The following is a 56025-nucleotide window of genomic DNA, read 5'->3' as shown; positions in this document are numbered from 1 at the left end:
ATGGCGCACTTCAACTCGCGGCAAAATTTGGACATAAAAGACCCCAATAATTGGTGTCCAACTATTGGGGGTCACTTCAAGATTGCGGGCTTTCATTCATCAACCATTATGGCAAGCGTTACAACAATAATAACAACCATCAACATGCGGATAGATGTTTCGTGCTTCTTTCAAGGCTTCATCACAATCTGGATAGAGCCCCAGGTAGGTTCGGTTTTCTAATTTAGGCAGATGGGTACAGCCATCCTGATGCACTTCGTGCTCACCAGAATTTTGTGCATGATCATTCACATAAAAATTCTTCATCGCTTGCTTCCCTATTCTGTTGTCATATTTACGGTATGCCTACAACACCACTCAAAAGCTATGTCAGTGGTTCGGAAAACGATAAAATTTCTCCCTGATTTGTTGAAACCGATCACTCTCTTTCTCAGCATTTTGCGATTTGCAGTTCATCGATTCTTGTTGTCCATCGATTGGAGCGAAACGCCTGTCGCATGTGCCAATTCGATGTTGCAATCACGGATGCAGGTTTTAGTCCGTTCTTATAGCGGACGTTCAGATTATCGGTGATGCTCATCAGATCCCGACGCTTGGCTTCAGCGAGCGCTTCTCCGTTAAACATATCCAGCTGAAGTTTGTTTTCGCTCACCGGGCTGAGTTCATCCAACATCACACCTATCTTTTGATAGGAATAGCCCGGCCGGTAAATCTTTTCAAGTTGTGATTGGGCAGAAATGATCAATTTTTGAGTGTCTTGCGTTGGACAGATTAACGCAGCAGCACTGCTTTTGTTATGTTGCGGGAGCTGTTTAAAACGGTTCGTCCGAATATATACCCCAACAATTGCCGCCTGACTCCCCTGTTTTCTCAGCTTTTCTCCTGCGCGGTGGCAATGAAAAGCGAGTGCGGACTGAAGTTCCTGAAGGTCCTTGATCCCAACGCCAAAACTGCGAGTCGACATGATTTGCTTTCTGATTTCATCAACGTCTCCCGGCTCAATGCACGCAGTACCTTGCAGTTCCATCACTGTCCGAGACAAACCAACATTCCATAAGCGTCGCATGGCAGCGGAATCCTGGCTGGCAAGTTCCCAGGCAGTGTGAATTTGACTTGTTTTTAAACGGGTTGCCAATCGGGCACCAATGCCCCAGATATCCTGGATATCTGTCCTTTCCAGCAGCCAGCGGCGTTGTTGTTCCGTTTGGATATGAATCACACCATTGACGCGTCTTTCAAACTGCTTTGCCGCATGATTGGCTAATTTAGCCAGGGTCGGAGAGGTCCCGATCCCCACGCGTACTCTCAGTCCAAGTCGGGTCTGAATCGTATTCACGATATTGTTGCCATAATTTGTGAGGGTTTCAGGTGCCAGTCCATCTAATCGGATGAAGGCTTCATCAATCGAATATTGTTCAACCTGAGGTGAAAACTCGGCCAGCTCATCGATGAATCTTTTACTCATGTCTGCATAGAGTGTGTAGTTTGAGCTGCGTACTGCCACACCCAGTCGTTTTGCTTCCCGTTCAATTTTATACCAGACCGCGCCGCGCTTGATCCCAAGTGCTTTCGCCTGCTCGTTGATTGCGACGCAGCAGCCATCGTTATTAGAAAGCACAACAACGGGTTTGTTAGCTAACTGAGGATCGAAGAGTTGTTCACAAGCCGTATAAAAACTTTTAGCATCAACCAGTGCCCAGATCTGGCCCTGTTTTCCCGGTTTGACCGTATCCATCAGCGCTCCAGAAGATTATGAATATTGCGTGTGACGACACCAAAAATTTCAGAGTCTTCTGGCATTGGAAACGGTGCCATGCTGGCGTTTTCAGCTTTCAACCACCATGTATTATTTCTTCGGATCAGTCGCTTACAGGTAAATTCATCATGAATCCGAGCAATGACGATTCGACCTGGCAATACCGCTTCTGCACGGTCGACGATCAATAAATCACCATCATAAATACCAGCGCCTGTCATTGAATCGCCAGCGGCTCTGAGCACAAAAGTGGCATTAGGGTGCCGAATCAAATACTCAGTCAGTTCCAGTGATTCTTCATGCCCTTCAGCCGGAGACGGAAAGCCACAACGCACCGGTTCGATGAATAGAGGTAATACTGCCATTGTGCCTCCCTACCCTTAAATACTGTACATACGAACAGTATAATCTCATCCTCTGCTCAGGAATAGAGAATCGTGGCAAGAAAAGCCAGAAAAAATGTAATCCGCTGAATACACTTCAAAAGTAACGAATGAACTAAATCAGCAAGGTTGCAATTTGATTGTCGAAGCGGCGAAAGTGCACATCATATTGAGAGCGGAACTGGGTTTGACCGACTGCCCGGGTCATCCGAAGACTGATGATTTGCGCAGCCGTATCGACAGCAACCACTTCGGAATCGAGAAAATCCAGATACTGACGAACTTCAGGGTAGATGGCTTTGAATAAACTTTCTTTGGCAGAAAATGTCAGGGTCAGCTGAACGGCAGCAGGCGCATCCAGAACGGCTAAACGGTGCATCTCTTTGGGCGTCAGCAACATATTTTCCAGTGAACGGCAATGAGCGGCATCAATTAACTTTTCCAAGTCCAGCCCAACGATTTGCCCGTCTGTTTTAGGTTTGGTCAGCGCGATTGCCATGGTGTCGGTATGAGAAATCGCGCCGACCACATGCTGTGGCCAAACGGGCGCGCGTTGCTCTCCGATTGGAATCTGTTTATCCGCTTCAATCCCCATGGCTTGCAGGGCATCTCGCGCAGCAATCCGTCCGGCAAGGAACTCTGCTTGCCGTTTGGGTACTGATCGCTGGATTGTTTCCGGCATGTGAATGCCGGCATCGGCAAAATCTGATGTTCGATAACGTTTTTGGTCAAATTCTCGCATATAAACATATTCAGGGCCGATGGCTAAAAACTTAGCATCAGAGATAAAATCCATTTACTTTTCCTCAGATGGCACGATATAAATCAATTCCTTAACGCGCATCTTGCCATTGGCGATTCAGAAATACCATCACCTTGAAATTAAGTCGTTCATTGATTATCTGATGCATTATTGGTGTAAAAAACACCAAACTCTCCCCTAATTTAGGGTTTTCTCCATTTTCGTGTTTATCTTCCTGTTAGACTGGCCGCCTGTTGGTGACAGGGACTGGAATTGGAGAAGAATTAGAATGCGAAAAATCATGATGATTTTAGCGTTGTCTGTGCTGAGTGGTTGTGCGTTACAGCCTGCCCCGCAATACCACACCGGGCAATGCGTTGGGAAAATGACCACAGAAGAAGCTTACGGACACTTAGATCCGAATCGCTATACCATTCAGGTACTGGCTTTAAGCGAAGAGCGTGATATTCGAGGTTATCTACGTGAGATTCCAGGCCAAGACCCAATCTGGGTGAACTGGAAGCACAGCTTGGGTAAAAGCTGGTATGCCGTGATTTACGGCGATTTTGCGACGAAACAAGAAGCAAAACAGCGCGTTCAGATGCTTTCGCCACGGATCAAAGCGCAAGGGCCATTTGTTCGTAGCTTCGCTGAAGTGCAGAACGATAAGCAAACCGAAGTTTTTCGTATGCGTTAATCGCAAAAATACGCCCGGTTCTGAAAAGACCGGGCGTATTTTTAGGGTGACGATATCAGACGGACTCAATCAATTCAGGCAAGATCTCAAATAAATCTCCCACTAATCCATAGTCGGCAATCTCAAAGATTGGCGCTTCCGGATCCTGATTAATCGCAACAATAACTTTCGCATCTTTCATGCCAGCTAAATGCTGAATGGCCCCGGAAATCCCCACCGCAATATAAAGCTCTGGCGCAACGATTTTCCCGGTTTGCCCAACCTGAAGATCATTAGAAACAAAGCCGGCATCAACTGCAGCACGGGAAGCCCCCACCGCACCACCCAGTTTGTCCGCCAGTTGCTCAATCAGTGCAAAGTGCGCTTTATCACCCAACCCCCGACCTCCGGACACAACCACTCTTGCAACCGGGAGTTCTGGCCGGTCACTTTCAGTCACCTCCTGACCAAGATACTCAGAAAGCGGGTTTTCAATCACTTTGTCGAGAGCGGTGATTTCCGCTGGATGCGCCGTATGAGTAACAGCATCGAATGCAGAAGCGCGAATCGTCATCAGGATTTTAGCGTCGGAAGATTTCACTTTTGCGAGTGCATTGCCTGCATAAATTGGCCGGATAACCGTGTCGGGTGACTCAATACTGATTACGTCAGAAAGCACACCCACGCCAAGTAAACCCGCGATCCGGGGAAGAGTATTCTTTCCAGAAGTTGTGGCCGCCATCAAGATATGAGAATAATCCGCAGCAAGCTCTGCCACGAATTCAGACACATTTTCTGCCAGGCAATGCTGGTAAACCGGGTGATCAACCAGAATGACTTTGTTCACGCCCTCAAAATGGCTCACGGCATCTGCGACAGACTGACATTGGTGCCCGACCACTAAAACATGGCATTCTCCGGTCATCGCCTGACTGGCCGCGATTACTTTGGCAGTCTCGGGTGCCAGTATTTGCTGATGATGTTCCGCAATAATCAAAACACTCATGAGATCACCTTCGCTTCATGTTTGAGTTTGTCGACCAGCTCACTGACAGAACTGACTTTGATTCCCCCTTTTCGGGCAGGTGGTGCGATAACTTCAAGCACTTCATGATGAGGTGACAACGTCACACTTAAATCTTCCAGCGTCATTACAGCCATTAGTTTTTGCTTGGCTTTCATGATGTTTGGCAGTGAAGCATAACGCGGTTCATTCAGCCGGAGATCGGTACTGATCACTGCTGGCAATTTCAGTTTTAACGTTTCAAGACCACCATCGACTTCTCGGACAACTTCTGCATGGCCATCCGATATTTTCAGGTTCGACGCAAATGTTCCCTGCGGCAAATGAGCCAAACCTGCCAGCATTTGTGCCACCTGATTATTATCTGAATCAATCGACTGTTTTCCCAGTAGCACGAGTTCCGGCGATTCTGTATTCATGACAGCATGAATAATTTTCGCGACATTCAGCGGCTCGATGGAAGCTGGTGCATCAACGTGAATCGCGCGGTCCGCACCTAGAGCAAGCGCCGTGCGTAACTGTTCCTGACACACAGCTTCTCCAGCAGACATCACAACAATTTCAGAAACGATTCCCGCTTCCTTCAAGCGAACTGCTTCTTCAACAGCGATTTCACAAAATGGGTTCATCGCCATTTTTACGTTATTCTGCTCTACGCCAGAGCCATCTGATTTCACCCGAATTTTCACATAAGGGTCAATGACCCGTTTAATTGCAACCAAGACCTTCACAAGCAACTCCTTGTAAATCATGATGTTTTATCAAAACCACAGCTGAACGCGGATACAAATTCCATCTATCCATCCCGATCAGACCGTTCTCTTCGTTTCAAATGAGTGTGGTTCGGGTTTACGTTTACGTCAACTGGACTACAGTTATTCATAACATTGCGTAAATCAGGGAGTTGGGATGGAACGGGAAAGTATGGCATTTGATGTTGTCATTGTCGGTGCAGGACCGGCAGGCTTGGCCTCAGCCTGTAAACTGATGCAGCTGGCCGCAGAACATCAACAGGAAATTTCAGTCTGTGTGATTGAAAAAGGCGCAGAAGTGGGTTCGCATATTCTGTCTGGCGCTTTGTTTGAGCCAAGAGCACTGGACGAACTGTTCCCCGACTGGTCTGAGCGAGGCGCACCGTTAAATACAGCCGTCTCGGATGATCAGTTCTACTGGCTGACCAACGAGTACAATCAGATCAAAATGCCTGCCGCATTCGTTCCCGCTCCCCTGCATAATCAGGGCAATTATATTATCAGCTTAGGAGAACTCTGCCGCTGGCTGGCGCAACAAGCCGAAGCGTTGGGTGTCGCCATTTTCCCCGGATTCGCTGCAGCCGAACTGTACTTCAATGAGCAACAGGCTGTCGCAGGTGTGATTACGACAGATATGGGTCGTGATAAACAAGGGCAAGAAAAACAGGGATTTCAACCCGGCATTATTCTTGAAGCGAAATACACCATCTTTGCCGAAGGGGCTCGGGGCCATTTAGGAAAAGCCCTGATCGAGTATTTCAAGCTGGATGAAAACAAACAACCACAACACTATGCAATTGGCTTTAAAGAGCTCTGGCAAGTCCCTGCACAGCAACATCAGCCGGGGCTCGTTTTACATTCAACCGGCTGGCCGTTGAGTCAGACCGGAACATCCGGTGGTGGGTTTCTGTATCATTTCGGAGAAAATCTCGTGTCCGTTGGCCTTGTGATTGACCTGAATTACAGCCACCCCTACCTCAGCCCTTTTGATGAATTTCAACAGATGAAACATCATCCCCGATTTGCCTCTATTCTTCAGGGAGGAGAACGCATTGCGTATGGTGCCAGAGTCATCACGAAAGGCGGATATCATTCGCTTCCGCAGCAGAGTTTTCCTGGCGGGCTGCTGGTAGGATGCGATGCGGGGACTTTAAATGGTGCAAAAATTAAAGGGTCTCACACCGCTATGAAATCCGGCATGCTGGCCGCTGAAGCCATTTTTGAAGCGCTGACTGCTGGTCATGCCCACTCGATACCTGACTACCAAGCCCGGTTTCAGGCTTCGTGGTTGCAGGAAGAGCTGTATCAGGCCCGGAATTTCGGGGCGGCAATCCATAAATTTGGATCGGTGCTGGGCGGTGCTTTAGCAACGCTGGAGTTTAATGTTCTGAAAAAGCCGCTCTGGTCTGTCAAAGATCATCAACCGGATCATCTGCAGTTAAAAACAATCGATCAGGTAAAGCCCCTAAACTACCCCAAACCCGATGGCCAATTGAGTTTTGATCGGGCTTCATCGGTCTTTCTGTCGACAATCAAACATGAAGAAAATCAGCCCTGTCATTTACAGCTGAAAGATGCGCAAATCCCAACGAGCACACATTTATCGCTTTATGATGAGCCCAGCCAGCGTTACTGCCCGGCTGGTGTTTATGAGATTGTTCAGAAGAAAGACGGGCCGTTTTTTCAAATCAACGCCGGGAACTGTATTCACTGCAAAACCTGCGACATTAAAGATCCGTCGCAGAACATACAATGGACGCCGCCGGAAGGTGGCAGCGGCCCCAACTATTCCTCAATGTAGCTTATTGAGTGCCGGATTGGGTTTCCTGTCGAATCCAATCCAGATAAGCATGATAACCAGCTTCAACCGGTAAGCAGATGATTTCTGGTGTCTCATAGTGATGATTCGCCAGAATATCTGTTTCAACCGCTGGATACTTATCGCGGGTTGTTTTGATGACGACCAGCTTTTCCCGATCAGACTGCACCTGCCCCTTCCAATGGTAAAAGCTGTCAATCGACTGAACCTGGATACAGGCAGCCAGCTTCTGATTTAATAAAGAATGAATTAATCGCTCGCCCACAATTTCATCTGTAAACGTCGTTAAGACAACACAACAGGATTCTTTCGACATCACTATTCCCCAAACTTTAGCGTTGCGTCAGCGCAATTTTTGCACCCAGTGCAACCAGAAGCCCACCCGATACACCTTCAATCGCTTTGGTATAACCCGACATTTTGGGGTTCCCGAACACAAAACTACCTAACATGGCATACAACAGGTTAATTACAGTGGCCAGTACACTGAATACACACCCTAAAATCATCAGTTGCATCGTCACATTGCCAGCTTGCACATCAATAAACTGTGGTAAAAAGGACAAGAAAAATAAACCAACCTTCGGATTTAAAATGCTGACAATTACGCCCTGTTTAAAAACATTCGAACTCTGGCTGATAGATTCCGCAGCAATCAGACGGCTTTTTCCATTCAAACTATTTCTTATTGAAGAAATACCTAAATAAAGGAGATACGCCGCACCTAAATATTTCACAACACTAAATAAAAGTGCAGAATTCAGAATAAGTGCTGAAAGACCGAGTACAGCAGCAAAGGTGTGCCCCATGTACCCGACGCCCAGCCCGAGTGCGGCTTGGATGCCAGAGCGCATTTTGCCCCGCATCGCGTTTGAAACAATGTAAATCACATCTGGCCCTGGGACTAAATTTAAGCTGATAGAGGCTAATGCGAATAAGAATAAAGTTTGTAAATCCATTTCATTCCTCACTTTTATGATAAGCATTCTCAATAAGGCTGATGTTCAGGACTTCCAAAAACATCCCGGATGAAAGCGCGGAGAATCTTAAGAAAACACGAATTATAGAGCATCATTCGCCAGAAAAAATCAAGCAGAAAGCGTCTCATCCTGAAAGCAATAACACACAGCATACTTTTAAGGCTTGAAATTATTCCACATAAGAACTAAAGCTGTTTTTTTTGCCGGCACTAATAACAAATAAGTATACCTTTACAGCAATTTTGTACTTCCTGTGAATAGATTGTGTGCGATCTGTGTGTTAGTGTTTCAAAGTACTGCAACAAGAAGCTCCACAACTAACAAACCAACAATTAGTAAACTTGCTCAAATCTTGTAGAGGGGACCCGATATGGATGTCAATACACAGGAAGTAAGTAGCTTTGATACTGATGTAATTCATTTGTATTTGCAGGAAATTTCTCACAAATCATTACTGACTAAAGAAGAGGAGATCCAGTACAGCCGTAAAAGTCTGGCGGGTGATCCAATTGCGAAAGCAGTCATGATCGAAAGTAATTTGCGCCTTGTCGTCAGTATCGCCAAAAAGTATCGCGGTAGCACGATGCAACTCAGCGATCTGATTGATGAAGGAAACATTGGCCTCATCACCGCAGTTGAAAAGTTTGATCCGGAAAGAGGGTTCCGTTTCTCAACTTATGCCACGTGGTGGATTAAGCAAACCATTGAGCGTGCAATCCATAATCAGGCTCGTACTATTCGCCTGCCAGTGCACGTGTCAAAAGAAATCAATACGATTCTGAGAACACATAAGCAATTGATGAAAAACAGTAATCAGGAACCCACGCATGAACAGGTTGCTGAGAAAATGCAGAAATCCGTTGAAGAGATTTCTGAAGTTCTGTCATACGACACCCCTGTTGTTTCTATTGACCAATCTTTGTCAGATGACAGTAATTCGAATTCAATTGCTTCTTTTATCGCAGATACGAATATCACGTCACCTGATACCTCACTGGATCAGTCAGATATTCATGCACTGGCGGTCACCATGCTGAAAACCCTGAACGAAAGAGACAGAGAAATCCTTTGTCGTCGTTTTGGCCTGCTGGGATACGAGGCTCAAACCCTTCAGGAGGTTGCGGAAGAAGTTGGCCTGACGCGTGAACGGATTCGCCAGCTGCAAGTCAGCTCGCTCAACAAGCTGAAGAATGCGTTGCAGCGCGAAAACTATAGCCTGGAAATCTTGTTTTCCGAAACCGCTTAACGCGATTCGTTGCAAGATCCCGAAAGCCTGGCAAATTTTGTCAGGCTTTTCTTTGCGCTTTTCACGCAGTGCTGACATCCTATCAACGCGTCGTTTTAAGATGCTTGGCAGGCCCCATTATCTTACCCATAATTTGGGGTATCCCTTTTGTATTACAGCAGTGAAGTAAACATGATTCTCAGAAAACTTTTATTGATAACTTCTGTCGTCTTACTGTCCTCTTGTGCCAGTTACAGCATTACAGAGCAAGAAGTCCAAAACTACCTGGATAAAAATGCCAGAGTGGAACAAAAAGTTGGCTTCGGTGGCTTTGCACAAGCCCATGTTCTCTTCAACGACATCAAAGTTGGTATTGGTCGTGCAGACACAGATCGCATCAACCTGGAAGCAAAATCCAAAGCAGATATCAGTATCAAAGGACAGCCACAGCAGAAAGTTGCCATTCACGTCAACTTTAGTGCGATCCCCTACTACGACAAAAGTGAAGGTGCTGTTTACCTGAACAACCTGAAGGTTGAATCTCTGGACATTTCCCCCAACACACTGGGTCCTTTCTCCAGCAGCCAGGTACTTGCTCCACTCATTGAGATCGTTGGCCAGTACTTATTAAAAATTCCTGTCTACAAACTTCAGGAAGATGACTTGAAACAATCTCTGTTGAAGACAGCCCGTCCTGAGCTCAAAATCAAGAACCATGCCTTGGTGATTCAAATCTGATGAGCTGATGTTTAAGGAGATGGTGTTGTGTTCGTTTATCCCTGCACAATACCATTTTTTAGGACCATATAAATAAAGTTATAGTGCGTTAAAGAGTTCTTCGTTTGCTTTCTCTTTTTTCCATCCTGTTCAAAAGTTCATCACGTGATTCAACAAGGAAGCGCGAAGTATTGCTACCGAAAAACAGCTTGATTGTTTACACTAGAAAACAATCAAGTCAATTTTTTACAAGCGCACCCCTCATTTGAATGCGCATGAGTCCATTTTCAGGATCGTTTTCATGCTGGATAACTTACAACAAATGGTCATTCTGGCCTCCGTCAGCCACGAGCAGAACTTTACCCGAGCAGCAGAACGCCTGGGAATCTCCAAGTCCCAGGTCAGCAAACAGATTCGCTTCCTCGAAGAAAGACTGGGCTGTCAACTCGTTCAGCGTAGTACACGGACTGTCGCCCTCACTGACATCGGCCAGCAATATGCCGAGTTCGGCCAGCAACTGCTGGATACGGTGAAAGAAGCAGAAGCCATGGTGGCGGGTTACCGCAATGAAATCAAAGGGGTATTACGTATTGGCGTTGCACAATCCTTTGGCAATACCAATATCACACCCGCCATGGTCGCGTTTCAGAAAGCAAATCCGGATCTTGAACTGGAAATCAGTCTGTTCGATCACCGCCCGAACTTGCTTGAAGAAGGGTTTGATTGCTGGTTGGCGATTCACGAGCATCCTCCGGAAGGTATGGTTGCCAAAAAACTAGTGGACTGTGAGTTCATGGTTGTTGCTTCCCCGGACTACATTGCACGCTACGGCCATCCAGAAACGCCGGCAGATCTGCGCAAGCACAACTGTATCACCTATGAAAGCCGTGAACGAAAATATGTTCAGTGGGATTTTATGAAAGACGGTGGGCGAGAATCGGTCCGTGTTGCGGGCAGTTATCGCATCAACAACGCACCGGCTGTGCTGGAAGCCACAAAGGCAGGCGCCGGCATTGCCTATCTGGCCACCTATCTCATTCATGATGAGCTTGAGACAGATCAACTGATTCAGCTCATGCCGGACTGGAAACCAGAGCTCGCCTTGCCGATGTATGCTGTTTACCCACGTCACAAATATCTGGCGCCCAAGGTCCGCGCATTTATAGACTTCATGGCGAACTGGATGTCGAGCCATCCTTTTCAACCAAGCACAAAAGCATCTGTTGCGTCTTAGTTCTGCAGTTGTGGATTCGGGCGGACTGTTCTACACCTATAGGAAGTTCAGTCAGGTGCCCGACCATGTTTTCAGATCGTTGTCGATTACAAACATTGCTTCGCAACATCTTCATCATGATGTTGCTGTTCCTTTTCATCGGCTGTGCAACACAACAGGAAGAAGCGCCACCTGAAGCAGAAGCGACCACACCAGCCGCAGAAGTTGAGACGACAGAACCACCGCCGCCACCTCAGGTCATCCTGGCAGAAATCCCCGAGGCTCGGGAGACCATCTACTTCGACTCAGGCAGTTTTGAGATTACCCAGTCTGAACAGTTAAAAATCGATCCGATTGCAGTCCGGTTGAGACGCCATCCAGACAGTAATGTCATCATTATCGGGCACAGTTCTGAAAGTGATAACGAAGAAGACAATATGGCATTGTCTTATGAACGTGCGTTTTCCGTCGCCATCTACATCGCTTCAGTATTTGGCATTGAAGAAGAAAGAATACAAGTTGTCGCGCAGGGCCAGGGCGACCCGGCTTCCTCGGGATCGAACAGCCGCGTTGAGCTGATTTCGCCGGAGACTGTGGTCAGAACTCTGGATGCATCGACAGATAGCAATCCGTTCTGACCACAAAGCAATACGTTGATTGTCTGAGCAACAACCAATCAGGATTGTGACTTTTTCAACGCTGGGAATGCGTACATCTGGCGAATAATGTCAGCGACTCCCTCAGGCTGAGAAGCCAGTTTCGCGTTAAATCTATCTTTTTCATCCGCAGACACAGAATCATCAGCCACACCGGCAGCAATCAAGTTGGCCGGGAAAAGATGGTAAATATCCGTAATCTGACGATCGATTTCTTCAGCCAATTCTTCTGGTGATTCAAACGGCTGGGTAATCACATCACCAAAGCTAACGTGCACTCTGCGCTTCTCGCCCACGATTCCCTGAACGATACTTTCAATGTCCTCAAACTCACCTTTTTCATACATGCCCGTGGTGCGTTTCGCATCCAGCTCTTTGGCTTTCGCCAAATCACAGGGATCATTCTCGTAAGCAATCGCCACCGGCACAATATGCAGTTGGCTCATGAACTCTCCGAAAGACTGCTTCCGCTTCCGGCCTTCCATGTAAAACATTTTCAGCAATGCCGGATCTGTTTTATCGTTGCCATCTTTCGCACGTCCTTCCTTCTGTGCAATCCAGATGGAATGGCCGGTTTCAATGGAATTTGCAATGTAGTCCGACAGCAAACCGAGCGCCTTCATCATTTCACGAGGCGCTTTTACAGACCGTTTGACAATAAAACTCTTATTCAGACGCATCAGCTCAGTCGCACAAGGCTTCTTCAGCAAATTGTCACCAATCGCGATACGAACTGTATTCATGCCATTGTGGTACAGACACCAGTTCACCATAGCCGGATCCATCGCAATATCACGATGGTTTGAAATGAACAGATAAGCCTGATTTGGGTCCAGTTTATCCAAACCAGAATGTGTGACACCGTCACAGGAGTGTTCGATGGTCGCCGCCATATACTTCGCAACCTGTAACTGAACATCTTCAACCGTCTTAACACTTGACCATTTCCGGACAAGAAAACGCTGAATCAATGGACGCAACAGCCAACCAAATACGCCCGACAACTGCGGAAAACGGTAATTCAGAATGGCGTTAATGAACTCATCATCATTGATCAATCGCTGAATCGCCTCACTGACTTCATCATCATTGTACGGGCGAATGTCTTTATAAATATCGTTATTTGTTTGCACTATTTTGCTTCATCTCGTTTAAAACCACGCTATTCTACGCAGAATTGTTGGTTTACCCAATGATCAGCCACAAACACTCAGATGGTTGGAGGTCTGACCAATCGAAATCTCTCTCGCCTGCAGTTCATCTCTGGTTCTTGACCCGAAAGATAAAACCGAAGACTATGTGCAGGCTTTTATCAGAGGTACCCCATGAATCAGGCTATTGAATATACACAGCACGAACCTTCTCAGCTGTTTGTCGGCGCTCGGAAAAAAAATGTCACAGCTTATCTGATCGCCATCCAACACGGTGTTGCACTGTTACGCCTCGGTAAACATGAATTTGCCCTCACACAAGGCACTGGCTTCTGGCTTCCGTTTGATTGCCTGCATGCTCTGACTGTCCTGCCGGGGTGTCGGTACCACAGAATTGACTTCTCAGCCAGACTGACACTGCCCTACCCAGAACAAGCCGGATTTATCACCGTTAGCCCCCTTCTTCAGGCATTGCTTGATGAGTTAAACCGACTATCAAGACTGCCTGTTCAAAGCAAGCATAGTTCTGAAAGCCGCGTTTTGGCGGTCGTCGCGGATCAGTTGACTGTTTTCAAGCCGTCGACACAGCAAATTTGCCCGGCATTAACACGCCAGCAGCAATCATCACTCGCCGCATTGCTGGAAAGCACGCAGCCGCCCAGCAAGGATTCACTGTCTGCCATTGAGTCTGTACTGGGGATCAGTGCGAATGAACTGGAAGCTTGTCTGTTGGTCCGGGAAGCCCTGAAACTTTCCCGCTCGGGCAGAAAAGCAGAGCAAATAGCCAAAACACTGCATTGCCAATTAGACCATCTTCAGGCGTTAGGCCAAACCCTGACAGGCAAGCAATTCTGATTTTTTTGCTCCATATCGCGAAAGCCCCCGACTTTCTTACTGAACTCGGGGGCTTTCTGTCAAAAACGGTGTTTACTGTATCGGAATTTCAATCTGAAACATCACACCATCCTGCTCATCTTCATGCCACATGTAATCCAGACGATACTTCGCTGAAGCACCATCATTTGCACCCAAACCAACACTCATCAGAAGGCCATGTTTTCTGACCCACTCTTTAGCATCTTCAAAGGTAAGAATATCCAGATCTTCATACTTCTTCGGCATCCACAGCCCCAGGCCATAAAAAGCCGAGGACGAGTTGTCTTTCAGTAACGGGTCACCGTTTTGTGCTTGCCAGTCATCCCAAAAGGATCGCTGAATCACCTCATGTTCAATGTCCCAACGCATGCGATCTGCACCAGCCATTCTTGCCTGCGTTGACGCAGCAGCACCTTTGCCTGCGTCCATTGGATGAACACACGTCAGTAAATAGGCACCGCGCTCATCTTCGGGCATCGATTTTAACTGATTCTGGCTGTAATAATGGCAAGGTAACGCATTTGCAGAAAGCGAAAAAAACAGTAGCCCTATATGCAATAGAGCGTCATGAAATTTCCGACGATAAGCGGCCACAAATCACCCTCAATATTGTTGTCTAACCCAGAATGTGAAGGCGACAGAAAAAATAAATTGATTTATTTTTAACCAAATTAATGCGCATAAAAACGCTCGCAGTGAATTATTTTAACGACACCTGGCGTTGTTAAGTGTGAAATCGGCCTATTTTTGACAATATTATCACGAATAGTTGTACTTCGAATCGGCACCGTTTCGGGGCATGCCAATACCTGCCATTTCGCGAGGATTTCATTCGCCCGGTAAAACTTTGAAAAACTGAGAAAATTATCCGGGCCAATGACAAAAGTCAGCTCCACTTCAGGATCAGTCTTTTGCAGCGTATTCAACACATCATAGGTTGTGACGGGTTGATCTTTTAAAGCAATCTCTTCTTCCAGACGGCTCAGCGATAAATTAGGTAAAGACAAATCAGAGATAAAAGCATTCACCATATTGCAACGAGACTCATAATCAAGCATATTTTTACCCCACGCATGCGCATAACTGGGTAATAATAAAACCTGATCAAAATGCGATAATCGTTCCAAAATGGATCGGTGGCCTAAACTGGGCGGATTAAATGCACTGCCAAACACCGCAATTTTTTTTGCCATATCTCGATTACCTCTTTTACCTCGGTGAATGAAAGAAAAAATACCATTTTCTTCACGATTCATCATTGATCCAACGCTAGAGTTATCGCATGATTTCATCAAAGGGTTAATATTATTTTACGCTCTCACCACTTTTTTACACTGACTGTTCAGAAAGTGGCCGAAGCGAAGAGGATTCATGTCATGGAACAGCTTATCCGTGCAGAAATGCAGGTTCTACCGGTCATTGATGCCGAGTTTGAGGTTCAGCGCCGCGTTGCCTTCATTCAACAAAAACTCAAGCAAGCCCGATGCAAGAACCTGGTCCTGGGGATTAGTGGCGGCGTCGACTCCACAACCTGCGGTCGTCTAGCGCAGCTCGCCATCAATGGTCTGAACGAAGAAACACAAAGCAAAAATTACCAGTTCATTGCGGTCCGCTTGCCTTATGGTGTTCAGCAAGATGAAGAAGAAGCGCAACTCGCCCTTCGTTTCATCCAGCCAACACATTCCGTTTCCGTCAATATCAAGCCAGGTGCAGACGGCACACATGCAGAAACACTGAACGCTTTAGCCCATACTGCACTGATTCCTGAAGACGACAGTAAAGTAGATTTCGTGAAAGGTAATGTCAAAGCACGGACAAGAATGATTGCCCAGTACGAGATCGCAGGGTTAGTCAACGGTTTGGTGTTAGGGACAGACCATTCCGCTGAAAATATCACAGGTTTCTATACCAAATGGGGAGACGGCGCTTGCGACCTCGCCCCACTCTTTGGCCTGAGCAAACGTCAGGTCCGTCAGCTAGCGGATTACCTGGGTGCGCCCGAGTCACTGGTTCACAAGGTTCCAACGGCGGACCTGGAATGTCTGACACCACAGAAAACCGATGAAGAAGCCTTACAGCTGACTTACGACGAGATCGATGATTTTCTTGAAGGGAAACCGGTCAGTGACCATGTAACAGAAAAACTGATTGGGATTTATCAGGCGACACAACACAAGCGTCGTCCAATCCCAACGATTTACGATGAAGATCTGTCACACTAACTGTGAACAATTCCAATGAACACCGAGATCAAAAAGGGCTTGTATTCAAGCCCTTTCTTTGATCATTCAGCGTCTTTGTCGCCACTCTTTTCCTGACGAATCTGTTCTGCAATCACCCGGATTGCTTCACCGCTGCTGATGCCCTGTGCCATCAGCTCATGAATTCGTTCTGCCGCTTTTTGCTGTTCTTCATGGGTCAGAGAAATAGATGAGTCACCAAACATTACGACTCCTGTCGCTCACATTGAAAGGAACGACATTCTATCGACTCTGACAGAGACTGTCATCGACAATCTGTGTCCAGCTAGCCGGGATTTCCGTCTAGACGGGCCCGGGTTAAGACACGCCAGAAACAAAGCACGAATATTCCATAAGCCACAGCCCATAAGATCGCGGAAAGAACAAAAGCATGGATCATCATGCCAGGCATGAAGATAATCACGATCGTTCTGAAACACATCGCGATGATCAGCGTGATAAATGCAACGCGGATCATCAACCCGGTTTGAAGTTTTCGCCCCGTATGCCCCAGAGACACTCGGACAATCATCGCCAGAATCATGCCGCCGATACCGCCAACGGTCAAAACATGTAAAGCAACACTATCGCTGACATATTGCGGCTCAACAGATGACAGCCCGATCAGAAAAAGCCCGAGAATTGTGCTGTAATACGCGAAGTGAAGCAACCAGAGCAGTGGCTCTTTGAAGGTCTGAAGCGTGCGCCAGCGAATCACCCGCGGTATCTGTGCAATGGCAGCCACCATACAGATCCAGCCAAACCATACAGCCGGTACCACAGACTGACCCAAAAGACCTGCAATGAGTGCTCCCCAGGCCGGAATCAAAGCCAGAAACTCCCGCCAGGGAACCCGTGTGATCGGCTCGGTTTGTGTGCCTCTTGCGGTAAAAAACGGAATGACCCGCCCACCCATCACAATCATGATCACAGCGATCAGCAGTGTTAACTGTCGCGAAACCACGCTGAAATCTGTGGAACTCCAACCCAAAACTGCAAAATGCATCATGAGATTCAGGGCAATCAACAAGGCCAGCAGAGGGACGAAAAAGAGGTTCCGCCATTGTTTTTGCTTCAGAATCGGAACGGCCAGAAACACGATCGCCAGCACGATCCAAAGTTGGTCGGCAATCATCCAGAGCCAATGCGGATGAGACAGCAGCAGCATTACTCTCGCGATCAACCAGCCACTGAAAACAGACGCCAGTTTCCAGCCATGAACCCCGGGAATCCCCGTCCAATTTTGTACTGCTGTCAGCAGAAACCCGACGATGATTGCGCCGGTAAATCCGATCAGCATTTCATGGGCATGCCACCACACCGGATTCCCATAGAGGGGGACGAATGTCTTGCCCGACCAGAATGCAGCCCACACCACCATCGCAAGGACAGAAAAGAGACTGGCAGAGAGGAAAAATGGCCGAAAGGCTAACCGAAAGAATGGCGGGATACGAAGAGCAGCAGATTTATCGATGATTTGCATAAAGCCACACTGACTGAGATGTGAAATCATCATGATAGGAAAACAATGCTTCACTGGTATTGATGTCAGACAAGAATCAGGACGACATTGTCCTGATTCTTCATCAAATGAGCCGTGTCGCGCTAATAATCCGGGTAATCGACGGGACGAGTGATCCGCTGAATATCCAAGATCGAGATGTCGCCTTGCCAACGACTTTCAACCAGACCGACACTCAACCAGTAACGGCCATCAGGCACATCAATCGAAGGAAGGCTTGTCGGCAGTTTGCCATCGACATCCTGCGTCCAGATCGGCGTCCAGGTGGTATCGTTCAGATCAAACAAACTCATCGACAAGACTGGCGATGGGCAGGCTGTATTCGGTAAAACCTCACGTTCTATCCGCCAGTTTTTACTGTCTTTCCAGCCAATTTTCTGTTTCGGATCCGGTTTGGTCAGAATCACCCAGGAACTCCAACTTTTCTCCTGATCGGCAGAAATTTTCAACTGATACAGACCAGCCGCTAAAGGTTCATCCAGGCGGCGAGATTCAGAAACAAACATCCCGTTGTCAGACATGACAGGGGCCGGCAGATTGAAACCGCTATCCGGCCAGCGGGTGAATTCAATATTCACCTGCTTTTCCTGCGTCATCCCTGTCACAGACAACCGAAGCAGCACTTGATTCAGGTTCTGAATGACTTCCCGGCGAATCGCAACCTTTGACAGCCATTCAGGCAGGCTCCGTTGCTTGAGGCTGAACCCGCAGTCTTCCGTAATCGCGAGTTCCAGCAGCGCATTCAAATTCGCTTGTTGTTCATCTGTCGCACCTTGCTGCCAGGCTTGAACCATGGTTTCAAAACTGGCGGTTGTATTCCCTTCCAGCAGCCGCTGATGAGCAACCGTATATAAGTCTTTGCCCACAAACCACTTTGCAGCAGCCTGTGGCGTCATTAACATCCAGGCGACAGCACCGACAACGGAGGAATACCACAACGACTTCATTCTTGCGGCGCTTTCATCCGGTAACCCACGCCACGGAGCGTTTCGATTTCAATACCCGGCAGTTTCTGACGTAACTGCAAAATATGCGTATCGACCGTCCGGGTCGTCGGGTAATGGTTATAACCCCAGACCTGGTCCAGCAGCTCATCGCGTGTAAACACACGCCCTGAGTTTTTGGCCAGGAAGACCAGCAATTCAAACTCAGTTCTTGTGAGCGTGACGGATTCGCCCTTTTGCTTTACCTCACGGCTTTCAAGGTTAATCAGTGTTTCGCCAATCGAAATGATATTCGCGTTTTGCGGTTCAGACTCTCCATTGCGCAAATGCACACGGATACGCGCGAGCAGCTCTTCTTCCGCAAATGGTTTGGTCAGGTAATCCTTCGCACCTGAGTCCAATCCGATCACCTTGTCATTCACAGAAACCATCGCAGTCAGCAAAATCACAGGAACCGATTTCAGCTTGAGCCAGTTGTCCAGATAAGTCAGCGAGTCACCCTCAGGAAGCTGGCGATCCAAAACAACAAGATCAGCATTTGGCCAGAGTGGCGCGACATTGGTTGCACAGTCAGCATACAGACATTCGTAGCCTGCTTCTTTCAAACATTCGAGCAAACCATCAGCAAGGTTGCGGTCATCTTCAACCAGTAGCAGAGTTTGATTCACACGGTATCTCCAAAATAAAAGTGGTTGGCGGACCTATCAATTTCATCCGCCCACCCATTCGACGGATCATCGATTCAACGATTGTCAGTCCTAATCCGAGTCCCTTTTCACTGACGAAAGGTTTCCTCAGTCGAGCCCAATCTTTACTACCTAAATTTCCCTGATCCTTCACGGTGACAATCAGTTTTCCATCATTGAACGATGAAGTTAATTCAATCGGTGCTTTGCCGTATTTATGAGCGTTGGACAGCAGGTTATCAATACAGGTTCCAAGCCAGTACATGTTCACATTGACCACACGATCCTCAGGGAGTATCAATGAAACATCATAGGGCTCAGCGATAAACTCAATCCATTCATTATAAGATTCAACCTCTTGGATACTGAGTTCCTGATGATTCGCCTGTAAATAATCCTTACTCGCTTCTGCCAGTTGTCTCAGGCGTCGGGAATCTTCCGTGAGTCGTCTGAACTCATCATATAGGGTTTCTGGCAAAGCATCAAAGTGACGACGAAATCCTTCGACCGTCATGCTCAAGCTCGCGATTGGTGTGCGAAGCTCATGCGTCAGAATTTGTAAAACCAGCATTCGTTCCTGCATCGCGCGGCGGCGGATCCGCCAGCGATACATCACCCAGCCCATCAGCAATCCGATATTCACTACCAACAAGCCTGCCAGCAGGTAAGTTGTCAGATGAGATTTATCTTCTTCCTGCCAGCAGATATTACCACTTTTTACCAGACAAAATTCTGTCGCAATCAAACGTGTAAAGTGTAAATCATGTTGAGCAAGCGCCTGAGCCCAGGTCGGCTGATCATAAATAAAATATTCGTTGCCATTGCGAACCCAGAGCTCCCCGTTCGAAATGAACGCCTCTGCGCCTGCAATGAATACCCGGATTTCCTCACTGCTCATTCGCTGTAAGCGTCCAAGCACGGTATCTGTTGCTGCCAGCTCCCTTTCCTGAATATGCAGATAATTGGACAACTCATTCTTCCGGTTTGGAAACTTCTCCAGGTACCGGGCTGCATAACTCCCACCGCCCGGATGAATATAACCGGAACGCACAAACCAGCCTCTTGGCAATACAGTGTTGTTACACATTGCCCGCGTAAAAACAACGGGATGTGTCACCAGCGGACTCACTGGCCAGGGCCCCTTACAAGTCTCAGCATTTTGATACAAACGACGTAATGCAGCCAAAGGATATTTCGCAGACTGCGGCAAAAGGCTGGATGGTAATAAGAGTGGTGTTGGGTACCGGCTTTGTAGTTGTCGGAAATCGTACGTGGCTAATGGCTGGCTGGAAAGCAATTCTGCCCGGGCAGCTGCCATGCGATCAGGCAAGCTGTCCGACTCCGCATGGAGGCAGCCAGAAAATAAAAGAGAAATCATCAGCACATACTTTTTCATAGCGCGAAAGTTTACCACCGAGCGGTTCAGGTTTGTCAGAAAATTGTCATGAGATCAGCTAACTATAAGATCAGAACCCCTGAACGTCATTTCCTGTTGCCGTTTTCCTGCCGGGCTGCACGAATCCTCACCATTTCCGGGCGAACTATAAAGAAACGCCGCTCATTCGAGCGGCGCTTGATCACAGCATCATTGAGGAAATCACAGGAATCGTGCGATATTCTCGACACTTTCCTTCGCATCACCAAATAACATCTGGGTATTATCCTTAAAGAACAGCGGGTTCTGAACCCCGGCATAACCAGTATTCATGGAGCGCTTGAACACAATCACGTGCTTTGCATGCCAAACTTCAAGGACCGGCATGCCCGCAATCGGGCTGGTTGGATCTTCAGTCGCCGCCGGGTTCACCGTATCGTTTGCACCAATCACCAACACAACATCTGTTTCAGGGAAATCATCATTGATTTCGTCCATTTCCAGAACGATGTCATAAGGGACTCTCGCTTCAGCAAGCAATACGTTCATATGGCCGGGCAGACGTCCCGCAACCGGGTGAATGCCGAATCGGACATCAACACCTTTCGCGCGTAGTTTCTCTGTCATTTCATGCACCGGATATTGCGCTTGTGCCACAGCCATGCCGTATCCCGGGGTAATAATTACAGAGCGGGCATCTTTCAGCATTTCCGCCACTTCTTCAGCAGACGCTTCATGATATTCACCCACTTCTTCATCACCCGTTGAGACTGTACCATCCGAACCGAAACCACCGGCAATCACGCTGATAAACGAGCGGTTCATTGCCTTACACATAATGTAAGACAGAATCGCACCGGATGACCCCACCAGAGCCCCCGTAACAATCAGCAGATCGTTTGCCAGCATAAATCCCGCAGCAGCAGCAGCCCAGCCTGAGTATGAGTTCAGCATGGATACAACAACCGGCATGTCCGCACCACCAATGGATGCAACCAGATGATATCCGAACGCAAAAGCGATCAGTGCGACCAGAATCAGCGGGAAAACCGAGGGATCCGGATCCACAAAAATCACCAGAAGCAGCAGCGAAACAACAACAGCAGCCAGATTCAGCTTGTGACGATGTGGCAGCATTAACGGCTTGGATGACATTGTGCCACGGAGTTTCCCGAAAGCGACAACAGAGCCGGTAAAGGTAACCGCACCAATGAACACACCCAGGAAGATTTCAACCAGATGAATGGTTTGCATCGCCCCGACCAGTGGCTCACCATGATCCAGAAAAGTATTGAAGCCAACGAGAACAGCCGCCATCCCCACAAAGCTGTGCAGAATCGCCACTAATTCAGGCATTTGGGTCATTTCAACTTTCTTGGCATAGTGAACCCCGATGGCACCACCAATGATCATGGCCAGAATAATCCAACCTGTTCCGGCAGATTCAGGACCAAAGATCGTGGCAATCAGTGCGATGGCCATCCCGACCATCCCAAAGTAATTCCCCGACTTTGCGGATTCCTGTTTCGACAAACCCGCAAGGGACAGAATAAATAGAACGGCCGCGACGATATAAGCCGCTTGTACAATTCCTGCAGACATTGAAAACGACTCCCTTACTTATCTTTACGGAACATTTCGAGCATACGTTTGGTCACCGTAAAGCCACCAAAAATATTGATACTCGCAATTAAGACAGCAATAAAAGCAAGGAAGGAAACAAAGCCAACTCCCTGGCCAATTTGCAACAATGCCCCCACGATGATGATGCCGGAAATTGCATTCGTCACGGACATCAGCGGGGTGTGCAGCGCATGGGTAACATTCCAGACCACGTAATAACCCACGACACATGCCAGAACAAACACCGTAAAGTGAGCCAGAAATTCAGCCGGTGCGGCGTCTGCAACCCAGCCAAACAGCAGCACACCCACAGCCATCAGACCATATTTCTTCGCAGGTGCCATGGGTGGTTTTTCTGGTTTCGCGAGCGGCTTCGCTTTTGCAACTTCCGGCTGCTTCGCGGCAGCAGACACTTGAATTGGTGGTGCCGGCCAGGTGACTTCACCGTCTTTCACGACCGTCAGACCACGAAGAACTTCATCTTCGAAGTTGATATCGATGGTGCCGTCTTTCTCTTTGCAGAGCAATTTCATCAGGTTAACGAGGTTTGTCGCATACAACTGAGACGACTGATTCGGTAAACGACTCACCATGTCGGTATAACCAATCACTTTCACCCCATTCGGAGTTGTGACGATTTTATCCGCTTCAGTGTAAGCACAGTTCCCACCGTTGGCCGCAGCAAGGTCGACAATCACACTGCCCGGCTTCATCGAATCCACCATTTCCTGGGTGATCAGGCGTGGTGCCGGGCGACCCGGAATCAAAGCTGTGGTGATGATGATATCAACGTCTTCCGCCTGTTCTGCGTATAAACGCTCTGCTGCCCGGTTGAAATCATCCGACATTTCTTTGGCATAGCCGTCACCGGTGCTGGTGTCCTCTTTGAAAGCAACTTCAAGGAACTCAGCCCCCATGGACTCAACCTGCTCTTTCACTTCAGGCCGGACATCAAACGCGCGGACGATCGCGCCGAGGCTGCCCGCAGCACCAATTGCAGCTAAGCCTGCAACACCAGCACCGGCAATCAGGACTTTTGCTGGCGGGACTTTACCGGCAGCGGTAATTTGTCCGGTAAAGAAACGGCCGAATTCGTGTGCCGCCTCCACAACCGCACGATAACCGGCAATATTCGCCATGGAACTCAGTGCGTCGAGTGCCTGAGCACGCGAAATACGCGGCACGGAATCCATCGCCATCACACTGATATTTCTAGCGGAAAGCTTTTCCATCAATTCAGGATTTTGAGCGGGCCAGATAAAACTGACCAGACTTGCACCTTCCTTGATGCGGCCAATTTCTTCATCGATCGGGGCGTTGACCTTAAAAATCAGATCCGATTGCCAAACTTCATCTTTGGCTGCAACGCTGGCACCGGCCGCTTCATAAGCTGCATCATCAAAACTTGCATGGATACCAGCATCATGTTCAACCGCGACGCTGAACCCCATTTTTAATAACTGCTCGACCGTTTTTGGCGTCGCAGCCACTCGCGTTTCATTCGCAAGTATCTCTTTAGGCACACCTATCTGCATCGTTATTCCCTGAACAGTAGCAAAAATGTACACATTTAGTTCCTTCCCTGACTTTAAGGCAACGGAAAAAGGAACAAATACAACACTCTTCACTTGAGATTAAAAAACGGATATGAGGGCTTACAGAAAGCCGAACATATCAATGACCAGACGTAATTCACTTACCAGACATCATCGGCAAAGCCAGTTACATCGATGGGCAGAACTTCAGTTCTGAGCTCATCTGAGCGTCTGATAAAAGTCAGAACGCTGCATTGATCAGCATCACCACTATCTACCGTTTTCTCCCAACCAGATTCAGAACACTCTCCCACGGGTTTAGTGTGAACCCAAAGGCCCGGCTGTTCTGAAAAAAGTGCCGGATAAATCCTGACTTGTGTTCGTTGAGATACGCCTTTCAACAACGACACAGCGTGTTTACCGAAACATTGCCTCACCGGTTTGATCAATGAACATTTTGGCTTTATTGATCATAAAAGTTTTGGCATCCGCCTGACTTGCAAGTAAGTCAGACCGGATAAAAGTATGCGTTTTTAATTCACCATCGATATTTTTACAGATTCTGCCCGCAATTCGATATTGGCCGCCCTCAGAAATTGGCTCAGGGTATATCAGATAACCCTGATATTCCTCCGGTTCGACAACGGCAGTACTCGCCTGACTCGCTTCTTTACCAAAAAGCTTCGACCAAAAACCCACTTAGCAGCCCTCGATTCATGTAAGCAAAACACTATCATGCCATATGCTTCTGTAAAATAAACCCAACCAGATGAAAATCTGATAATAATGATGAAAATGTTATAACTCAGTGGGATACATGCCATCCCTGAAAAGAATTTGGATAAGAAAAAATAACGAAAAAAACGCCGACCCAAGGTCGGCGTTTCAAATGATACTTTATCAGCATGCTTGATTAGCGAATCAAGCCGATATCTTTTTGCAGGTGTACCGGAAGATGAGAAACCTGATAGGTTTTCCCCGACCCATGAACAGATTCCTGACGTGTAAAAAGTACATCGAACGCGTGTGCAATCAATCCTTTGATATTCAGCGTGTAGGCTTTCTTTTCCATTGCGTCCTGTGTTGCGATGGTGTCGAAATCAATTGCCTGTGCCATGATTGCCTCTTCGAGAAATTAAGTGATTCGTTGTTCTACAGGGCAAATAGTAAACGGTTGATTTTTGAACTAAAAATGACATTTTTTCTTTTTATAGATAAAAAAATCTAATCTGTTAAGCAAACGTTTCACCTGAGCAAACTAACCAAAATAAAAAATACATCGTCAGTGCATAACATCCCGTAAAATGGTATCAATTGATGCGTAATTAACGATTACCCCCCAACAAAACACGAAACATCACAAGATTTTAACAAGAGAAAAGGATTGAATATGCTTGCGCTGCTTGCGAGACACTCATCAATTTTATTAATACTTGCTGCCCTGACAGGTTTTACTTTTCCTGAGGTTTCATCTGTTGTTTTCCCTTATTTACCTTACATTCTTTTCTTTCTGATGCTATTTACATTAATTGGTATCAGACAAAATGAATTAATCAGACTTTTATTCCAGGGAAAGACTTGGGTATATGCCCTGTATCATGCCGGGTTACTCACTGCAATCACGACAGGCATAGCCATCCTGCTCGGTGCTTCAGAGTCTTTAAGGCTGGCTTTTGCAGCTGTCGCAGCGACAGGTTCTTTGTTTGCCACCCCTGCCATTGCACGCTCCGTCGGTCTTGATGTCATGAAAGCCATGGCGATGACCATCGCGACCACCTTACTGATGCCAGTTGTCCTTTATATCAATCTGTACCTCTTCCAGTCTCAGCAGGTCCAGCTTGATCTGTCTGGTTACCTCGTACGCCTGATCATTTATATTTTCGGTCCCATGATCTTCGCTGCACTTTGTCATCGCTATATTCCGGCCCAACGACTGCAGCGGACACACAGTAAAATAGCGCAACTGACAATCTTGCTGGTTCCGGCATTTCCACTGGGGCTGGTTTCAGAATTCCGGGCACTGGTCGATCAGTCCTGGCAGCAAGGGCTGATCTATTTCGGGTATGGTGTCGGCGTGAGTCTGTTGTTTTTTCTGACCGGCATGGTGCTCTATATGCGGCACAGTGTCAGCGATGGCCTTTTGGCGGGCATCACCTCAACGAACAGAAATGTACTGCTGACGTACACGATTGCCGGAACTGCACTGGGGCCGGATTACCTGGTCCTGATTGGTGCGCTGCAACTCCCCATTTACGCGATGCCGATTGTCGTGCAATGGCTCGACCGCAAGCTTCAATCCGATTCAAATCCGCTATCACCTACAACAGGCTAATCAAGAAAGAACTTGTCTGTATTTTCAGCATGAACAGACGCAATGTCGCAGTCTATGACAGATCGCTTGCTTCTATAGCCAAAATTTCATTATTATCAGCAAGTATTCTCAGGGCGGGGTGAAATTCCCCACCGGCGGTAACTGAACTGACCTGCACAGGCGGTGATGTTCAGAAGCCCGCGAGCGCTTCATCGCGGTTGTACTCAGGTACAGATGAAGGTCAGCAGATCTGGTGTAATGCCATCCTTGGCGTGAGTCCAGAGCCGACGGTTATAGTCCGGATGGAAGAGGATCAGCGGAGTTATCTCTCGCGTTTACAATCGTTCAGCGAGCCACAGGCTTGCCTGTACGCTCATTGATGTAAAACGAATTTCAGCCTTCAAGGGTCTGAAACGCTGTCTTATTGCGCCCTGATTCTGGTAACAAAATCATATTGGAGTTCATACCATGAATCAGTCTCTGCTTTCCCCTTACGGCACCGCATTTGAGCGTGTCAAAGCTGGCATCCTTGCGATTCAGGAAGGTCGCGGTGTCCTTGTTGTTGACGATGAGGACCGCGAAAATGAAGGTGATATTATATATGCCGCCGAAACGCTGACTGCCGAACAGATGGCACTGATGATCCGTGAATGCTCGGGGATTGTCTGTCTGTGCCTGACCGAAGAACGCGTCGCTCAGCTTGAATTGCCAATGATGGTGGACAACAACACCAGCGCCAATCAAACCGGTTTTACAGTCACTATTGAAGCTGCTCGGGGCGTGACCACAGGCGTCTCTGCTGCCGACCGCGTCACAACCATTCAGACAGCGATTGCTGATGGTGCAAAACCTGACGATCTCAACCGTCCGGGTCATGTCTTCCCGCTGAAAGCAAATGCTGAAGGTGTATTAGGCCGTCGCGGCCATACGGAAGCAACCATCGATCTGATGCGACTGGCGGGTCGTCAGCCTTATGGTGTTTTATGTGAGCTGACCAACCCGGACGGCACCATGTCACGCTTACCTGAAGTGATTGCATTTGGTGAAAAACACCAGATGCCTGTGCTGACCATTGAAGATCTGGCTGCATACAGACTGGCGCTGATGGCTGAACAGACCAACAAAGACGCCAATCATTTAGTGACCGCGTAACTAACGAGTTCAAGAGGCACAATCAAGTGCCTCTTTTTCAGATCCCGGTCACCGGTATCCAGTAAACGAGTGCACTCCAGGCTGCGACCCAAACCCCGATCAAAACCGCATCAAGCCAATCCCGATTCATATTACCCCCTGATGAATTCCCTCATCAGTAATGAATCGACCAATGCATGATTGGCATTAAGTTGTGATCTTCATTCTTTCAGAGCACATAAAAAAACCAGCAGAGGTCCCTGCCGGTTTTCAATCACTTTCTAACCGATAAAGCATCAGTTTTTTTTTACGCAGCGCCTTGTTCACACTCACATGGGATGTAGGTGATGAGATCCATTCTGGGCGCAGATAATATCTTCTGCTCAGCAGCATACCCTTCAAAGGCTTCTGCCATGGTGCAGTCCAGCGACACAGGTGCCATTTCATAGTCTAGCAGCGCCTGATAGCCCTCTTTCCCTGTCGCCGTATAGCCGGATGAAACCGAGGTGTACACAACATCATCCACCAGCGATTGCCAGACACCCTGTTTCCGAAACTCGATGGCTTCGATGCGCTGTCCGCTTGGTGCACAACACCGGTAAGTAAAACGAAGATCCGCTGTATAAGGGAAACTGCCGGTTCCTGTCCCTTCAACACCATTGTCCACGGCATTGTCGATCGCCCCTTCCAGCGCTTCACGGATTCTGATGCCCCGGACTTTGTAGAGCATCAAGCCAATCGCAAACGGTAAAAGCCGTCCGGCAATATCGGCAGTGGAGATCGGCCCCGGATTCAACGAGGTTCTGACGCCCCCGGCATTGTGAATCCCAAAATCGACATCATAGCCCATGCGTCTTCCCTGCCACACAAAGCTTTCCACGACGAGCGGTGCAATGGCGCTGCCTCCGCGGCTATCGGGGACACGGACATGCCGTAGCGTTTCTGTGATATCTGCAACATGGTTGGTCTGGCGTTCACGAACAGCCGGGCGGTAATCCAGATTCAGGATGTGCTCAATGACAGGGTCTTTGGCGCACAGATTGATGTTGGATTGATTTTTCAGATACCGCTTCACCGCTTCATGACAATCCGGATCCAGATGCTCATTGCGCGTTGCATCCAGCGTAAACTGACGCCCGAGTAACAGCTGGTTTCCGCCACTCACTTGTTCCAGTGAGCCATCTTCAGCAAAATCGAGATGAATCTGGCCCATCGACAGGGCATTACAGCCTGCCTGCACCACACAAGTCCCATTGATCTGAATTGCATAGACATCTTTCTTGCCGTAACCCACATTGGTGAAATCACCCTGCATGGTATGCGTATGGCCACCGATGATCACCCCCAGACCCGAGACCTGTTCTGCCAACTCTAAATCACGCTCATAGCCTAAATGACTCAGCAAGATGATTTTATTGATCCCTTTCCCATGGAGTGCCGCAATGGTATTTTCAGCAACCGTCACAACATTTCTGAAGGATGTATCCGGATCTGGGTTGGCAATTTTATCCATATTTTCAATGGTCAAGCCAAATATTGCGACGGGTTCACCCTGAACATCTTTCACCAGATAGCGGGCACATTCCGTTTCAGGATCATACGCATACAGATTGGGTTTCGAACGCAGCGGGTTTCGCTTACTTTGATCTTCCTGGCTCAGATCCCAGTTGCCTGCCAGCATCGGGAAATTTACCTGATCAAGAAAGTCAGCCACCGGGGTGTTGCCCATATCCAGCTCATGGTTGCCCAGAGCCATCATTTCGACCCCCACAGCACTGAGCAGTCGTGCATTGGCTTCGCCTTTGAACAACGAAAAGTACAAGGTGCCCTGAAAACAGTCACCGGCATGCACGAACAAGAATTCTCGGCCTTTCAGATAAGCTTGCTTTCTGGCCTCTTTCATTGCCGTAGATGCCCGCGCAAAACCACCGCAACTCGCGTACACAGTTGTGTTCCCATGCGGACCCTCTGAAGAGAAATGCTGTGTCCCTGTGAGTGCATGCTCTGGCAGGGTCAGTTGGATAGCTGAGGGTTCGAAATGCGAGTGTGTATCGTTGATATGAGCGATGGTAATTTGTGCTTTTTTGTTTTGGGTCATAAAGGCCTGATGTACTCCGTGAAATTTCAATCAGATATGATAGTTATCACATAACTGCTGGCATGATACAGCAAAGCGGGTGAACAAGGGATGAATATCTCATCTGTCACAAAAAGATCATCATTTTTGTTGGTACAAATGCAAAAAAGGCAGCGAATCTGCTGCCTTTCAGAAGTCAGGTCAGATTACTGATAATGACCGTGACGCTGAAGCACCTCAATTTTATAGCCATCCGGATCCAGTACAAAAAAGAACCGTGCAATCAACTGACCGTCCCGTGAAAATTCTTTGATGTCCAGCGGCGCATAACCCAGTGACTGAAAACGCGCATGTTCTTCGTCGAGGTGATCGACGGCCACCGCGATATGACCATAACCGCTACCATGCGTATAAGGTTCAGCACCTTGATTCCAGGTCAGCTCGATTTCCATATCGTTTTCATCATTTCGCAGGTACACCAGGCTGAAGTCTTCGAAATCCAAACGCTTTGAAATGTCTAAATCCAGTGCCTGTTTATAAAAGTTCAGTGACTTTTCCAGATCGTGCACACGCACCATGGTATGAATAATTTTTGCCATCAGCCAACTCCAGTCGTTTCATTGTTCTTCATTTTCAAGCCTTGCTCAGGATTTCATATCAGGCGCGACTATAACAATCCCGATCGCTCACGACAAGCAATATCCCAGCCTGATCACAGAGAGACCAACGCAGGGCTGAAAACAGCTGTTACCATGAAAAATCAACAGCTTCAGTAAAATTTGTGAGCATTTCCATGAACACACCGACACCAGATGCTATAGGCTTAAGAAGAGAAGAATAAAAAGGCTGATGAACTATGCATTTAAGCAGAATCGAAATTTCAGGATTCAGAGGGATCAAACGTTTGTCACTGTCCTTCAACCAGCTGACGGTATTGATTGGTGAAAACACCTGGGGTAAATCTTCGCTGTTAGATGCGCTCAGTATCGCGCTCTCGCCAGATGCTAAGTTCCATAACTTTCATTTTTCAGATTTTCATGTGGATTACTCTTTAGGCCACACACAGGTTTCCCAGTTACAAATCATTCTGAAATGGGTCGAGGATTATCCCGGGGAACACAAGGCCCGGCGATACAGAGCATTTCAGCCGGTGTGGGTCAATCGCGGAAAAGAAGATAAAGAGCTCTATTACCAGATCAGCAGTCTCCGAGACGAAGACAAAGTCACAACAGAGCGTAATTTTCTGGATACCAGTGGCAACATCATCGACTGTAAAGAGACAACTAAACTGGTCAAGCAACTCATGGTGCTCCACCCCATTGTGCGTATCCGCGATGCACGGCAGCTTCGGATCGACGGAGAAGATAAGTTTGAAGATGCTGATCCGGCTTTACGCAGTGATCTCAACGCCCGTATCCAAAGACGGCTGGATAACACTTGCCGGCGACTGATGACCCGTCCGGGTCACGTGAGCAGTGAAGAAATCAAAAGCAGTATCCGGGCTTTGCATACACTAGTCGATCATTACTTCGCGTTTACGCCGCATCACAAAGCTGCACAGCATGAATACCGCCATGCGCCGGTGCATACCCAGTATTCACCCAACCCCTTAGAAATGCTGGCTCGCCCGGAGATGACCAAGCAAAACAAACTGGTGCTGATGGGGCTGATCAACGCTTACATCCGTGCCCGCGGGCCCGTGGAGCTGAAACGGATTTCCCGGCCGATTATGACGCTGGAAGATCCGGAAGGCCGCCTTCATCCAATTATTCTGCATCAGGCCTGGGCATTCGTCGCCAATATGCCGATGCAGAAAATTCTGACCACCAACAGTCCGGAGTTGGCTTCCGTGGTGCCCCTCAAAAGCATTAAGAAACTGAATCGTGAACCAGACCGGACGCGCGTATACAGTTTGGATCAGCACAGCCTGAGCCGGGATGAACTGCGGCGGGTAGGCTTTCATGTCCGGCTGCACCGGCCAGGCGCGCTCTATGCCCGGGCATGGCTGCTGGTTGAAGGGGAAACAGAAGTCTGGCTGCTCAATGAGTTTGCCTATCGCTGCGGCTACAATTTTGCCGCCGAAGGAGTCCAGATTATCGAATTTGCACAAAGCGGGCTCAAACCCATCATCAAGATTGCAAAACTGATGGGGATTGAGTGGCATGTGGTGACCGATGGTGACGCTGCGGGTAAAAAGTATGCCGAGACCGTCCGGCATATGCTGGGCAGTGAATCTGATAAACACCGCTTAACTGTCCTGCCGGATCTGGATATCGAACATTTTCTGTTTAACCATGGGTATGAGCCACTCTTCCGCAAGCTTGCGAAAGTGTCGTCCGATAACCCTGCGCCGCCGAAGAAAATTATACAGAAGGCGTTAAAGCATCATGCCAAGCCCGATGTCGCGCTGGCGATGGTCGAATTTACGGACAGCAGTGAAGTCGACCATATCCCAACGCTTCTGCGCTGGCTGTTAAAGCGCATGATCGCTTTAGCGCGTGCTGCAACAGCCTGACAGACGATTGGTTATCATGCCAGTCAGGCGAGATTACTGTTTTTCGAAAAACAGGGTGACGGTTCCGACATGAAATCCCCATTTGCTCATGGTTGCGACATTGAACATCCGGACGTCATCCTGCAGGAACATCCAGTCATCAAAAGCAATCTCATAAGTTGTATCACCCACCGGAACACGCAGGGTATATTGCCAGTTCAATGCATTCCCTGCGGTTTTCCCGGTCGCTTCCCCGACAACATCGCCTGCCGTCCCCGAATAATGCCCGTCTGAATGACGTGTGATCGTCCAGATCCGTTGTTGCTTTTCGCCATCATCAAACACAAAGTCCTCATCCAGCGTCAGCGTATTCCCTTTGACGGTACCGAGAATATCAACCGAAAAGCGCCGGGTTTGTTTGCCACTTCTGTCCTGCAACATGCCCCAGGCTTTCACTTCTCCGTCAAAATAGCTGAACAGATTCAGTGCCGGCCGATGATACTTGTGGTCGTCAACAGACGTCGAGCAACCGGTCACCAGCAAAGCAACACAAAGCAACATCAATCGCTTCAGATCACGAACAGTCTGAGATGCTGAAATGAATATCATCGTCGTTATCTCCTCCGGAGGGAAAGATTAAACATCCCCGATCAAACGCCTTCTCAGGTCAGGGTATTCGGTTCTGGGTGAGAGCCAGATTGAAATGAATGCTTTTGCCATTTCTTCATCAGCAACTTCACCAATCACGCGGTTGTCACGATAGAAGGTGCCGCCCTCAGCATGCGTGACAAAAATCAGCCGATCCCCTTTCCGGACATCTGGCCAGATTCCTGCCAATTGACGAAGCCAACGCTGCCTTTTTCCGGATGAAAACCCCAATTTCTGCCATTGTTCATCCGTGGCTTCCAGTAAATCGTCTTTATCGATGTCACGGCGATACCGAATCACCAGGGCCAGTGATGTTTGCGCTTCAGACACCTGCGCGTCATATCGCCCCGACGGCGAACGCAGTTGCGAGTCATAAATCACCCAGGGCCCCCATTTCAGAGTCGCTTCCCCGACCGTTGGCCATGCCTGCCAGGTTCCTGAAGCGCTGACTTGAGAAACAATCGCCAGCAGCCCACCAACTACAATAGATTTGAACTGACGCATCATGATTCCTCCCTTATGGAAGACGACGAATCCACATCAGTACCATGCCGGAAAACAGTAACCAGCAGGTACTGACAATTAAAAAAGTCAGCCATTTCCCCAACGGCCACAGCACGACACCCAGTTGTAATCCGGCCAGATAACTGCTCGCGCCACCCAGGCTCCCGGCAATACACAGCACAAGCGGTGACATGCGGCGCAGATTCATCCGTAAAAACCAGAGAAAGCTGCCAAACCCGAACCAGAGCACAACAAGCCAGATCGGCAGACTACCGGCTTCAAACCGGTAAATGCCCGTCCACATTAGTGCTGAGTCCATCAGGCTTCCGGCAATCGCAACCGGAATCACGAACTTCAGGCAAGACGGATACCGCCACCAGCAAACCAGCAGCGCCATCATCAACAGCCACACTCCGTCGTTTTGTCCCAGCACAGCCAACAGCCAGAACAGGTTGAATATCAGTCCTGCCGCGACCAGCGCTTTCGTTGACAGCGGCGGTGTGAAAAATTGAGGTTTCAAAACGTCCATCTCATGTCGCTCCATGAAGATCAGGGCCATTGTGGTCTGCTGGCGAGCACTTGAACTGTGCTGATGGTTTTTTCTTTAAACCCGCCTTCGCAGTAACACAGGTAATACCGCCACATCCGAATGAATTGCGCATCGAATCCCTGCTTTTGCAGTGTCTCAGTACTGGCGTTAAAGGCCCGGTGCCAGTCAGACAGTGTTCGGGCATAATCCAGGCCGATATCTTTGAGATCGCGCAGTACAAAGTCGCTGTGTTTGGTCAGACTTTGTGCCAGATGCGTAACCGAAGGCAGGAAGCCACCCGGAAAAATATGTTTCTGAATGAAATCAACCCCTTTGCTGTATTGTTCAAAACGTTGATCCGCAATGGTGATGGCCTGAATGGCCAGTAAGCCACCGGCTTTGAGTAAAGACTGACACTGACGAATATAGGTCGGCAGAAAGGCCTTACCAACGGCTTCAATCATCTCGACAGACACCAGCTTGTCGTATTGACCTTCCAGATCCCGGTAATCCTGTCGCAGCAAGGTGATCCGGTCTGCCAGTCCGGCTTCATGCACCCGCGCTTTCGCGTACTCGTACTGCGCGTCTGAAATCGTAGTTGTCGTCACCCGGCAGCCATAATGTCTGGCGGCATGAATGGCCATAGCGCCCCAACCCGTGCCGATTTCCAGCAAGTGATCATCTGGCTGGAGATCCAACTGACGGCACAGTCTGTCCATTTTGAGCCACTGGGCTTGCTCCAGAGACGTTTCGTCCGTGTCGTAGATCGCGCAGGAATACAGCATATGCGGATCGAGAAAGGTGCGGTAAAACGCATTGCCCAGATCGTAATGCGCGAGAATATTCTTCTTCGACCCGGCTTTGTCATTCTTACGCGACAAGTGAAGCCAGCCATCCCGCAGTTTCGTCAGCCAGCTGGTGTTGGCTTCCAGCCGATCCAGCATGGGGAGATTTCGAGCCAGAACCTGGACCACAACGGTCAGATCAGGTGAATCCCACCAGCCGTCGATATAAGACTCGCCTGCTGCGATACTGCCGCCCTGAAGCAGGCGCTGATACACAGCCGGGTTTTTGATCAGGACATGTGCCTGACAATCCGATGCCGCATCCCCAAACCTATGGGTTTCTCCCTGACTGTCAACCAGAGTCAGGCCGGCATGACGAAGTTGTTTCAGCAGCTGAAACACCAGATTTCGGGCCATAGAGCCTTCTTTCTCCCCGGTGTGATACCTGCTTTTGATTTCTGTATTCGACATTGTCTCACCTTAGCGTTCTGGTTGATTGGTTTGTTCTCTATCCTTGTGCACAGGCAAATGGCCTGAACCCGGATGTCCGTAAAAAGGGACTTTCTTGCGCCAGAGCTTCCAAGCCTGGACATAAATGCCCCAGAGCACTTTCACAGTCTGAACTGGCGTCTGACGTAACAACTGCCAGAGCACGCTCGTGCTAAACGTCCGTCTGCGCAGCGCCATGGTCGCGTCCATGACGGTGTCCTGCGCTGCTTTTCCCGCAATGTCCAGGTGCACAAACACTTGCTTTTCAGGCGGTCTCAATCGCCATAAATAATGCTGAGCCATCGGATTGAAGGGCGACACATGAAAAGCTTTGCCCTGTATCCATTGCTTTTCATGCCAATCCGAGACAGCAGGCACAGCGTAATAATGACGCTGGTTCCACGGGGTGTTACTGACCTCGGCCAGTAACCAGCGCCATTCTCCCTGTTCGTTAAAGCAGTAATACAAATTGATTGGGCTGAAATAGACGCCGAAGTACCTCAACTGACAAAGCTGCATCACTTTACCGGTCAGCCGCTCTCCGGTTAACGCCATGATTTTCTCCTGCACCCTGGTTTTCAGCGGGCCATCCCCTTCATTGCGAAGATAATCCTGCCGCCGCCAGCGGGCCGGGTGATACCAGCGACAGCCAAACCCCCGAACCATTTCCGCCAGTGCATCCAGCTCATCCAGATCAATCAGCGGCATAAACATCGGATAGGTAAAAGCATGCTGCGCTGGTGAATAGCGACGATGCCGCACCTGCCCGACATAGAGTCCGCTCTGTAACCCTGCCGCACTCATGACACCAGCTCCAGATGCGAACTCGGGTGTCCCTGATCAAGCGCAGCGATCCCAGCCACGACATCCAGCGCACTGCGAACGCCGTCTTCATGAAAACCGTTGTACCAGTAAGCACCGCAGAACCAGCACCCCTCTTTGCCGTTGATCAAGGCTCGCTGCGTTTGTGCAGCAATGGATTCGTCATGAAATACCGGGTGTGCATATTGAAAACGACGCAGGATCTTGTCCGGATCAATATCTTCAGTGCGATTGAGCGTCACGCAGAAGGTTTCCGGTGCCTGAATGCCCTGAAGGAGATTCATGTTATAAGTGACGCTCGCCAGCCGCCGCTCCCGGTTCGACACATCAGGCAGATGGTAATTCCAGGCGGCCCAGGCACGCCGCGATTTCGGCAGCATGCGAGTATCGGTATGCAGGACGACTTCGTTCATCTGATACGGCATGCCACCCAGAATTTGTTGCTCGGCTATGGTTGGATTGGCCAGCATCGCCAGCGCCTGATCGCTGTGGCAGGCAAAGATCACCTGATCAAAAAGCTGTGGTCCCTGATGTGTGGTCACTTCCACTTTCGGGCCGAACCGCTGAACCTGTAATACCGGCTCATTCAAACGGATGCGATCGTCAAAATCGCGAACCAGACTATGGACATATTCGCGCGAGCCGCCCGGAATCACATACCATTGCGGACGATTGGTGATTTCCAGTAACCCATGATGGCGGAAGAAACGGACAAAAAACGGCAAAGGAAAAGCGCGCATATCTGAGAGTGTGGACGACCAGATTGCTGCGCCCATCGGCAGAATATAGTTCTGACAGAAGTACTCATTGAAGTTGTGCGCAGACAGAAACTGTCCCAGCGTCTGGTTTGCGACGTCATCAAGATTCACCGCTCTGGCCAACTGATTAAAACGCAGGATTTCACGGATGAAACGATAGAATTTTGGATTGAGCAGATTACGGTACTGGGCAAACATCGACCATGCATCATGACCGTTATATTCAAGACCAATGGCCTCGTTTTGCACACTGAAACTCATTTCCGTGGCCTGACGCCCGATGCCGATTTCATTCAGCAACTGCTCAAAATTCGGATAAGTCCGATCATTGAAGACAATAAAACCGGTATCAATGGTATAACGACCGCTTGCCACCGCAACATCCACGGTCGCAGTGTGACCACCAATATAATTGTTGGCTTCAAATACGGTGATCTCATGGCTTTCATGGAGCTTCCAGGCGCAGGTCAGACCCGCAATCCCCGTTCCGATTATGGCTATTTTCATCATGATTTCCCTGTCATTCGTTTGATGATCGCCAGCTGTAATGACACCGGTAACAGCGACACCAGTTTAAGAAACCCACTGAAGACCGATGGGAAGTGAACTTCAGATTTTCTTTTCGCAATGCCTTTCCGGATTTTGTCTGAGGCGTAATCGGTCGAGACACGCATCGGCATTTCAAAATCGTTTTTATCCGTCAGCGGCGTTTTCACAAACCCTGGAGAAACCAGCGTAAAAGTGACACCGTCACGCGCCAGATCGAGTTTGAGCGTATGGATCAGATACCTCACTGCCGCCTTGGATGCGCCATAAGCTTCTGCTCTGGGTAATGGCACATAAGCGGCTGTGGAACCAACAATGGCCACATGCGTGGTTTCGGTAAATCGGGGCTGCAGCGCCTCAAGACAATTCAGGACACCAAAGAAATTGACGTCAAATACCCGCCGGAACAGGGCAACATCGACTTCGCCATGCTCAATGTATTCACAGGTGCCCGCATTGAGGATGATCAGGCTGGGACGTATAGAAGGATCGCCCAAAGCATCCAGCGTGGCCTGATGGTCCGCCACATCAAATGCCAATGGCGTAATTCTTTCGCTGACCATGGCCAGCTGATGCAGCTTTTCAGGTGATCGCCCGCAGGCAATCACCTGCCAACCGTCTGCGGCATAGTCTTTTGCAAGCTGGGCGCCAATGCCTGAGCTGGCCCCGGTAATTAATACTGTCGACATCATCACAGTCCCGCCTTGATTGATTTCACGACGCGCCCCAACAGTGGGATGGCCTCGTAAAGCATTTCACCTAAATCGAAATAGTCACGGTGATGAATCACCTGATTGTCCTGAAACGTCAGGTGGGAACACCCCTGAACTTCCCGGTGCTGACCCCGGTTAAGCTTGGGATGCGCAAACACCATGGTCCAGACAACGTAACCCTGTGCATCATCTGCCATCGACTGATGAATCCTGAATTCACAGTGCGTGACGTTTTGGAACAATCGCTGAAAGTAATCATGCAGAGCTGGCCAGCCTTCAACCCTGTGCGCCGGATCTTCAAACACCACTGCCGGATGATAAAGCGCTTCAAGGCTGCTTAAATCCTGCTGGTCTAATTGGCTGTATGTGCGGATAAATTGCGCCATCACCGAATCTGATCCCGGATTTTCCTGTCCTTCAATCGCTGAACTTGTACTGAAATTTTGCATGATGTCTGGCTTCCTTTTTCTGCGCTGACACAGGGTTTCACCGCGGTTCAGGCTTGTTCTGTCAAGGCTTTCGCCTGCTTGAATGCTTCGATGGCTTTTACCCGGGCCGCCTTGTGGTCCACCATAGGCGGCGGATAATCCAGGCTTTTCACATCCGGCCAGTCATACGGGTTGTGGATGTATTTATCCGGCACTTCTGCCAGCTCTTTGACCCATGTACGGATGAACTCGCCATTTGGATCAAATTTTTTTCCCTGCGCCGTCGGATTAAACACACGGAAGTAAGGTTGGGCGTCTGTCCCGGTTGATGCTGCCCATTGCCAGCCACCATTGTTCGAAGCCAGATCCCCGTCAATCAGCTGTGACATAAACCACTGTTCACCGGCCTGCCAGTGAATCAACAAATCTTTGGTCAGAAAACTGGCCGTAATCATGCGAAGCCGGTTGTGCATCCAGCCGGTTGCTTTGAGCTGACGCATCGCCGCATCCACAATCGGGAATCCGGTCTCGCCGTTTTGCCAACGCTCCAGCGCAGATTGATCCCATTGCCAGTCCACCTGTCGGGTCCAGTTCACAAACGGCTGTGCCCGGCTCACCTGCGGATAGGCATCAATCAGATGACGGTAAAACTCACGCCAGATAATCTCATTGAGCCAGATAAACGGGCCTTGCTCCTGCTTTTCAAAAGCCTCCGGAAACTCATGTAAAACGGCCGACAGACACTGCCTTGCAGAAACTGCCCCGATGGCGAGATAAGGCGATAAACCACTGGTGCCATCCACTGCGGGCAGATCGCGGTGCTCACCGTAATCCTGGACTTTCTCAACGCAAAAACGGATCAGACGCGCCCGGATGTCTTCTTCTCCGACGGGCCAGTCGCTGCTGTCTCTGAGGGCATATCCCATCCAACGATCAACTTGCTCGTCACTCGGAGGGGTCGCAAATTTCATGTGTTCAGCATCATGGGCTTGCGCTGCTGGCGCAGGCTGAGCCAGTGCCGGGCTGAGATGAAACTGATTCAACCACTCACGCCGAAATGGGGTGTAAACCTTAAACGGATCGCCTTGGCGGGTGAGTACGCTCCCAGCCGGCAGTACACAGGTATCTTCAAACACACTGAATTTAATCTTTTGCTTTTTCAGTGCCTGACCCACAGCCTGATCCCGCAGCTTTTCGTTCCATTCATACTGCTTGTTACAAAAGACGTGATCGCACGACCATGCCTCGGCCAGTGCAGCAATGGCAGCCGGAAGCGCCTCAAAATCAGCAACCTGCTCAATCCGAAGCGGTATATTGCATTCACTTAACTGTGTCTGGAGCGATCTCAGGCGGCGGCGGATCAAATCAATTTGAATCGGCGCTGTGTCATGAGACGCCCATTGTTCCGGCGTGGCAAAAAAGACGGCGAACACGGGTTTTTTCTGTTTGCTGGCCTGAAGCAGCGCGGTGTTATCCACGACCCTTAAATCGGCCCGGAACCACATCATGCTGTTGGCGGATTCAGTCTTCGTCATGCTCAGTCTCTCCTGCCAGTTTCTGTAACCAGGATCCATGAATCACCGTAATACTGCCTTTCAGAATCACTGGGCAATGCAACGCCGTATGCAGCCTTGCCAATTGCTTCAGGATGGCTTGCGGGAGTTTGCTTTCACCCACCACCAGGACCTGCGCAAAATCCTGTTTTGACACAGCTGCTTCTAATCCATGCAACTTGCCCTGAAATGGCAGATTCTCCAGAATAGTGACACTATAACCATCCAAACTCAGCGCCAGCGCCGAGAGCCAGATATGATGCGAAATGCCATCCTGTGCCGGCTCAAAGCTCAGCAACAGTGCTTTTCGTCCGTTTCTCTTGCGGGCTTTCGCAACCAGTGCAGCGCAGTGCTCGATTAAAGCGGATTGCCATAATGCGCACTGTATGGGCTTGAGCGGATTCGCGCTCTCATTCAATTGCCGGTCGACGGGCTCCACCACCTGTTCGATAAACAATGACAGCGGATATTCTTTCATCAGCTGAGTTAACAGTTGTTCCAGCTTTCCGCGCCGGCATTCAGCCAGCGCAGTCATCACAGGTGTCACCCAGGCCTGCTCACTTTCCTGCTCTGCGACAGCCTCTGATCCGGTTTCGAGCAACGGACGCACTTTACTGATAGCGACGCCTTTATCGAGCCAGGAGACAATCAGCTGAATCCGCTCGATATCTTCCTGCGTGTACAGTCTGTGCCCTTTTTCGGTCCGCTGCGGTTTGATTAAGCCATAGCGTCGCTGCCAGGCACGCAAGGTCACCGAGTTGACGCCGGTAATTTCAGAGACTTCACGGATTGCAAATAATTTCACTTCAGAGGCCATAACGTAATTTCAACTCCTCCGGATACGGATTGAGAAATGTCTGCAATTGCAGATACGGATCCGGAAATTCTTTCAGGTAATGATTAATCAGTGCCAAAGGCGCCAGAATCGGCTGATGCCCCAATCGGTAACTCTGGATCAGATCCAGCAGTTCCTGCTTTTGCGCCTTGGTCAGATTGCGTTTGAAATATCCCTGCAGGTGCATCAGCACATTGGTATTGTTTTTGCGGTTAGCCCGGTGACTCAGTGCCGCCATAAATTGCTGACGGTAGGTGACGAAGAATTCATTCAGATCCCAGTGTTTAATCCCGGCCACCAAAGGCCCCATCGATTTGTAAGCCGCGGGACAATGGGCCATTAGCACAAATTTGTATCGGGAATGAAACTTCACAAAAGCATCCATTGTCGGCTGCTGACCCACACTCTGATAAAAATCGTGCAGGGCGTGGATACGGAAGACAAAGTTCTCCCGCAGCACCGGATCATGTAATCGTCCGTCTTCTTCAACAGGCAACCAGGGCATGGCTGCCATCAGCTTGCGCGTGAACACACCAACCGTGCCTCCCGGCACCGTATTACCATTCGGAATGTACAGTTTCACCCGCTCCATGCCGCAGGTCGGCGATTTAGCACAAACGATGAAACCACACAGATCATCGAGGCCAGCAATATGACGCTCGGCGAAACTCTGCATCGCCGCTGTATAGTCGTTCTCACCTTGCTTGCTATCGACTAAATGCTCGCCGTCTTCCTGCTGAACCAACCGGATAGTCGGACGGGGCACAGGCAAACCAATCGCCATCTCCGGACAGACCGGACGATACCGAACGTATTGAGCCAGCTCATCGGTCACGAACCGATTCCGCTTATGCCCGCCATCGAATCGTACTTTCTCGCCAAGTACACAGGCACTGATACCCACCGGAATAGACATGTTACACCTATACAAAAATATTTCTTGTACAAGAATCTTAGACAAGCCGCCGAAGTTGTACAAGAAAAAAAAATGTATAGGTTTGTAACAGCTCATAGTTCAGGGACAAGTTTTTCATTCCCGCAAAGACGTGAATCCAGTGACGTTTATGCGCTGGAGACTCATCAGGGCAATGTAAATACCTGAAAGTGATTGAGTGGGATTGCGGATGATCGCGATAAACTTATCGGCGATATGATGATCTGAAAGTGCTGCAAGCAAGGTGCTTAATAGATTCCCGCCTGCGCGATAATGACGGTCATTGGTGCATCACATGTGTGCGGATTTTTTGAAACGACTGATAATCTCTCACTTCATCTTCAGTGATCAGATTGCGAAGCTTGTTCTTTTTCTGAACGCCAGCGTTCAAAATCATCCAGATCCTGTTGTACAAGCTTAAGGCAGACGGCCAGAATCAGTGCATCGTCCGTGAGGCCGAGAAACGGAATCACGTCCGGCAGTACATCCAGCGGATTAAACACATAGAGCAAGGCTGTCACAATAGCGGCGATGGTGAACCAGGGAATTTCCCGGTATTCCCCTTTCCAGTAGGCTTTGACCAGACTGTACATTGATTTCACAACATTGAAGTACTGTCGCAGGGACCCATTTTTCTGAACTTTTTCTTCAATGTCCTGTTCTTTTTCCAAGACCCGCTCAATGTCTTTATCCGTCACCTTTTTCGAAGATTTTTCCAGTTTTGCTGCCGCTTCCTGTTCTGTCATTTTTCCTGCCATACCCAGCGCCTCTGATTCACATGACCTCTGCGTTAACTATGGCTTTTCTGAGAAACATTGTCACCTCATTCCAAAGAGATGACCGCAACAAACAAGCCGGGAGTTCCCGGCCCGCAATTGTAAATGTTCTAAGTGCATCAAAGCTTTCTGCCCAATCGCTTCTCGACCTGTTTCTTCTCCCAGTCCGTACTGAAAAAATTGAACCACTCATAGGTACTGGCAGCCTGAATGGCGACGCCAATCCCCCATCCCATTGCTGGCCACCAGGCCCAGATATAAGACGGATCTGTGACAAAGTTGATGACAAACAATAAGCCGATCACCAGACAGTAAGTGATCAGATGTGAGTAAAATGCCTTGATGTCGCGCACATAAGAGATCGCACGTTCTTCTTCCGTACTCACCGCGTTTTCCTTGTCCATGTCTGGCTCCTGTTTCAGTTCAGTGATATCGATTTCGAAAACAGCCGCAAAGGACTTCAGGGTCTCTAAGCCGGCATTCCCACCGCGCTCAATTCGCTGAATGGTCCGGACACTGACGCCACTGAATTGTGCCAATTGTTCCTGAGACCAACCACGTTGTAACCTGAGTTTCCGAATCATCATCATTCAATTCCCTTTTGCTGTTTCAATGCCAAGCCTACTGAACTTTTCACCCGACAAGCCACGACACGGACCCGACACCAAGCCGACAACCTCTATTTTTCAATCAGTTAGAACTGATATTAAAATTCAACCACATCGAAATGCACATTGGGCTGTGTTGCTTCCATGCGCACCAGTTCATCCAGCACAACGATTTGCAACCCACGGCTGGTTTGTAATGACAGGCATTCCTGCCTGTCACTGTTCCGGAGGGTATCTTTCGCATGGCCTTCTATCTGCTGACCATTGTTCAGGGTCAGCCTGACCGCTAATGTGTACAGACAGGCAATTTCGATGTAGTCATATTGCTGACATGAGATCATCTTTCAATCTCCAATGCGATGGTTCGGACAGAGGACCGATCATTTTTTCACCCAATACATCCCTTCAGATTTCGGGCGAACCCGTTGAAAACCAAATTTTTCATACAAAGCCGGGACATCCGCCACCAAAGACACATAGGAACGCGGAAAGGCTTCCCGATCAATATAGGCCATCATGCATTCCATGATTTGCCGTCCTAGGCCATTTCCCTGATGCGCCGGGTCGACGGCGACATCGACAATGTCAAAATTAACGGCACCATCACCAATCACCCGACCCATCCCGACAACCTGACCCTCATGGACAACATGAACACCATACAAGCTGTTCGGCAGCCCTTTCACAGCCGCATCATACGATCGAGACGATAAACCTGAAATTTCGCGTAAACGCAAAAAATCATCCGGACCCACAACTTGCTCAATCACCTGGTACATCAGTTTTCCTTTCATTCATGGCTGTTGATTCAATCAATTTCCGATAAATCCGTATCGTCTGTCCTCATCCTGATGAAACTACGCCGCAGCAGCTTCAATACCTTTTGAATACGCCTGCACGTTGACGATGTCATACATCACTGAATCTCCGCAGAAAATAAGAGATGAAATAGACTCAGGATTTACCCGGATTGCCCACGATCCTACCCGGATACTCAATAAAGTTGATATGCAATGAAAGGAATCGTGATCGTCTTCAATGGAAATGCACTGCGGGTGGAACGTTTGAAGTTCATTCGACGAAAAAACCCGCAATACTGCGGGCTTAAGGGTTCAGGCTTGTTCTTCCTGTATTGGAACCGGCTCTGTTTTTTCACGGGTGATCCACCAGCACAGGATTGAGGCGAGAGTCACCATCACCACCCCTTGCCAGAATGCTGCTGTCAACGTCAGCCCAAGCAACTGCGCCGATAGAAATGTTGAAAATACCGGGACAAAGTAAGACAAGGTAGCCAGCAGGACCATATTGCCGCGCAGAATCCCGAGATTCCACAGCGCATAACCACCGCCCATCGCCAGACCCGCCAGCAGCAGATCGCGGATCACCGGAAGATCAAACGCCATAGGGGGCTCATGAGAAAATAGATATTTCACCCACAGGGCGACGGCTGTTGCCGCAAAAAACCAGGTGATCGCATTTTTGCCATCCGCCATCAGGCGGGTCAGATTACAGTAAATCGCCCAGATAAACGCACCACTCAACGCCAGCGTATAACTGACCGGGTTACTTTGTACATTGGCGATTAACTGGGAAATCGATAAGCCGCTGTCGCCGGAAACTGTCCAGGCAACGCCCAAAAAAGATAATAACAACGAGGGATATAACAGCCAACTGACTGAGCGACGAGAAAAGATCACCGCAAACAGCACAGTCAGGCACGGCCACAGGTAATTAATCAACCCCATCTCAACCGCTTGCAACCGGTCATTGGCCATCCCCAGAGACAGCGCCAGACACATCTCATAGCTGACAAACAGCACTCCACCCAGCACAAGATATTTGCGGGAAAAAGAGGACAATTTGGGTAAACCAACCGTCAGAATCAGAATGACAGCACTAACGCTGTAGATCATGGCGGCCCCACCCACCGGACCCAGTTGCTCGGTCACATTTCGGATCAGGGCGACCACACTGCTGAAAAGAAAAATTGCGCCACACCCGGCCAGCGTAAATTGATGACTGCGAACCACGTTTGAACCTTGCTATGAAAACCTGAGAATCCACAACATTGCCTGAGAAAAAAGGCGAAAACAACCCGAAAGAAAGCCGTTTATGGTTCAGATGCATATCTCAGCAACATGACGTCCCGATTCAGTCTTCGGGCTTCCAATAACATCAATCTTTGCCGTAATTTCACACCATCCAGAACTTGCTTTCCCTGGTTGCTGATAAAGGGTTCCAGTAAGAATTGATATTCATTGATCAAATTTGCATCCGCCAGTGATGTTCCCAACGCGGGGCTGCCAAACAGAACAACATTACCGGAGATCCCGGATAAAAATTCTCGTGTCTGGTCGATGTCCGGTCCTTTCAGAATCTCAGTATTCTGCCAGAAATATTCAAGCGGCCGGGTCGTGACAACCCGCTTGGGAATGGACTGTAATTCCATCGCCAGATACTGCATATATTTGGGTAAGTCCCGTCTTGTTGCGGCTTCTGGCCAAAACGCGGAAAAAAGATCATAAGTGTGACGCCCCAGAATCAAAGCTTCAGATGCATGTAATAATTCAAGGGCATATTCATGATGTTCCTGATCCACTACAGCATCCGCATGATGGCAGTGACCATTTAATGTCATGTTTAAAGAATAAATCAGATGAGCCATGGCATAACCCTGTGTCGATAACGTGCGCAGAAACGCTCTGCAAGACTGCCTCATGAGTATTTGCAGAGCACATCAGTTTTGCCAGTTATCAGGGTCAAAAAGGTGTAATAAAGTTTGTGTTTTTACTGATAAATCAATAACTACAGGATTGCGGCCAGATCCGGTGCGATCACCAGATTCCCTCTGGCAACTTCTTTGTGGAGGTACGGTCGCCAGGTTGGAATATCATCCAATGCCGCTTTGGTTCTGTGGATCTCCCCTGGTCGCCGGGGGCCAAAAAGCACAAAAACGGGCACGCAATGGCCTTGCTGCACAGAATCCCAGACCAGACCATCCAGGTTCGGATAGTTGTCTGCCACATACTTCGCCAAGCTTCTGGCATTGTCCATCGACCTTAGTTGCGTTGTATGAAACAACTGATCAAAGGAATACGGCCAGAATGCATCGGCTCCCCCTTCAAGGTAAGCCTGACGGCAATCAGCAACACGCAGCGTGCTCTGAAAGCTGAGTGTCGCGACTTCCAGATCCTCAAACTGCTTTTTAGATAAGGTCCGCCGGGCCGAGTTACCCATGGGTCTCAGCACGGCTTCGTAGTAGGCTGTTTCCGGCATTGCAGCAACATACAAAGCAGGAACAGCTTCCTGAAACTTATTGCGAAAAGGAGCAAAACGCCCGGTGACCGCATTGCCGTGCTGATCCCTCGCTCTGATATCCGAGATCCATTCAAGTTGCTTGAAAGGATTCGGATCCAAGGCAGTATATAGCCGTTCTCCCGCTTCATCACACTCATGGCGCAGCACCCGGAACAACTGACGACGCGCATCAATTTCAAAAACAGGGGGTTGATTCTCCGTCACTAGCGCCCCCCGATTTCAGATGCATCGGTGTCCGCTGTATAACTGAGGTCGTTGAACGTGCTGTCTGCTTTGTACAAGCTTGCCAGATAGAGCAGATCTGCTTCCAGCTCGGGTTTCTGAAGCGCTTCAGCTGGGGTACACCCCAAATCGTCACTGACTGAGGTCAGCCACTGATAGACCCCCCAGTCATTCAAACCATTCAGTGTTTGGCACAGTTCCGGAACGGCTTTCCAGACTCCCAGATGTTTTGTATCAAACTGAAACGCGGGCACCTGTACTGTTTTCGCATCACCAAAATTGAACGCGAATAGCCGCCGGGCTTGGCTTGCCTGACTGATCACCCTTGACGGGTTCGAAGCCTGAAACTCACCCAGCAAATTCGTCGCAGCGCTTGCACTGAGCAATGGATATTGCTCAGTACGCGCTTCAATCTCATTCAAAGCGCTGGCAATCATAAATTGCGTTTCAGATGAAGTGTGATCTTTAATGCGCCGCTTAAAGTCACTGAACTGTTGCTCGGCATCTCGCTCAAGCAAATCGACAATGTGCTGTAATCCCCCTTTTTGGGCATAGAACAACAGATTTCGGCTCAGTTCTTTCAGTGATTCTGCTTCTTCAGCGGTAATTCTCACAGACAGCGCATGGTCATCTTCCGCAGAATCCTCGTCCACAATCAAACTCACCTGAGGTCGCTGGACAGGCGCTGGCTGCACACCCAGCGTATGCGGTCCTATCAAGGGAAGAAGCGCAATGTCCTCGGCCGGGTGAAGCAATGATTCATTGGAAAAAGGCGCATTCGTCCCCTGTACACTCACCGTGGTATCTGGCTTGGTCTCAGTATCTTTCACACTCATCGTAAGCATGAAATGTTTACTGTCTTTTTGGGTAACCATGGCGTGACCTCCCATGAAATCAAAAGCTTTACTCATTGCTTTCCCTGCATAAGTGTAGTCAATATAAACGCAGATACAACTATACACCCTTTGATACGGGTTAAAAAGCGTTCAATTTCTCATCACGTTATATAAAACCTATCGGTTGATGGTTCCGGCAAAGCATCCTGTTCACTCATCGGGAAGATTACCTAACTCGACCAGGGATTCGCACGTCTCAAGGTTTTTAGCCACTTCAATCACATAGCGCTGTGTTTTCTCATTTAAAAGTGATGAATTATTGTAAGAACAGCCACCGCTGTTTATTTTTTCACCTTGAATCATCGCACGCTCCAAATCAATCAGTTGCACCCCATGGGGGACATTTCTCTGTGAAACGTCTGCCTGATTGAGAAAATCGCTGGCTTCTGCTTCTGTCACGATCCGATAGTTCTTGGCAAATGCAGCAACCGGTAAGAAAACCATCAACATAAACAGATATTTCATGATTGCTCCCGCTTCAAAAACTTCATCAATCATAGTCACTGCACCGCATTTCGGGGCAGTATCGGAAGTTATTGAGCGTCGGCGCTTCTGTCGCCAACAGGTTTGAGAGATACCGGGTTGCCAACTACACTCACAAACAAAGTTGTAACCTTTAAGCATAAAACATCCAGCATAGTGCTGGCTTTGTGCTTGAACATCTGTCTTGAATGGTACCTTGCGTGACTCATCTTGTTGTTCCGGGCTCTCGCCTGTTGATTCAATGCGTTGAACCCGGGGTGCCTGAATCTTCATCAGATATAGGTGTGTACGATGGCCAGAGAGAAGAAAAATCCACCACGAGGTATCTTCGAGTTTTACGAAAAGCACCCAGAGTCTGCAGACCAGAAGATCTTTGGCCGGGTCAGCTTTCCGGACAGACGCGGTTTTCTGAAAGGCGCCGGTTTAGCCACGATGGCTGCCGTGCTCGGGGGCGCGATTCCATTTCACCGCAACATGCCTGCCGGGATGATTCCGGCAGCATTTGCTGAAGGTCTTGACGATGTCGTGATTGAAGGAAAAGACGGCTTAACCGTTTTGAATGACCGGCCCATGAATGCAGAAACACCACCTCATCTGCTGAATGACGATATTACCCCCACTGCACGTCACTTCATTCGCAATAATGGTGTCCCTCCGGCTGAAGTCAATGCGGATGCATGGAAGTTCACGATAGACGGTCTGGTCGATAAACCCATGACATTGACCCTTGCTGATCTGAAGAAAAACTTCGAGGTGGTCAAACAGCAATTGGTCATCGAGTGCGGTGGGAACGGACGGGCCTTTTTTGAACCCAAAGCGACAGGGAATCAATGGACATACGGGGCTGTCGCCTGTTCGGAGTGGACTGGTGTTCGACTGGCTGATGTACTGAAAGCAGCAGGTGTAAAAGACAATGCTGTTTACACGGCTCATTACGGTGCGGACAAGCACCTGTCGGGGCAAGAAGGAAAATTACCGATTTCACGGGGTGTCCCTATCGAGAAAGCAATGGGCAACGACAACCTGATTGCCTTTGCGCAAAACGGTGAGTCACTGCACCCCATGAACGGTGCCCCATTACGGTTGGTTATACCTGGCTGGCCTGGCTCCTGTTCGCAAAAGTGGCTGACACGAATTCAAATTCGGGATCAGATCCATGATGGCCCCAAAATGACCGGGACTTCATACCGCGTGCCGAACCGTCCCGTTGCACCCGGTGAAAAAGTAGACGAAAAAGATTTTGAGATTATCGAACGGATGCCGGTGAAATCTCTAATCACATCGCCACAAACCAATACTCAGGTTTCAGGCAGTGAAGTCGCCGTTCGCGGTCATGCATGGTCTGGCGATCGCAAAGTGGAAAAAGTGCAGGTTTCCATCGACTTTGGCGCCACCTGGATGGATACGGAACTCGCAGCCCCGGCCAATGAAGGCGCCTGGCAGACCTTCAATGTCAAGGTGAAGTTCCCGAAACCTGGCTACTATGAAATTTGGGCAAAAGCCACAGATGATCAAGGGGTCAGCCAACCCTTTGCGATTGCCTGGAATCCCAAAGGTTACCTGAACAACACATTCCACCGGGTCGCTGTCGTCGTCAACGGATAACTGACATGACCATGGCATCTTTGTGCGAGCGGGTCATCCCGCTCTCATTTCTTCTGAATGTTTGGGTCTGTTTGCCTCTTTCGGCAAACGAATCTCTGATTTCTGCCGGTGAAGCACAAGGCTTGGTCTGCAAAGCCTGTCATCAGCTGGAAGCAGAGGGTGTGGTTGTCGTCGGACCGCCGCTCTGGGGGCTGGCTGATCGTCCGATCGCCAGTTTTGACGGCTTTCAATACAGTGACGCCTTAAAACAACAGCAAGGAAAATGGAATGCGGACAAGCTGGATGCCTTTATCACCTCCCCCGAAGACTTCGCCCCCGGTACAAACATGCTTTTCCCGGGCGTCAAAGACCCGGGTGCCCGCGCAGCGATCATTGCCTGGCTTGCGACTAAAAATCCCTCTCCGCCGGATTGGTCCACCCCTTTTGCAGGTGAACCGGTCAAATCCCCAGGGGAGGACATTCTGGCCCCAGGCGAAAACATGACGCTGGTGGCAACGGCCTGCTCTGCCTGCCATTCACTCCATCTCGTCACACAACAGGCACTCAGCCAAGAGCGATGGGATGAGCTTTTAGTCTGGATGGTTGAGGAGCAGGGAATGGCTGAGCCGGAACCCAGTGATCGGGAAGCGATACTCACCTATCTGTCGACCTATTATGGAAGCTAGGTCATATGTGTGCATCGTGCATGACACGATTCAGTCCCTTCAATCAAAATCACCGGGTTCCCGTTCCTCAAAGCGATTGTTCGTACTTGATACTCAATTCAAAAATCTAAAACACGCCGTTCGAATTATTGATATCACCACCGCTGATGAGGGAATAAAATCTCATTGAAAAATCAAGTGCCTGAATCGAGTCCCAGTGCTCTACGATCCTGCCCTCTTCGACACGCCAAGTATCAATAATATTCAGGCCTTTTTGGTCATTCCCTCTGTCTTCCTGATTCAAGGTTGCATGAGAATGAAAAATCACGTAATTACCGTCAACATAGATATGCTTTACGTCGTAAGTGTAGTCAGGGTATTCCTCAACAAATTCCTCTAAAAAACCCACCAACCCTTCGATTTTATTCGGCAGATTACGATTGTGCTGAACATAGGCACTATTATTGTAACGCTCCAAGATATAATCAAAATCATGGTTATTCATAAGATTTTGGACAAAATCAGTGATTAATACTGCGTTATTTAATTCCTGCTCCGTCCAATTCGGCTTTTTCAGTGAATTCAGGTCGATCACCAGCTTGTCAGCGGTTTGCGCAAAACCCATCGTGCTCATCAACAGCAGGATAAAAGGTGTCAGTGTTTTCCACATAAATCACTCCAGAAGTATTCTCGTTTCATCAATATAGGTTGATTGCCATGGTAACTATTAGTAACTTAGATAACAAGAAGGTACCATATTGTTCGCTAGGCACATTTTGGTAACCCGATTTGAGATTTGAAGACACTGAAAAGGAATACAAACATGGCAACGCAGGCTCAGTCAGAAAAGCGGGTTTTTCACAACGATGACGATTGCCCGGTACGGAATGTTGTCTCACAGATCGGCGATAAGTGGTCGTTGCTCATCCTGTTTGCCCTTGTAGACGGCACAGATCGATTTAACTCACTGAAATCCAGAGTGGAAGGTATCTCTCAGCGTATGCTGACCCAGACGCTACGTGATTTAGAACGGGAAGGCTATGTCAATCGAACCGTCTATCCTGAAGTACCGGTCAGAGTTGAGTATTGCCTAACAAAGATGGGACGAGATATCGTGAAACCATTGTACCAATTAGTTTGCTGGGCGGATGAGCATCAGAATGAAATTAAACGCGCGAGGAAAGCGTATGATGAAAGAAGTTAACCAAAAGATTATACACTTGAAAATTAAAGATTTTTCACACCACATATCAAGCAGGTAGCCTGCCCGCCCCCTATTTTTTGCTCGAGATTTACATTTGCCTCCGGTGCTGGCCGGAGGAAATCTCCTAAACGCTTGTATTTGCGCTCTTTTGAGTTGATGCGCTCTCTGACCCATAAGCCATCCAAAGCCGCTTCGCAAATCGCATTCTTGTTTAAGTGCGCCACAGACAGCCAATATCTGTTCTATATCAGACTGAAGTCTCAAATGACAAACTTGATGCATAGTAAACTCCATGTCCTCACACTGTACATGGAGGTTCATATGCCTGGTGCTTTTGCTCACATCACAGCGGTCAATGTGGCTTCTGCCAACAATGCAATGCTGGCGCTAAATATGCCGAACAAAGCTAAAAAAGCTTTAGCGCAAAACAAAAGGTACTTAGAGCTGGGTTGTGTCAGCCCCGACTTCCCTTATCTCGCCATTCTGAATTCTGCACAAAACAAGTGGGCCGACGAAATGCACTACAACGATGTTGGTACGTTGATCAATGTGCTTATTCAGGAGGTCAAAGCAGTCGATCACGAACACTTTGAAAAAGCCTTTGCCTGGCTATGTGGCTTTGTTTCACATGTCGCTGCTGATATTACGATTCATCCGGTCGTGGAAATGAAAGTGGGTCCTTATGCGGAAAACGCAAAACAACACAGGATCTGTGAGATGAATCAGGATGCTTATATCTGGCCATCCAGAATGCAACTCGGACAGCTCGGTTTGGCCGATCGTGTCAAAGAAAATATCGGCAGTTGTGTCGATCCTCTGGACGATAGCCGCATCGATCCAATCATCCGGAAGATATGGTGTAAGGCCCTTTCTGTTGTCTATCCTGCATACGCAAATGAATGTGAGCCGGACATTCACGCCTGGCATCAAGGTTTTCAGACGGTTGTGAATCATGCCGAGGAGTCACACCGATTATTCCCATGGGCACGACATGTTGCCGCCAGACACGGGTTAACTTACCCGCTTCAAGATGAGGTCAACCCTATTTATATCGAGCATCTAGAAACACCGGATGGCCTGAAACACTATGATGAAATTTTTGATAAAGCCGTTGAAACGATCCAATTATTTTGGGAACAAACTGCGAGTTGTGTATTTGAGGGCCAGACGACAGGCTTTTTCAAAAATTGGAATTTAGATACCGGCTACTGTGAAGATGGCCAGCTGACTGCATGGAGGGCGCTATGAGATTATTCACCACAGTCGCGTTATTTTTAACTGTCACTTCTTGTACAACACAAGCCGAATATCCTGAAGAAGTCATGTATGACATCGCTTCAATTTTAAAAGATATCAGTCAAGCTGTTGATGGTGAGCTGAAGTATGAAGATACAACAGGACTCACAAGTGAAGAAGTGATCAATAACGCGACCGCTTCAATCCCGGATCAACTCGCGAAGCTCCCCAAACTGGCTGTCGAAGGGAACGTCTCTCGTTATCGCATTGTTTCAGAATTTCAAGGCAACAATGCTGTCATGCTGATCTGTGATGGCGATGTCGCACTGATGGAAGATGTCGGCTGCAATACAGAATTTGATAACATTTACTGGCACGCTCCGCAGCCCAACACCTGCACAATCAGGCTCGATGCAGCCGCCATTTGCGGTCACTAGGATCGAGGCGCATTCACAGCCTCATGGCAGAACCATACGAGTCTGCCATGAGGTGTACTGATTCAGATCGGCTCTGACAGTCAGCCATACCGACAATACGCTCTCCCCTGTTTAAACCCGGTTATTCATGGCCGAGACTTTCCCATTCTGTGAGCAACTGCATGATATTGTATGAATCTTGCCAGGTTGCACAGGGGCTCACCAGTTCCTTTTGTCCGGCCTCTACCGCTTCACGTACTTGGCGTACCTGATAAAAGAATGCATCGCCTTGGGCGGTGACTGCGATATCGCGTTTTGAAGTTTCATAGATTTCAACACTGAAGTGGTTTTCTCGTGCCGGAAGCCACGGATTCGATACCATGGTGATACACCCCTGACTGCCAAGAATCGTAAACTGATGCTTCAAACCATGGTCTTCAGCGGTATGGACAATGGCAGAGCTTTGTTCACCAAAACTCATCAGTAAGCTCGATTCACAAATATTGTTATCTGCTCCTCTTCGGCTCACTGCCTGCAGAGTACGATTCTCGAAAGCTTGTTCGCCTAGCATCGTTTTCACAACCAGATACAGTAAAGACACCGGGTAACACCCCAGATTATATAAAGCGCCTTTGCTCTCCGGATTGACGAACTGCGCAATCGAAGCGATGTACGATGTATGAATCGAGCGCAGTTCACCGATTTCTCCAGATTCAAGCACCGCAACCAGCTCACGAATCAATGGATGATGCAGGTACATCAAACCTTCGGCAAAAAACACCTGATGTTCCCTGACAGCTTGCAGTGCCAGCTCAGTTTTCGCCATATCAATCGAAAGCGATTTCTCACACAGAATCGCTTTGCCTTGTTGCGCCGCTTTCAGGATAAAATCATGGTGCAGGTGATTCGGCAAAGCGATGTAAATGATATCGACCTGTTCATCACGCAAAAGCATTTCATAATCAGTGTAGGTTTTCTCAACAGCATGCTGCCTGGCAAACGCAGATAAGTTATCCGCTGAACGGCCGGCCACGGCATACAGCTTACTTTGATCGTCGCCTTTGATCGCTTCTGCCATCACACCAGAAATAAAACTTGTTCCCAGAATTCCCCAATGCATCATGCCTGCTCTCCGTGTTTGTGTATTTCAAAGGCCTGAACCTGCTCATTTAACACCAATGGTATTCGTTATTCTGTAGTTTGAAAGGCGTACAAGGCGTTCCCTGGTGATACTTGAGTTGCCAACAAGTCCCTGTAAATACCCAAATAGAACAACGTTTCGCATAATCGCTAACTTCACCTGAGGCACTCACCATTACTGACTCATACGTTAGAAGTTGAACTGATGGCTCAAGCTGAATACATTGGTAATTTTGAGAATGAACACGAGTATTAGAAGGCGCTTCTGATGCCATCAATTGTTTAATCAACGTCAAATCATAACTGTTTCCTGATTTACCCACTTCTAAAAAACAGGGATGAATCAGACGATCAATATCCGCTTTACTTTGACGTATGTCGTATTGATGCAATTCGATCTCTTGTTCAATGAGAATGTCCATTAAATCTCCAAAGCTATAATGACAGGTAACACCGCATCAGAGGTGGCAACGTTATTCCAAGAAACTAAACATTCCCCCCCGAAACACAATAACCAACTGAACCGAGAAGCTGTTATGTGATGAGAGTGCTCTGAAACGTCTTGCTAGGCGAGCGCTGCCCAACGAAAGTACGGCCGCTGACCAACCATACGCTCAACGTCAGCACCTAGATTTTTGTAAAAATCGTGCGCTTTCACATGATTCGGACTCGCCGTCCACGCGATGTGCGATACCTTTGCTATTTCAGCTTGGGCCTTGGGGTTGCCAGCGGCGAGTACAAACTCTTGTTTCGCTAAGCCTAAATGGTTGCGATGGTTCTCTATTTCTGTCATTGGACTGGCTTCTGAACGCCAAAGATGAAACGCAATCCACAGCAAGTAAGCTGCACCCAAAAGCTTTATCACGAAAAATAGGGTCTCAGATGTGTAAAGCACGACGGCTAAACCTGAAGCAGCGAATACGATCATTACTGTGAAAGCTGAAATCCGGCCAAGGCCAGCAATGAGCGCAGACTTGAAGCCATAACAACGAGCATTGTTCGTTGATAACAGGTTGTTTGGCCCTGGTGTCATATTGAGCGCAAAACACGCAGGGATAAAGAGTAATAACTTCCAGATTTCCACAATCGTTCCTCCATGAAAACGAACACAACCCGGCAGCAGTCTGTTCACACATCGTTTGCCGGGTCTTGCTATGTGCTCCGTGGGGCGAACATGATAATCGCCATCCCCAAAAGTGCCACACCGGAACCGACGAGATCCCAAGTGGTTGGGCGAATCCCATCAACAGCCCACAACCATAAAATAGCCATGAAAATATAGACGCCTCCATACGCAGCATAAACTCTGCCTGCAGCGGTTGGATGTAAAGACAACAGCCAAGCGAATGCCGCAAGACTCAGTGCAGCCGGCAACAGCAACCAAACCGATTTCCCCTCACGCAGATAAAGATATGGTAGGTAACAGCCAACAATTTCAGCGAAAGCGGTGATTAAAAAAAGACCGACTGTTTTTACTTCCGGCAAAGATAATTCCTCTGATTGATGACACATGATCAATGACATGGACTCCCCTCATCAAACTTTGCCGCACGAGGAAAGCCTGATCATGCACGGGCACCCACCAAAGTGTCGGTAATATACTGCTTATGGCTATTGAGATATTGGATATCCGCCAAGTAAGCCAAATGATGCCCATCTTTGATATTTTCGATGAAAGTTTGATTACCTTGACTGGCTTCACTATGCATATGGTCTACCAAAGCTTGTACTCTGTCTATCATTGCATCCACGAAAGCCAGACGGTCTTTTTCTGGTAAACCATAAGCATCACAAAACTGCTTGGCTCGTACAGACTGAGATTCTAAGTCACCCATTGCATCATACTCGTGAGTTTTGAATGGAGCCCAGCAGTATACGGCATAAGCGATATCCCAAATTCTGGGGGCGGGATGTGCAGTATCAAAGTCAATCATGCCCACAGTTTCTGGAGCTATAGTCAAATCTGGTGTACGGACTCCAGCGCAGTGGCTTGTTGATTGTCCTGATTTGAGCGGATACCATCTT

Annotated in this window: 63 protein-coding genes, 1 pseudogene and 1 riboswitch; of the genes and pseudogenes, 16 read left to right on the top strand and 48 right to left on the bottom strand. The window is 48.6% G+C overall.

The window, feature by feature from the left end:
- Window positions 1–99: 99 nt before the first annotated feature.
- From Q4579_RS12320 to Q4579_RS12305, 4 genes are all read right to left on the bottom strand, one after another.
- Window positions 100–306: a hypothetical protein gene (locus Q4579_RS12320; protein ID WP_303564614.1), complete on the bottom strand. Its 207-nt coding sequence runs from the start codon at window positions 304–306 to the stop codon at window positions 100–102.
- 124 nt (window positions 307–430) lie between these two features.
- Window positions 431–1735, bottom strand: coding sequence for a Y-family DNA polymerase (locus Q4579_RS12315; RefSeq protein ID WP_303564612.1), 1305 nt, complete (start codon window positions 1733–1735; stop codon window positions 431–433).
- Window positions 1735–2121: a LexA family transcriptional regulator gene (locus Q4579_RS12310; protein WP_211651721.1), complete on the bottom strand. Its 387-nt coding sequence runs from the start codon at window positions 2119–2121 to the stop codon at window positions 1735–1737. Before Q4579_RS12310 ends, Q4579_RS12315 begins: the two co-directional genes overlap by 1 nt.
- Window positions 2122–2254: 133 nt before the next feature.
- Window positions 2255–2935: a 4'-phosphopantetheinyl transferase gene (locus tag Q4579_RS12305; protein WP_303564608.1), complete on the bottom strand. Its 681-nt coding sequence runs from the start codon at window positions 2933–2935 to the stop codon at window positions 2255–2257.
- Window positions 2936–3170: 235 nt separating this feature from the next.
- On the opposite strand from Q4579_RS12305, the gene Q4579_RS12300 reads away from it, so the two are divergent.
- Complete coding sequence (locus tag Q4579_RS12300; protein WP_303564605.1) at window positions 3171–3578, top strand: SPOR domain-containing protein; 408 nt, start codon at window positions 3171–3173, stop codon at window positions 3576–3578.
- 55 nt (window positions 3579–3633) lie between these two features.
- Here the strand turns inward: Q4579_RS12300 and Q4579_RS12295 are convergent, their stop codons facing one another.
- Window positions 3634–4563, bottom strand: a complete 930-nt coding sequence (locus Q4579_RS12295; protein WP_303564602.1) for an electron transfer flavoprotein subunit alpha/FixB family protein — start codon at window positions 4561–4563, stop codon at window positions 3634–3636.
- A complete protein-coding gene (locus Q4579_RS12290; protein WP_303564600.1) occupies window positions 4560–5312 on the bottom strand; it encodes an electron transfer flavoprotein subunit beta/FixA family protein in 753 nt (250 codons plus the stop codon). Before Q4579_RS12290 ends, Q4579_RS12295 begins: the two co-directional genes overlap by 4 nt.
- A 178-nt stretch (window positions 5313–5490) precedes the next feature.
- Here Q4579_RS12290 and Q4579_RS12285 point away from each other — a divergent pair, with 178 nt between their 5' ends.
- Window positions 5491–7134: an electron transfer flavoprotein-ubiquinone oxidoreductase gene (locus tag Q4579_RS12285; RefSeq protein WP_303564598.1), complete on the top strand. Its 1644-nt coding sequence runs from the start codon at window positions 5491–5493 to the stop codon at window positions 7132–7134.
- 1 nt (window position 7135) lies between these two features.
- Here the strand turns inward: Q4579_RS12285 and cutA are convergent, their stop codons facing one another.
- Together cutA and Q4579_RS12275 are read right to left on the bottom strand one after the other, a co-directional pair.
- Window positions 7136–7468, bottom strand: a complete 333-nt coding sequence (gene cutA / locus Q4579_RS12280; protein WP_303564594.1) for a divalent-cation tolerance protein CutA — start codon at window positions 7466–7468, stop codon at window positions 7136–7138.
- Between the two features lie 16 nt (window positions 7469–7484).
- On the bottom strand, window positions 7485–8111 hold the full coding sequence (locus tag Q4579_RS12275) for a LysE family translocator (protein ID WP_303564591.1): 627 nt from the start codon (window positions 8109–8111) through the stop codon (window positions 7485–7487).
- Between the two features lie 391 nt (window positions 8112–8502).
- On the opposite strand from Q4579_RS12275, the gene rpoS reads away from it, so the two are divergent.
- From rpoS to Q4579_RS12255, 4 genes are all read left to right on the top strand, one after another.
- Window positions 8503–9378, top strand: coding sequence for an RNA polymerase sigma factor RpoS (rpoS, locus tag Q4579_RS12270; RefSeq protein ID WP_303564589.1), 876 nt, complete (start codon window positions 8503–8505; stop codon window positions 9376–9378).
- A gap of 192 nt (window positions 9379–9570) precedes the next feature.
- The gene (locus Q4579_RS12265; RefSeq protein ID WP_303564587.1) at window positions 9571–10095 is read left to right on the top strand and encodes a DUF1439 domain-containing protein; all 525 of its coding nucleotides are present in this window, start codon (window positions 9571–9573) and stop codon (window positions 10093–10095) included.
- Window positions 10096–10375: 280 nt separating this feature from the next.
- Window positions 10376–11308 (top strand): LysR family transcriptional regulator, encoded by a 933-nt coding sequence (locus Q4579_RS12260; protein WP_303564585.1) that lies wholly within the window; start codon window positions 10376–10378, stop codon window positions 11306–11308.
- A gap of 65 nt (window positions 11309–11373) precedes the next feature.
- Window positions 11374–11925 carry an OmpA family protein gene (locus Q4579_RS12255; RefSeq protein WP_303564583.1) on the top strand — a complete coding sequence of 184 codons (552 nt, stop codon included), beginning with the start codon at window positions 11374–11376 and terminating at the stop codon, window positions 11923–11925.
- A gap of 38 nt (window positions 11926–11963) precedes the next feature.
- On the opposite strand, the gene Q4579_RS12250 is transcribed toward Q4579_RS12255, so the two are convergent.
- Complete coding sequence (locus tag Q4579_RS12250) at window positions 11964–13076, bottom strand: 1-acyl-sn-glycerol-3-phosphate acyltransferase (RefSeq protein WP_303564581.1); 1113 nt, start codon at window positions 13074–13076, stop codon at window positions 11964–11966.
- A 192-nt stretch (window positions 13077–13268) separates the two neighbouring features.
- Here Q4579_RS12250 and Q4579_RS12245 point away from each other — a divergent pair, with 192 nt between their 5' ends.
- Window positions 13269–13949: an AraC family ligand binding domain-containing protein gene (locus Q4579_RS12245; RefSeq protein ID WP_303564578.1), complete on the top strand. Its 681-nt coding sequence runs from the start codon at window positions 13269–13271 to the stop codon at window positions 13947–13949.
- Window positions 13950–14021: 72 nt separating this feature from the next.
- Here the strand turns inward: Q4579_RS12245 and Q4579_RS12240 are convergent, their stop codons facing one another.
- Window positions 14022–14528: a hypothetical protein gene (locus Q4579_RS12240; protein ID WP_303564575.1), complete on the bottom strand. Its 507-nt coding sequence runs from the start codon at window positions 14526–14528 to the stop codon at window positions 14022–14024.
- 113 nt (window positions 14529–14641) lie between these two features.
- Window positions 14642–15163, bottom strand: a complete 522-nt coding sequence (locus Q4579_RS12235; protein WP_303564715.1) for a nicotinate-nicotinamide nucleotide adenylyltransferase — start codon at window positions 15161–15163, stop codon at window positions 14642–14644.
- Window positions 15164–15346: 183 nt separating this feature from the next.
- Between Q4579_RS12235 and nadE the strand changes: the two genes are divergently transcribed.
- A complete protein-coding gene (nadE, locus tag Q4579_RS12230; protein WP_303564573.1) occupies window positions 15347–16192 on the top strand; it encodes an ammonia-dependent NAD(+) synthetase in 846 nt (281 codons plus the stop codon).
- Window positions 16193–16254: 62 nt separating this feature from the next.
- On the opposite strand, the gene Q4579_RS12225 is transcribed toward nadE, so the two are convergent.
- The 9 genes from Q4579_RS12225 to Q4579_RS12185 all read right to left on the bottom strand — a co-directional run bounded on the left by Q4579_RS12225 (window position 16255) and on the right by Q4579_RS12185 (window position 25012).
- Window positions 16255–16416: a YoaH family protein gene (locus Q4579_RS12225; RefSeq protein WP_211651736.1), complete on the bottom strand. Its 162-nt coding sequence runs from the start codon at window positions 16414–16416 to the stop codon at window positions 16255–16257.
- A gap of 80 nt (window positions 16417–16496) precedes the next feature.
- Window positions 16497–17726, bottom strand: coding sequence for an NnrS family protein (locus Q4579_RS12220; RefSeq protein ID WP_303564569.1), 1230 nt, complete (start codon window positions 17724–17726; stop codon window positions 16497–16499).
- Window positions 17727–17815: 89 nt separating this feature from the next.
- Window positions 17816–18679: a DUF2861 family protein gene (locus tag Q4579_RS12215; protein WP_303564567.1), complete on the bottom strand. Its 864-nt coding sequence runs from the start codon at window positions 18677–18679 to the stop codon at window positions 17816–17818.
- Window positions 18676–19344 carry a response regulator transcription factor gene (locus Q4579_RS12210; protein WP_211651737.1) on the bottom strand — a complete coding sequence of 223 codons (669 nt, stop codon included), beginning with the start codon at window positions 19342–19344 and terminating at the stop codon, window positions 18676–18678. Before Q4579_RS12210 ends, Q4579_RS12215 begins: the two co-directional genes overlap by 4 nt.
- Complete coding sequence (gene vxrA, locus Q4579_RS12205; RefSeq protein ID WP_303564562.1) at window positions 19319–20758, bottom strand: sensor histidine kinase VxrA; 1440 nt, start codon at window positions 20756–20758, stop codon at window positions 19319–19321. The genes Q4579_RS12210 and vxrA overlap by 26 nt, the downstream gene beginning before the upstream one ends.
- Window positions 20759–20959: 201 nt before the next feature.
- Window positions 20960–22339, bottom strand: coding sequence for a Re/Si-specific NAD(P)(+) transhydrogenase subunit beta (gene pntB, locus Q4579_RS12200; RefSeq protein WP_303564559.1), 1380 nt, complete (start codon window positions 22337–22339; stop codon window positions 20960–20962).
- Window positions 22340–22353: 14 nt separating this feature from the next.
- On the bottom strand, window positions 22354–23895 hold the full coding sequence (gene pntA, locus Q4579_RS12195; RefSeq protein WP_303564557.1) for a Re/Si-specific NAD(P)(+) transhydrogenase subunit alpha: 1542 nt from the start codon (window positions 23893–23895) through the stop codon (window positions 22354–22356).
- Between the two features lie 417 nt (window positions 23896–24312).
- A complete protein-coding gene (locus tag Q4579_RS12190; protein ID WP_303564555.1) occupies window positions 24313–24594 on the bottom strand; it encodes an HlyU family transcriptional regulator in 282 nt (93 codons plus the stop codon).
- 214 nt (window positions 24595–24808) lie between these two features.
- Window positions 24809–25012, bottom strand: coding sequence for a hypothetical protein (locus Q4579_RS12185; RefSeq protein ID WP_303564553.1), 204 nt, complete (start codon window positions 25010–25012; stop codon window positions 24809–24811).
- A gap of 396 nt (window positions 25013–25408) precedes the next feature.
- Here Q4579_RS12185 and Q4579_RS12180 point away from each other — a divergent pair, with 396 nt between their 5' ends.
- Together Q4579_RS12180 and ribB are read left to right on the top strand one after the other, a co-directional pair.
- A complete protein-coding gene (locus Q4579_RS12180) occupies window positions 25409–26227 on the top strand; it encodes a hypothetical protein (protein WP_368501986.1) in 819 nt (272 codons plus the stop codon).
- A gap of 100 nt (window positions 26228–26327) precedes the next feature.
- Window positions 26328–26524: riboswitch (FMN riboswitch) on the top strand.
- A 150-nt stretch (window positions 26525–26674) separates the two neighbouring features.
- Complete coding sequence (gene ribB / locus Q4579_RS12175; protein WP_303564548.1) at window positions 26675–27358, top strand: 3,4-dihydroxy-2-butanone-4-phosphate synthase; 684 nt, start codon at window positions 26675–26677, stop codon at window positions 27356–27358.
- 286 nt (window positions 27359–27644) lie between these two features.
- On the opposite strand, the gene Q4579_RS12170 is transcribed toward ribB, so the two are convergent.
- Together Q4579_RS12170 and Q4579_RS12165 are read right to left on the bottom strand one after the other, a co-directional pair.
- Window positions 27645–29435: a bifunctional UDP-sugar hydrolase/5'-nucleotidase gene (locus Q4579_RS12170; protein ID WP_303564545.1), complete on the bottom strand. Its 1791-nt coding sequence runs from the start codon at window positions 29433–29435 to the stop codon at window positions 27645–27647.
- Between the two features lie 185 nt (window positions 29436–29620).
- On the bottom strand, window positions 29621–30013 hold the full coding sequence (locus tag Q4579_RS12165) for a VOC family protein (RefSeq protein ID WP_303564542.1): 393 nt from the start codon (window positions 30011–30013) through the stop codon (window positions 29621–29623).
- 257 nt (window positions 30014–30270) lie between these two features.
- Here Q4579_RS12165 and Q4579_RS12160 point away from each other — a divergent pair, with 257 nt between their 5' ends.
- Window positions 30271–31929 carry an ATP-dependent endonuclease gene (locus Q4579_RS12160; protein WP_303564539.1) on the top strand — a complete coding sequence of 553 codons (1659 nt, stop codon included), beginning with the start codon at window positions 30271–30273 and terminating at the stop codon, window positions 31927–31929.
- Window positions 31930–31962: 33 nt separating this feature from the next.
- On the opposite strand, the gene Q4579_RS12155 is transcribed toward Q4579_RS12160, so the two are convergent.
- From Q4579_RS12155 to Q4579_RS12060, 20 genes are all read right to left on the bottom strand, one after another.
- Window positions 31963–32469 carry a DUF3833 domain-containing protein gene (locus Q4579_RS12155; protein ID WP_303564714.1) on the bottom strand — a complete coding sequence of 169 codons (507 nt, stop codon included), beginning with the start codon at window positions 32467–32469 and terminating at the stop codon, window positions 31963–31965.
- A 75-nt stretch (window positions 32470–32544) separates the two neighbouring features.
- On the bottom strand, window positions 32545–33060 hold the full coding sequence (locus tag Q4579_RS12150; RefSeq protein ID WP_303564535.1) for a chalcone isomerase family protein: 516 nt from the start codon (window positions 33058–33060) through the stop codon (window positions 32545–32547).
- A gap of 13 nt (window positions 33061–33073) precedes the next feature.
- The gene (locus Q4579_RS12145) at window positions 33074–33589 is read right to left on the bottom strand and encodes a DUF2878 domain-containing protein (protein WP_303564533.1); all 516 of its coding nucleotides are present in this window, start codon (window positions 33587–33589) and stop codon (window positions 33074–33076) included.
- Between the two features lie 20 nt (window positions 33590–33609).
- Window positions 33610–34845 (bottom strand): cyclopropane-fatty-acyl-phospholipid synthase family protein, encoded by a 1236-nt coding sequence (locus tag Q4579_RS12140; RefSeq protein ID WP_303564529.1) that lies wholly within the window; start codon window positions 34843–34845, stop codon window positions 33610–33612.
- 9 nt (window positions 34846–34854) lie between these two features.
- Window positions 34855–35667 (bottom strand): DUF1365 domain-containing protein, encoded by an 813-nt coding sequence (locus Q4579_RS12135; RefSeq protein ID WP_303564526.1) that lies wholly within the window; start codon window positions 35665–35667, stop codon window positions 34855–34857.
- Complete coding sequence (locus Q4579_RS12130; RefSeq protein ID WP_303564523.1) at window positions 35664–36950, bottom strand: NAD(P)/FAD-dependent oxidoreductase; 1287 nt, start codon at window positions 36948–36950, stop codon at window positions 35664–35666. The genes Q4579_RS12135 and Q4579_RS12130 overlap by 4 nt, the downstream gene beginning before the upstream one ends.
- Window positions 36950–37678: an SDR family NAD(P)-dependent oxidoreductase gene (locus tag Q4579_RS12125; protein ID WP_303564521.1), complete on the bottom strand. Its 729-nt coding sequence runs from the start codon at window positions 37676–37678 to the stop codon at window positions 36950–36952. The genes Q4579_RS12130 and Q4579_RS12125 overlap by 1 nt, the downstream gene beginning before the upstream one ends.
- Before the next feature lie 2 nt (window positions 37679–37680).
- Entirely contained in the window at window positions 37681–38088 is a 408-nt protein-coding gene (locus tag Q4579_RS12120) for a nuclear transport factor 2 family protein (protein ID WP_303564712.1), read from the bottom strand.
- 110 nt (window positions 38089–38198) lie between these two features.
- Entirely contained in the window at window positions 38199–39665 is a 1467-nt protein-coding gene (phrB, locus tag Q4579_RS12115; RefSeq protein ID WP_303564519.1) for a deoxyribodipyrimidine photo-lyase, read from the bottom strand.
- Window positions 39652–40500: a MerR family transcriptional regulator gene (locus Q4579_RS12110; RefSeq protein ID WP_303564518.1), complete on the bottom strand. Its 849-nt coding sequence runs from the start codon at window positions 40498–40500 to the stop codon at window positions 39652–39654. The genes phrB and Q4579_RS12110 overlap by 14 nt, the downstream gene beginning before the upstream one ends.
- The gene (locus Q4579_RS12105) at window positions 40490–41434 is read right to left on the bottom strand and encodes a DUF523 and DUF1722 domain-containing protein (RefSeq protein ID WP_303564517.1); all 945 of its coding nucleotides are present in this window, start codon (window positions 41432–41434) and stop codon (window positions 40490–40492) included. Before Q4579_RS12105 ends, Q4579_RS12110 begins: the two co-directional genes overlap by 11 nt.
- 359 nt (window positions 41435–41793) lie before the next feature.
- The gene (locus tag Q4579_RS12100) at window positions 41794–42210 is read right to left on the bottom strand and encodes a YkvA family protein (protein ID WP_303564516.1); all 417 of its coding nucleotides are present in this window, start codon (window positions 42208–42210) and stop codon (window positions 41794–41796) included.
- A gap of 137 nt (window positions 42211–42347) precedes the next feature.
- Window positions 42348–42815 carry a 2TM domain-containing protein gene (locus Q4579_RS12095; RefSeq protein ID WP_303564710.1) on the bottom strand — a complete coding sequence of 156 codons (468 nt, stop codon included), beginning with the start codon at window positions 42813–42815 and terminating at the stop codon, window positions 42348–42350.
- A 119-nt stretch (window positions 42816–42934) separates the two neighbouring features.
- Complete coding sequence (locus Q4579_RS12090) at window positions 42935–43177, bottom strand: Rho-binding antiterminator (protein WP_303564515.1); 243 nt, start codon at window positions 43175–43177, stop codon at window positions 42935–42937.
- Between the two features lie 39 nt (window positions 43178–43216).
- Window positions 43217–43615: a GNAT family N-acetyltransferase gene (locus Q4579_RS12085; protein WP_303564513.1), complete on the bottom strand. Its 399-nt coding sequence runs from the start codon at window positions 43613–43615 to the stop codon at window positions 43217–43219.
- Window positions 43616–43948: 333 nt separating this feature from the next.
- Complete coding sequence (gene yddG / locus Q4579_RS12080) at window positions 43949–44866, bottom strand: aromatic amino acid DMT transporter YddG (protein ID WP_303564511.1); 918 nt, start codon at window positions 44864–44866, stop codon at window positions 43949–43951.
- 80 nt (window positions 44867–44946) lie between these two features.
- Window positions 44947–45501 carry a dihydrofolate reductase family protein gene (locus Q4579_RS12075; RefSeq protein WP_303564509.1) on the bottom strand — a complete coding sequence of 185 codons (555 nt, stop codon included), beginning with the start codon at window positions 45499–45501 and terminating at the stop codon, window positions 44947–44949.
- A gap of 140 nt (window positions 45502–45641) precedes the next feature.
- Entirely contained in the window at window positions 45642–46358 is a 717-nt protein-coding gene (locus tag Q4579_RS12070) for an RES domain-containing protein (RefSeq protein WP_303564507.1), read from the bottom strand.
- Entirely contained in the window at window positions 46358–47287 is a 930-nt protein-coding gene (locus Q4579_RS12065) for a hypothetical protein (RefSeq protein ID WP_303564505.1), read from the bottom strand. Before Q4579_RS12065 ends, Q4579_RS12070 begins: the two co-directional genes overlap by 1 nt.
- Window positions 47288–47422: 135 nt before the next feature.
- Window positions 47423–48028, bottom strand: coding sequence for a hypothetical protein (locus tag Q4579_RS12060; protein ID WP_303564503.1), 606 nt, complete (start codon window positions 48026–48028; stop codon window positions 47423–47425).
- Between the two features lie 18 nt (window positions 48029–48046).
- Here Q4579_RS12060 and Q4579_RS12055 point away from each other — a divergent pair, with 18 nt between their 5' ends.
- Together Q4579_RS12055 and Q4579_RS12050 are read left to right on the top strand one after the other, a co-directional pair.
- On the top strand, window positions 48047–49360 hold the full coding sequence (locus Q4579_RS12055; protein ID WP_303564500.1) for a molybdopterin-dependent oxidoreductase: 1314 nt from the start codon (window positions 48047–48049) through the stop codon (window positions 49358–49360).
- A gap of 5 nt (window positions 49361–49365) precedes the next feature.
- The gene (locus Q4579_RS12050) at window positions 49366–50025 is read left to right on the top strand and encodes a c-type cytochrome (protein WP_303564498.1); all 660 of its coding nucleotides are present in this window, start codon (window positions 49366–49368) and stop codon (window positions 50023–50025) included.
- A gap of 106 nt (window positions 50026–50131) precedes the next feature.
- On the opposite strand, the gene Q4579_RS12045 is transcribed toward Q4579_RS12050, so the two are convergent.
- Window positions 50132–50674, bottom strand: coding sequence for a nuclear transport factor 2 family protein (locus Q4579_RS12045; protein ID WP_303564496.1), 543 nt, complete (start codon window positions 50672–50674; stop codon window positions 50132–50134).
- Window positions 50675–50827: 153 nt separating this feature from the next.
- Between Q4579_RS12045 and Q4579_RS12040 the strand changes: the two genes are divergently transcribed.
- The 3 genes from Q4579_RS12040 (at window position 50828) to Q4579_RS12030 (ending at window position 52881) form a co-directional block, all read left to right on the top strand.
- Complete coding sequence (locus Q4579_RS12040) at window positions 50828–51208, top strand: helix-turn-helix domain-containing protein (RefSeq protein ID WP_303564495.1); 381 nt, start codon at window positions 50828–50830, stop codon at window positions 51206–51208.
- A gap of 321 nt (window positions 51209–51529) precedes the next feature.
- Entirely contained in the window at window positions 51530–52456 is a 927-nt protein-coding gene (locus Q4579_RS12035; protein WP_303564493.1) for a zinc dependent phospholipase C family protein, read from the top strand.
- The gene (locus Q4579_RS12030) at window positions 52453–52881 is read left to right on the top strand and encodes a hypothetical protein (protein WP_303564490.1); all 429 of its coding nucleotides are present in this window, start codon (window positions 52453–52455) and stop codon (window positions 52879–52881) included. Before Q4579_RS12035 ends, Q4579_RS12030 begins: the two co-directional genes overlap by 4 nt.
- Window positions 52882–53002: 121 nt before the next feature.
- Here Q4579_RS12030 and Q4579_RS12025 read toward each other — a convergent pair whose 3' ends face one another.
- The 5 genes and pseudogenes from Q4579_RS12025 to Q4579_RS12005 form a co-directional block, all read right to left on the bottom strand.
- Window positions 53003–53980 (bottom strand): Gfo/Idh/MocA family protein, encoded by a 978-nt coding sequence (locus tag Q4579_RS12025; RefSeq protein WP_303564708.1) that lies wholly within the window; start codon window positions 53978–53980, stop codon window positions 53003–53005.
- A 49-nt stretch (window positions 53981–54029) separates the two neighbouring features.
- Window positions 54030–54422, bottom strand: coding sequence for a DUF4440 domain-containing protein (locus Q4579_RS12020; RefSeq protein ID WP_303564487.1), 393 nt, complete (start codon window positions 54420–54422; stop codon window positions 54030–54032).
- 143 nt (window positions 54423–54565) lie between these two features.
- Window positions 54566–55084, bottom strand: coding sequence for a LysE family translocator (locus Q4579_RS12015; RefSeq protein ID WP_303564485.1), 519 nt, complete (start codon window positions 55082–55084; stop codon window positions 54566–54568).
- 68 nt (window positions 55085–55152) lie between these two features.
- The gene (locus Q4579_RS12010; protein WP_303564707.1) at window positions 55153–55485 is read right to left on the bottom strand and encodes a YnfA family protein; all 333 of its coding nucleotides are present in this window, start codon (window positions 55483–55485) and stop codon (window positions 55153–55155) included.
- An 80-nt stretch (window positions 55486–55565) separates the two neighbouring features.
- A pseudogene (locus tag Q4579_RS12005) lies at window positions 55566–56025 on the bottom strand (hypothetical protein); the annotation flags it as partial.

This window comes from Photobacterium sp. 1_MG-2023 (genome assembly GCF_030547945.1).
GTDB lineage: Bacteria > Pseudomonadota > Gammaproteobacteria > Enterobacterales > Vibrionaceae > Photobacterium.
This window is presented reverse-complemented; position numbering and strand designations above follow the sequence as displayed.

What these genes read in the sequence shown, in the direction of transcription:
- nadE (WP_303564573.1), top strand. Translation starts at nt 15,347, where the DNA reads ATGGAACAGCTTATCCGTGCAGAAATGCAGGTTCTACCGGTCATTGAT.
- Q4579_RS12165 (WP_303564542.1), bottom strand. Translation starts at nt 30,013, where the DNA reads ATGGCAAAAATTATTCATACCATGGTGCGTGTGCACGATCTGGAAAAG.
- Q4579_RS12160 (WP_303564539.1), top strand. Translation starts at nt 30,271, where the DNA reads ATGCATTTAAGCAGAATCGAAATTTCAGGATTCAGAGGGATCAAACGT.
- Q4579_RS12090 (WP_303564515.1), bottom strand. Translation starts at nt 43,177, where the DNA reads ATGATCTCATGTCAGCAATATGACTACATCGAAATTGCCTGTCTGTAC.
- Q4579_RS12170 (WP_303564545.1), bottom strand. Translation starts at nt 29,435, where the DNA reads ATGACCCAAAACAAAAAAGCACAAATTACCATCGCTCATATCAACGAT.
- Q4579_RS12295 (WP_303564602.1), bottom strand. Translation starts at nt 4,563, where the DNA reads ATGAGTGTTTTGATTATTGCGGAACATCATCAGCAAATACTGGCACCC.
- Q4579_RS12145 (WP_303564533.1), bottom strand. Translation starts at nt 33,589, where the DNA reads ATGGACGTTTTGAAACCTCAATTTTTCACACCGCCGCTGTCAACGAAA.
- Q4579_RS12220 (WP_303564569.1), bottom strand. Translation starts at nt 17,726, where the DNA reads ATGATGATTTCACATCTCAGTCAGTGTGGCTTTATGCAAATCATCGAT.
- Q4579_RS12125 (WP_303564521.1), bottom strand. Translation starts at nt 37,678, where the DNA reads ATGTCGACAGTATTAATTACCGGGGCCAGCTCAGGCATTGGCGCCCAG.
- Q4579_RS12235 (WP_303564715.1), bottom strand. Translation starts at nt 15,163, where the DNA reads ATGGCAAAAAAAATTGCGGTGTTTGGCAGTGCATTTAATCCGCCCAGT.
- Q4579_RS12100 (WP_303564516.1), bottom strand. Translation starts at nt 42,210, where the DNA reads ATGGCAGGAAAAATGACAGAACAGGAAGCGGCAGCAAAACTGGAAAAA.
- Q4579_RS12185 (WP_303564553.1), bottom strand. Translation starts at nt 25,012, where the DNA reads ATGGCACAGGCAATTGATTTCGACACCATCGCAACACAGGACGCAATG.
- Q4579_RS12215 (WP_303564567.1), bottom strand. Translation starts at nt 18,679, where the DNA reads ATGAAGTCGTTGTGGTATTCCTCCGTTGTCGGTGCTGTCGCCTGGATG.
- Q4579_RS12315 (WP_303564612.1), bottom strand. Translation starts at nt 1,735, where the DNA reads ATGGATACGGTCAAACCGGGAAAACAGGGCCAGATCTGGGCACTGGTT.
- Q4579_RS12305 (WP_303564608.1), bottom strand. Translation starts at nt 2,935, where the DNA reads ATGGATTTTATCTCTGATGCTAAGTTTTTAGCCATCGGCCCTGAATAT.
- Q4579_RS12035 (WP_303564493.1), top strand. Translation starts at nt 51,530, where the DNA reads ATGCCTGGTGCTTTTGCTCACATCACAGCGGTCAATGTGGCTTCTGCC.
- Q4579_RS12320 (WP_303564614.1), bottom strand. Translation starts at nt 306, where the DNA reads ATGAAGAATTTTTATGTGAATGATCATGCACAAAATTCTGGTGAGCAC.
- Q4579_RS12120 (WP_303564712.1), bottom strand. Translation starts at nt 38,088, where the DNA reads ATGGCGCAATTTATCCGCACATACAGCCAATTAGACCAGCAGGATTTA.
- Q4579_RS12255 (WP_303564583.1), top strand. Translation starts at nt 11,374, where the DNA reads ATGTTTTCAGATCGTTGTCGATTACAAACATTGCTTCGCAACATCTTC.
- Q4579_RS12025 (WP_303564708.1), bottom strand. Translation starts at nt 53,980, where the DNA reads ATGCATTGGGGAATTCTGGGAACAAGTTTTATTTCTGGTGTGATGGCA.
- Q4579_RS12135 (WP_303564526.1), bottom strand. Translation starts at nt 35,667, where the DNA reads ATGAGTGCGGCAGGGTTACAGAGCGGACTCTATGTCGGGCAGGTGCGG.
- Q4579_RS12040 (WP_303564495.1), top strand. Translation starts at nt 50,828, where the DNA reads ATGGCAACGCAGGCTCAGTCAGAAAAGCGGGTTTTTCACAACGATGAC.
- pntA (WP_303564557.1), bottom strand. Translation starts at nt 23,895, where the DNA reads ATGCAGATAGGTGTGCCTAAAGAGATACTTGCGAATGAAACGCGAGTG.
- Q4579_RS12055 (WP_303564500.1), top strand. Translation starts at nt 48,047, where the DNA reads ATGGCCAGAGAGAAGAAAAATCCACCACGAGGTATCTTCGAGTTTTAC.
- Q4579_RS12245 (WP_303564578.1), top strand. Translation starts at nt 13,269, where the DNA reads ATGAATCAGGCTATTGAATATACACAGCACGAACCTTCTCAGCTGTTT.
- Q4579_RS12225 (WP_211651736.1), bottom strand. Translation starts at nt 16,416, where the DNA reads ATGTTTGGTGACTCATCTATTTCTCTGACCCATGAAGAACAGCAAAAA.
- Q4579_RS12110 (WP_303564518.1), bottom strand. Translation starts at nt 40,500, where the DNA reads ATGGCCTCTGAAGTGAAATTATTTGCAATCCGTGAAGTCTCTGAAATT.
- ribB (WP_303564548.1), top strand. Translation starts at nt 26,675, where the DNA reads ATGAATCAGTCTCTGCTTTCCCCTTACGGCACCGCATTTGAGCGTGTC.
- Q4579_RS12075 (WP_303564509.1), bottom strand. Translation starts at nt 45,501, where the DNA reads ATGGCTCATCTGATTTATTCTTTAAACATGACATTAAATGGTCACTGC.
- Q4579_RS12130 (WP_303564523.1), bottom strand. Translation starts at nt 36,950, where the DNA reads ATGAAAATAGCCATAATCGGAACGGGGATTGCGGGTCTGACCTGCGCC.
- Q4579_RS12300 (WP_303564605.1), top strand. Translation starts at nt 3,171, where the DNA reads ATGCGAAAAATCATGATGATTTTAGCGTTGTCTGTGCTGAGTGGTTGT.
- Q4579_RS12060 (WP_303564503.1), bottom strand. Translation starts at nt 48,028, where the DNA reads ATGAAGATTCAGGCACCCCGGGTTCAACGCATTGAATCAACAGGCGAG.
- Q4579_RS12275 (WP_303564591.1), bottom strand. Translation starts at nt 8,111, where the DNA reads ATGGATTTACAAACTTTATTCTTATTCGCATTAGCCTCTATCAGCTTA.
- Q4579_RS12045 (WP_303564496.1), bottom strand. Translation starts at nt 50,674, where the DNA reads ATGTGGAAAACACTGACACCTTTTATCCTGCTGTTGATGAGCACGATG.
- Q4579_RS12260 (WP_303564585.1), top strand. Translation starts at nt 10,376, where the DNA reads ATGCTGGATAACTTACAACAAATGGTCATTCTGGCCTCCGTCAGCCAC.
- Q4579_RS12285 (WP_303564598.1), top strand. Translation starts at nt 5,491, where the DNA reads ATGGAACGGGAAAGTATGGCATTTGATGTTGTCATTGTCGGTGCAGGA.
- Q4579_RS12030 (WP_303564490.1), top strand. Translation starts at nt 52,453, where the DNA reads ATGAGATTATTCACCACAGTCGCGTTATTTTTAACTGTCACTTCTTGT.
- cutA (WP_303564594.1), bottom strand. Translation starts at nt 7,468, where the DNA reads ATGTCGAAAGAATCCTGTTGTGTTGTCTTAACGACGTTTACAGATGAA.
- Q4579_RS12065 (WP_303564505.1), bottom strand. Translation starts at nt 47,287, where the DNA reads ATGAGTAAAGCTTTTGATTTCATGGGAGGTCACGCCATGGTTACCCAA.
- Q4579_RS12085 (WP_303564513.1), bottom strand. Translation starts at nt 43,615, where the DNA reads ATGTACCAGGTGATTGAGCAAGTTGTGGGTCCGGATGATTTTTTGCGT.
- Q4579_RS12095 (WP_303564710.1), bottom strand. Translation starts at nt 42,815, where the DNA reads ATGATGATTCGGAAACTCAGGTTACAACGTGGTTGGTCTCAGGAACAA.
- Q4579_RS12140 (WP_303564529.1), bottom strand. Translation starts at nt 34,845, where the DNA reads ATGTCGAATACAGAAATCAAAAGCAGGTATCACACCGGGGAGAAAGAA.
- Q4579_RS12310 (WP_211651721.1), bottom strand. Translation starts at nt 2,121, where the DNA reads ATGGCAGTATTACCTCTATTCATCGAACCGGTGCGTTGTGGCTTTCCG.
- rpoS (WP_303564589.1), top strand. Translation starts at nt 8,503, where the DNA reads ATGGATGTCAATACACAGGAAGTAAGTAGCTTTGATACTGATGTAATT.
- Q4579_RS12020 (WP_303564487.1), bottom strand. Translation starts at nt 54,422, where the DNA reads ATGGACATTCTCATTGAACAAGAGATCGAATTGCATCAATACGACATA.
- Q4579_RS12105 (WP_303564517.1), bottom strand. Translation starts at nt 41,434, where the DNA reads ATGTCTATTCCGGTGGGTATCAGTGCCTGTGTACTTGGCGAGAAAGTA.
- pntB (WP_303564559.1), bottom strand. Translation starts at nt 22,339, where the DNA reads ATGTCTGCAGGAATTGTACAAGCGGCTTATATCGTCGCGGCCGTTCTA.
- vxrA (WP_303564562.1), bottom strand. Translation starts at nt 20,758, where the DNA reads ATGAAAAAGTATGTGCTGATGATTTCTCTTTTATTTTCTGGCTGCCTC.
- Q4579_RS12150 (WP_303564535.1), bottom strand. Translation starts at nt 33,060, where the DNA reads ATGCGTCAGTTCAAATCTATTGTAGTTGGTGGGCTGCTGGCGATTGTT.
- phrB (WP_303564519.1), bottom strand. Translation starts at nt 39,665, where the DNA reads ATGACGAAGACTGAATCCGCCAACAGCATGATGTGGTTCCGGGCCGAT.
- Q4579_RS12050 (WP_303564498.1), top strand. Translation starts at nt 49,366, where the DNA reads ATGACCATGGCATCTTTGTGCGAGCGGGTCATCCCGCTCTCATTTCTT.
- Q4579_RS12155 (WP_303564714.1), bottom strand. Translation starts at nt 32,469, where the DNA reads ATGTTGCTTTGTGTTGCTTTGCTGGTGACCGGTTGCTCGACGTCTGTT.
- Q4579_RS12180 (WP_368501986.1), top strand. Translation starts at nt 25,409, where the DNA reads ATGCTATTTACATTAATTGGTATCAGACAAAATGAATTAATCAGACTT.